This window comes from Streptomyces sp. NPDC001970 (assembly GCF_053594115.1).
This window is the reverse complement of the sequence record NZ_JBSFDW010000002.1, coordinates 1-57,169: the sequence shown is the minus strand read 5'-3', so window position 1 is coordinate 57,169 and position 57,169 is coordinate 1. Positions and strand designations below refer to the sequence as shown.

50 protein-coding genes and 3 pseudogenes (1 of these 53 cut by a window edge) are annotated in these 57,169 nt (G+C 72.7%); 29 read left to right on the top strand and 24 right to left on the bottom strand.

What is annotated here, in order from left to right:
* Positions 1–1,134: the 3' end of a malto-oligosyltrehalose synthase gene (gene treY / locus ACWCP0_RS02805; protein ID WP_451077064.1), read on the top strand. Its footprint begins 1,197 nt before the window's first position; only the last 1,134 of its 2,331 coding nucleotides appear in the window; the start codon falls outside the window, past its left edge; its stop codon occupies positions 1,132–1,134.
* A gap of 3 nt (positions 1,135–1,137) precedes the next feature.
* Here the strand turns inward: treY and ACWCP0_RS02800 are convergent, their stop codons facing one another.
* From ACWCP0_RS02800 to ACWCP0_RS02780, 5 genes are all read right to left on the bottom strand, one after another.
* Positions 1,138–3,534, bottom strand: a complete 2,397-nt coding sequence (locus ACWCP0_RS02800) for a glycoside hydrolase family 65 protein (RefSeq protein WP_451077063.1) — start codon at positions 3,532–3,534, stop codon at positions 1,138–1,140.
* A complete protein-coding gene (locus tag ACWCP0_RS02795; RefSeq protein ID WP_451077062.1) occupies positions 3,531–4,274 on the bottom strand; it encodes an HAD family hydrolase in 744 nt (247 codons plus the stop codon). The genes ACWCP0_RS02800 and ACWCP0_RS02795 overlap by 4 nt, the downstream gene beginning before the upstream one ends.
* Before the next feature lie 173 nt (positions 4,275–4,447).
* A complete protein-coding gene (zwf, locus tag ACWCP0_RS02790) occupies positions 4,448–5,851 on the bottom strand; it encodes a glucose-6-phosphate dehydrogenase (RefSeq protein ID WP_451077368.1) in 1,404 nt (467 codons plus the stop codon).
* Positions 5,852–5,995: 144 nt separating this feature from the next.
* Positions 5,996–7,027, bottom strand: a complete 1,032-nt coding sequence (gnd, locus tag ACWCP0_RS02785; RefSeq protein WP_451077061.1) for a phosphogluconate dehydrogenase (NAD(+)-dependent, decarboxylating) — start codon at positions 7,025–7,027, stop codon at positions 5,996–5,998.
* A 71-nt stretch (positions 7,028–7,098) separates the two neighbouring features.
* Positions 7,099–7,995 carry a LysR family transcriptional regulator gene (locus ACWCP0_RS02780; protein WP_451077367.1) on the bottom strand — a complete coding sequence of 299 codons (897 nt, stop codon included), beginning with the start codon at positions 7,993–7,995 and terminating at the stop codon, positions 7,099–7,101.
* Positions 7,996–8,098: 103 nt separating this feature from the next.
* Here ACWCP0_RS02780 and lpdA point away from each other — a divergent pair, with 103 nt between their 5' ends.
* On the top strand, positions 8,099–9,511 hold the full coding sequence (gene lpdA / locus ACWCP0_RS02775) for a dihydrolipoyl dehydrogenase (RefSeq protein WP_451077060.1): 1,413 nt from the start codon (positions 8,099–8,101) through the stop codon (positions 9,509–9,511).
* A 93-nt stretch (positions 9,512–9,604) separates the two neighbouring features.
* On the opposite strand, the gene ACWCP0_RS02770 is transcribed toward lpdA, so the two are convergent.
* Positions 9,605–10,168 carry a DUF1707 and FHA domain-containing protein gene (locus tag ACWCP0_RS02770; RefSeq protein ID WP_451077059.1) on the bottom strand — a complete coding sequence of 188 codons (564 nt, stop codon included), beginning with the start codon at positions 10,166–10,168 and terminating at the stop codon, positions 9,605–9,607.
* A 150-nt stretch (positions 10,169–10,318) separates the two neighbouring features.
* On the opposite strand from ACWCP0_RS02770, the gene ACWCP0_RS02765 reads away from it, so the two are divergent.
* The 3 genes from ACWCP0_RS02765 to ACWCP0_RS02755 all read left to right on the top strand — a co-directional run bounded on the left by ACWCP0_RS02765 (position 10,319) and on the right by ACWCP0_RS02755 (position 13,716).
* The gene (locus tag ACWCP0_RS02765) at positions 10,319–11,254 is read left to right on the top strand and encodes a GNAT family N-acetyltransferase (protein ID WP_451077366.1); all 936 of its coding nucleotides are present in this window, start codon (positions 10,319–10,321) and stop codon (positions 11,252–11,254) included.
* A 276-nt stretch (positions 11,255–11,530) separates the two neighbouring features.
* Entirely contained in the window at positions 11,531–12,412 is an 882-nt protein-coding gene (locus ACWCP0_RS02760; RefSeq protein WP_451077058.1) for a GNAT family N-acetyltransferase, read from the top strand.
* 71 nt (positions 12,413–12,483) lie between these two features.
* The gene (locus ACWCP0_RS02755) at positions 12,484–13,716 is read left to right on the top strand and encodes an MFS transporter (RefSeq protein ID WP_451077057.1); all 1,233 of its coding nucleotides are present in this window, start codon (positions 12,484–12,486) and stop codon (positions 13,714–13,716) included.
* Here ACWCP0_RS02755 and ACWCP0_RS02750 read toward each other — a convergent pair.
* Positions 13,705–15,084, bottom strand: coding sequence for a GH1 family beta-glucosidase (locus ACWCP0_RS02750; RefSeq protein ID WP_451077056.1), 1,380 nt, complete (start codon positions 15,082–15,084; stop codon positions 13,705–13,707). The genes ACWCP0_RS02755 and ACWCP0_RS02750 overlap by 12 nt on opposite strands.
* A 100-nt stretch (positions 15,085–15,184) precedes the next feature.
* Between ACWCP0_RS02750 and treZ the strand changes: the two genes are divergently transcribed.
* Positions 15,185–16,933: a malto-oligosyltrehalose trehalohydrolase gene (treZ, locus tag ACWCP0_RS02745; RefSeq protein ID WP_451077055.1), complete on the top strand. Its 1,749-nt coding sequence runs from the start codon at positions 15,185–15,187 to the stop codon at positions 16,931–16,933.
* A gap of 554 nt (positions 16,934–17,487) precedes the next feature.
* Here the strand turns inward: treZ and ACWCP0_RS02740 are convergent.
* Together ACWCP0_RS02740 and ACWCP0_RS02735 are read right to left on the bottom strand one after the other, a co-directional pair.
* Positions 17,488–18,561, bottom strand: a complete 1,074-nt coding sequence (locus tag ACWCP0_RS02740; protein ID WP_451077365.1) for an aminopeptidase P family protein — start codon at positions 18,559–18,561, stop codon at positions 17,488–17,490.
* A 109-nt stretch (positions 18,562–18,670) separates the two neighbouring features.
* The gene (locus tag ACWCP0_RS02735) at positions 18,671–19,636 is read right to left on the bottom strand and encodes a hypothetical protein (protein WP_451077054.1); all 966 of its coding nucleotides are present in this window, start codon (positions 19,634–19,636) and stop codon (positions 18,671–18,673) included.
* Between the two features lie 459 nt (positions 19,637–20,095).
* Between ACWCP0_RS02735 and ACWCP0_RS02730 the strand changes: the two genes are divergently transcribed.
* Positions 20,096–20,755: a DUF4232 domain-containing protein gene (locus tag ACWCP0_RS02730; protein ID WP_451077053.1), complete on the top strand. Its 660-nt coding sequence runs from the start codon at positions 20,096–20,098 to the stop codon at positions 20,753–20,755.
* A gap of 91 nt (positions 20,756–20,846) precedes the next feature.
* Here the strand turns inward: ACWCP0_RS02730 and ACWCP0_RS02725 are convergent, their stop codons facing one another.
* The gene (locus ACWCP0_RS02725; protein ID WP_451077052.1) at positions 20,847–21,353 is read right to left on the bottom strand and encodes a GNAT family N-acetyltransferase; all 507 of its coding nucleotides are present in this window, start codon (positions 21,351–21,353) and stop codon (positions 20,847–20,849) included.
* 22 nt (positions 21,354–21,375) lie between these two features.
* The gene (locus ACWCP0_RS02720) at positions 21,376–22,014 is read right to left on the bottom strand and encodes a nucleoside/nucleotide kinase family protein (RefSeq protein WP_451077051.1); all 639 of its coding nucleotides are present in this window, start codon (positions 22,012–22,014) and stop codon (positions 21,376–21,378) included.
* 95 nt (positions 22,015–22,109) lie between these two features.
* On the opposite strand from ACWCP0_RS02720, the gene ACWCP0_RS02715 reads away from it, so the two are divergent.
* The 4 genes from ACWCP0_RS02715 to ACWCP0_RS02700 all read left to right on the top strand — a co-directional run bounded on the left by ACWCP0_RS02715 (position 22,110) and on the right by ACWCP0_RS02700 (position 26,911).
* Entirely contained in the window at positions 22,110–22,520 is a 411-nt protein-coding gene (locus ACWCP0_RS02715) for a VOC family protein (protein ID WP_451077364.1), read from the top strand.
* Between the two features lie 11 nt (positions 22,521–22,531).
* Positions 22,532–24,190, top strand: a complete 1,659-nt coding sequence (locus ACWCP0_RS02710) for a hypothetical protein (RefSeq protein WP_451077050.1) — start codon at positions 22,532–22,534, stop codon at positions 24,188–24,190.
* 265 nt (positions 24,191–24,455) lie between these two features.
* Positions 24,456–25,397, top strand: coding sequence for an intradiol ring-cleavage dioxygenase (locus ACWCP0_RS02705; protein ID WP_451077049.1), 942 nt, complete (start codon positions 24,456–24,458; stop codon positions 25,395–25,397).
* A 242-nt stretch (positions 25,398–25,639) separates the two neighbouring features.
* Positions 25,640–26,911, top strand: a complete 1,272-nt coding sequence (locus tag ACWCP0_RS02700) for a hypothetical protein (protein WP_451077048.1) — start codon at positions 25,640–25,642, stop codon at positions 26,909–26,911.
* A gap of 83 nt (positions 26,912–26,994) precedes the next feature.
* Here the strand turns inward: ACWCP0_RS02700 and msrB are convergent, their stop codons facing one another.
* The 4 genes from msrB to ACWCP0_RS02680 all read right to left on the bottom strand — a co-directional run bounded on the left by msrB (position 26,995) and on the right by ACWCP0_RS02680 (position 30,686).
* Entirely contained in the window at positions 26,995–27,402 is a 408-nt protein-coding gene (gene msrB / locus ACWCP0_RS02695; protein ID WP_451077047.1) for a peptide-methionine (R)-S-oxide reductase MsrB, read from the bottom strand.
* A gap of 33 nt (positions 27,403–27,435) precedes the next feature.
* Complete coding sequence (gene murC, locus ACWCP0_RS02690; RefSeq protein ID WP_451077046.1) at positions 27,436–28,833, bottom strand: UDP-N-acetylmuramate--L-alanine ligase; 1,398 nt, start codon at positions 28,831–28,833, stop codon at positions 27,436–27,438.
* 513 nt (positions 28,834–29,346) lie between these two features.
* Positions 29,347–29,817: an indole-3-glycerol phosphate synthase gene (locus ACWCP0_RS02685; protein WP_451077045.1), complete on the bottom strand. Its 471-nt coding sequence runs from the start codon at positions 29,815–29,817 to the stop codon at positions 29,347–29,349.
* A 104-nt stretch (positions 29,818–29,921) separates the two neighbouring features.
* Positions 29,922–30,686, bottom strand: a complete 765-nt coding sequence (locus ACWCP0_RS02680) for a pyrimidine reductase family protein (RefSeq protein WP_451077044.1) — start codon at positions 30,684–30,686, stop codon at positions 29,922–29,924.
* Between the two features lie 52 nt (positions 30,687–30,738).
* Between ACWCP0_RS02680 and zapE the strand changes: the two genes are divergently transcribed.
* The 3 genes from zapE (at position 30,739) to ACWCP0_RS02665 (ending at position 33,449) form a co-directional block, all read left to right on the top strand.
* Complete coding sequence (gene zapE, locus ACWCP0_RS02675) at positions 30,739–31,794, top strand: cell division protein ZapE (protein ID WP_451077043.1); 1,056 nt, start codon at positions 30,739–30,741, stop codon at positions 31,792–31,794.
* Between the two features lie 51 nt (positions 31,795–31,845).
* Positions 31,846–32,271 (top strand): OsmC family protein, encoded by a 426-nt coding sequence (locus ACWCP0_RS02670; protein WP_351222162.1) that lies wholly within the window; start codon positions 31,846–31,848, stop codon positions 32,269–32,271.
* Positions 32,272–32,543: 272 nt separating this feature from the next.
* A complete protein-coding gene (locus ACWCP0_RS02665; protein ID WP_451077042.1) occupies positions 32,544–33,449 on the top strand; it encodes a PPK2 family polyphosphate kinase in 906 nt (301 codons plus the stop codon).
* Positions 33,450–33,577: 128 nt separating this feature from the next.
* Here ACWCP0_RS02665 and ACWCP0_RS02660 read toward each other — a convergent pair.
* A pseudogene (locus ACWCP0_RS02660) lies at positions 33,578–34,690 on the bottom strand (S1 family peptidase); the annotation flags it as partial.
* A 183-nt stretch (positions 34,691–34,873) separates the two neighbouring features.
* On the opposite strand from ACWCP0_RS02660, the gene ACWCP0_RS02655 reads away from it, so the two are divergent.
* The gene (locus ACWCP0_RS02655; protein ID WP_451077041.1) at positions 34,874–35,860 is read left to right on the top strand and encodes a polysaccharide deacetylase family protein; all 987 of its coding nucleotides are present in this window, start codon (positions 34,874–34,876) and stop codon (positions 35,858–35,860) included.
* 130 nt (positions 35,861–35,990) lie between these two features.
* Here the strand turns inward: ACWCP0_RS02655 and ACWCP0_RS02650 are convergent, their stop codons facing one another.
* The 4 genes and pseudogenes from ACWCP0_RS02650 to ACWCP0_RS02635 form a co-directional block, all read right to left on the bottom strand.
* Complete coding sequence (locus ACWCP0_RS02650; RefSeq protein ID WP_451077040.1) at positions 35,991–36,182, bottom strand: hypothetical protein; 192 nt, start codon at positions 36,180–36,182, stop codon at positions 35,991–35,993.
* Positions 36,183–36,256: 74 nt separating this feature from the next.
* A complete protein-coding gene (locus tag ACWCP0_RS02645) occupies positions 36,257–36,616 on the bottom strand; it encodes a hypothetical protein (RefSeq protein WP_451077039.1) in 360 nt (119 codons plus the stop codon).
* Positions 36,617–36,666: 50 nt separating this feature from the next.
* A pseudogene (locus ACWCP0_RS02640) lies at positions 36,667–36,972 on the bottom strand (ATP-binding cassette domain-containing protein); the annotation flags it as partial.
* A complete protein-coding gene (locus ACWCP0_RS02635; protein ID WP_451077038.1) occupies positions 36,969–37,646 on the bottom strand; it encodes an AIM24 family protein in 678 nt (225 codons plus the stop codon). The gene ACWCP0_RS02635 and the pseudogene ACWCP0_RS02640, both read right to left, overlap by 4 nt.
* Before the next feature lie 71 nt (positions 37,647–37,717).
* On the opposite strand from ACWCP0_RS02635, the gene ACWCP0_RS02630 reads away from it, so the two are divergent.
* The 9 genes and pseudogenes from ACWCP0_RS02630 to ACWCP0_RS02590 all read left to right on the top strand — a co-directional run bounded on the left by ACWCP0_RS02630 (position 37,718) and on the right by ACWCP0_RS02590 (position 46,937).
* On the top strand, positions 37,718–38,434 hold the full coding sequence (locus ACWCP0_RS02630) for a peptidyl-tRNA hydrolase (protein WP_451077037.1): 717 nt from the start codon (positions 37,718–37,720) through the stop codon (positions 38,432–38,434).
* A 200-nt stretch (positions 38,435–38,634) separates the two neighbouring features.
* Entirely contained in the window at positions 38,635–39,417 is a 783-nt protein-coding gene (locus tag ACWCP0_RS02625) for a DUF4142 domain-containing protein (protein ID WP_451077036.1), read from the top strand.
* Between the two features lie 106 nt (positions 39,418–39,523).
* Positions 39,524–41,089, top strand: coding sequence for a DUF692 domain-containing protein (locus ACWCP0_RS02620; RefSeq protein ID WP_451077035.1), 1,566 nt, complete (start codon positions 39,524–39,526; stop codon positions 41,087–41,089).
* Between the two features lie 5 nt (positions 41,090–41,094).
* Complete coding sequence (locus tag ACWCP0_RS02615; RefSeq protein ID WP_451077034.1) at positions 41,095–42,138, top strand: TIGR04222 domain-containing membrane protein; 1,044 nt, start codon at positions 41,095–41,097, stop codon at positions 42,136–42,138.
* A gap of 96 nt (positions 42,139–42,234) precedes the next feature.
* Positions 42,235–42,404 (top strand): annotated as a pseudogene (locus ACWCP0_RS02610) (DUF692 domain-containing protein); the annotation flags it as partial.
* Between the two features lie 5 nt (positions 42,405–42,409).
* A complete protein-coding gene (locus tag ACWCP0_RS02605) occupies positions 42,410–43,369 on the top strand; it encodes a TIGR04222 domain-containing membrane protein (protein ID WP_451077033.1) in 960 nt (319 codons plus the stop codon).
* A gap of 67 nt (positions 43,370–43,436) precedes the next feature.
* A complete protein-coding gene (locus ACWCP0_RS02600) occupies positions 43,437–44,216 on the top strand; it encodes a DUF4142 domain-containing protein (protein WP_451077032.1) in 780 nt (259 codons plus the stop codon).
* Between the two features lie 212 nt (positions 44,217–44,428).
* Positions 44,429–45,241, top strand: a complete 813-nt coding sequence (locus ACWCP0_RS02595) for a TIGR04222 domain-containing membrane protein (protein ID WP_451077031.1) — start codon at positions 44,429–44,431, stop codon at positions 45,239–45,241.
* Positions 45,242–45,326: 85 nt separating this feature from the next.
* Positions 45,327–46,937, top strand: a complete 1,611-nt coding sequence (locus ACWCP0_RS02590; protein WP_451077030.1) for an alpha/beta hydrolase — start codon at positions 45,327–45,329, stop codon at positions 46,935–46,937.
* A 60-nt stretch (positions 46,938–46,997) separates the two neighbouring features.
* Here ACWCP0_RS02590 and hemQ read toward each other — a convergent pair whose 3' ends face one another.
* Both hemQ and hemG read right to left on the bottom strand, forming a co-directional pair.
* Entirely contained in the window at positions 46,998–47,711 is a 714-nt protein-coding gene (gene hemQ, locus ACWCP0_RS02585; RefSeq protein ID WP_451077029.1) for a hydrogen peroxide-dependent heme synthase, read from the bottom strand.
* A 4-nt stretch (positions 47,712–47,715) separates the two neighbouring features.
* Positions 47,716–49,203, bottom strand: coding sequence for a protoporphyrinogen oxidase (gene hemG, locus ACWCP0_RS02580; protein ID WP_451077028.1), 1,488 nt, complete (start codon positions 49,201–49,203; stop codon positions 47,716–47,718).
* Positions 49,204–49,344: 141 nt separating this feature from the next.
* On the opposite strand from hemG, the gene ACWCP0_RS02575 reads away from it, so the two are divergent.
* A complete protein-coding gene (locus ACWCP0_RS02575; RefSeq protein ID WP_451077027.1) occupies positions 49,345–50,385 on the top strand; it encodes a DUF4349 domain-containing protein in 1,041 nt (346 codons plus the stop codon).
* Positions 50,386–50,411: 26 nt separating this feature from the next.
* On the top strand, positions 50,412–51,824 hold the full coding sequence (locus ACWCP0_RS02570; protein ID WP_451077026.1) for an FAD-dependent oxidoreductase: 1,413 nt from the start codon (positions 50,412–50,414) through the stop codon (positions 51,822–51,824).
* 43 nt (positions 51,825–51,867) lie between these two features.
* Here the strand turns inward: ACWCP0_RS02570 and hemE are convergent, their stop codons facing one another.
* Complete coding sequence (gene hemE / locus ACWCP0_RS02565; protein ID WP_451077025.1) at positions 51,868–52,941, bottom strand: uroporphyrinogen decarboxylase; 1,074 nt, start codon at positions 52,939–52,941, stop codon at positions 51,868–51,870.
* 91 nt (positions 52,942–53,032) lie between these two features.
* On the opposite strand from hemE, the gene ACWCP0_RS02560 reads away from it, so the two are divergent.
* The 3 genes from ACWCP0_RS02560 to ACWCP0_RS02550 all read left to right on the top strand — a co-directional run bounded on the left by ACWCP0_RS02560 (position 53,033) and on the right by ACWCP0_RS02550 (position 56,105).
* The gene (locus tag ACWCP0_RS02560; RefSeq protein WP_451077024.1) at positions 53,033–53,704 is read left to right on the top strand and encodes a DUF3000 domain-containing protein; all 672 of its coding nucleotides are present in this window, start codon (positions 53,033–53,035) and stop codon (positions 53,702–53,704) included.
* Between the two features lie 384 nt (positions 53,705–54,088).
* Positions 54,089–54,751, top strand: coding sequence for a response regulator transcription factor (locus ACWCP0_RS02555; RefSeq protein WP_351222120.1), 663 nt, complete (start codon positions 54,089–54,091; stop codon positions 54,749–54,751).
* A 79-nt stretch (positions 54,752–54,830) separates the two neighbouring features.
* Entirely contained in the window at positions 54,831–56,105 is a 1,275-nt protein-coding gene (locus tag ACWCP0_RS02550) for an HRDC domain-containing protein (protein ID WP_451077023.1), read from the top strand.
* A gap of 821 nt (positions 56,106–56,926) precedes the next feature.
* Here the strand turns inward: ACWCP0_RS02550 and ACWCP0_RS02545 are convergent.
* A partial coding sequence (locus ACWCP0_RS02545) for an ABC transporter permease (protein ID WP_451077022.1) occupies positions 56,927–57,169 on the bottom strand: 243 nt, incomplete at its 5' end.

The window sequence follows — 57,169 nt, the reverse complement described above, 5'->3', positions numbered from 1 at the left end:
GCGGCGTTCGCCGTCGCCGACGAGGCCGAGGCGGTCGATGTGATCCGCGACCTCGCGCTCGGGCAGCTCGGCGAGGGCCCGGACCAGGGCGCGTTCCGCGCCCGCTTCGCCCAGACCTCGTCCGCGCTGCACGCCAAGTCCGTCGAGGACACCGCGTTCTACCGCTACACCCCGCTGATCTCCGCCAACGAGGTGGGCGGGGACCCGGGATGCCCGGCGGTGAGCCCGGAGGAGTTCCATGCGTACTGCGGCCGCATCGCCCGGGACTGGCCGACGACGGGCACGGTGCTGTCCACGCACGACACGAAACGGAGTGCGGACGTCCGGGCCAGGATCGCGGTGCTGTCGGAGTGCCCGGAGCGGTGGGAGCGGGTGCTGACCGGGCTGGCCTGGGTGCAGGCGCCCGATCACCATCTGGCGTGGGTGGCGTGGCAGACGGCGTTCGGCTTCGGGATCCCGCGCCCGGACCGGATCGGGCCCGCCCTGCTCAAGTCCGTACGGGAGGCGGGCCTGCACACCGGCTGGACGGAGCCGGACGCATCGTACGAGCAGGCCGTGAGCGACTTCGTGGAGGCGGGGCCCGCCGGGCCGCCGATGTACACGCTCGCGCTGTTCGCCCGCGAACTCGACGAGAACGCGCGGGCCAACGCGCTCGGCGCGGCGCTCGTCCACCTCACGATGCCGGGAGTGCCCGAGCTCTATCAGGGCACCGAGCACACGTATCTGGCGCTGGTCGACCCGGACAACCGGGAGTCGTTCCGGGAGCGGCGGCCGGACGAGAAGACCGAGGTGACACGCGCGGCGCTGCTGCTGCGCAGCCGTCGCCCGGAGCTGTTCGGCGAACTGGGAACGTACGCGCCGGTGGAGGCGGTGGGCCCGGCGGCCCGGCACTGCCTGGCCTTCTGCCGCTCCGGTGAGGCCGTCACGGCGGTGACCCGGCTCTCGCTGCGGCTGGACGAGGCGGGCGGCTGGGGCGAGACGTCGCTCATGCTTCCGGACGGCCGGTGGACGGATCTGCTCACCCCGGGGCGGGAGTTCGCGGGCGGCGGGCCCGTGGCGCTGTCGGAGCTCTTCGCCGACCGCCCGGTGGCGCTGCTGGAGCGGGCGGCCGACGCCGAGGGCAGCGAGGAGTGAGCTTCAGCAGACGGGCTCGTCCTCGGCCGTCCCCCCGCTCACCCGGTCGGCCGGGCGGCGGCCCCTGGGCTGCTGCGGTTCGGGCAGTACGGGCGCGGTCGGCAGGGGACGCTCGACCGGCTCGGACACCGTGACGGTGAGCGGCTCGCCGTGGTGCACGATGCGCAGCGGGTCCCCCTCCACCAGGGTGTACCGGGCTGCCGATCCGCTGACGTCGACCTGCAGCCTGCGTCCGCGCACGAGGACGGTGAACTTCAGCCGGGAGATGACCTCGGGCAGCCTGGGGGCGAAACCCATACCGCCGAGACTGCCGTCCTCCCCGCCGATGTGGCGCATTCCTCCGAGCCCGGCCACCAGGGCGAGCCACGTGCCCGCGAGGGAGGCGATGTGCAGCCCGTCGCGAGTGTTGTGCTCCAGGTTCTCCAGGTCCATCAGGGCCGCCTCGCCCAGATAGGCATAGGCCAGCCGCAGGTGCCCGGTCTCCGCGGCCATGACCGACTGACAGCACGCAGACAGGGAGGAGTCCCGCACGGTCAGCGCTTCGTAGTAGGCGAAGTTGCGGGCCTTCTCCTCGGCCGTGAAGCAGTCGCCGCACGTCATCATCGCGAGGACCAGGTCGGCCTGTTTCACGACCTGCTTGCGGTAGAGATCGAAGTAGGGGAAGTGCAGCAGCAGCGGGTACTGCTCGGGCGAGGTGGCGTCGAAGTCCCAGCGCTGGAAGCGGGTGAATCCGGCCGACTGCTCGTGGACGCCGAGTGCCTCGTTGTACGGGACGGCGATCCGGGCCGCGGCGTCGCGCCACGCTGCGGTCTCCTCGTCGTCGACTCCCAGTTCCTCCGCCCGGTCGGCGTGTCGCGCCGCCGTCGCCGCGGCGGCCATCAGGTTCCGCCGTGCCATCAGGTTGGTGTAGAGGTTGTCGCGGGCGATGGCGCTGTACTCGTCGGGGCCCGTGACGCCGTCGATGTGGAAGACGCCCTCGGCATCGTGGTGGCCGAGCGAGTGCCAGAGCCGCGCGGTATGGACCAGCAGTTCCAGTCCGGGCCCCCGTTCGAACGTCTCGTCCCCGGTGGCGTCCACATAACGTTCCGCGGCCACGGCGATGTCGGCGTTGACGTGGAAGGCGGCGGTGCCTGCCGGCCAGTAGGCCGAGCACTCCGCGCCGGTGATGGTCCGCCAGGGGAACGCCGCTCCGGCCAGCCCGAGCTGATGGGCCCGGTCCCGCGCCGCGGGCAGGGTCGCGTGCCGCCAGCGCAGGGCCGGGGCGACCACGTCGGGCGCCGTGAAGGTGAGCAGGGGAAGGACGAAGGACTCCACGTCCCAGAACGTGTGTCCGTCGTAGCCCGTCCCGGTCAGCCCCTTGGCGGGGATGGCCCGTTCCTCGCCACGGGCCGCCGCCTGGAGCACGTGGAAGAGCCCGAAGCGCACGGCCTGCTGGATCTGCGCGTCACCTTCCACCTCGACGTCCGCGCAGGACCAGAAGTGCTCGAGATAGGCCTCCTGCTCGGCGAGCAGCCCCTCCCAGCCCGTACTCCGGGCGGCGGCGACCGCACCGTCGACCTGGTCGTGGACGGCGGGCAGCGACCTCTGCGCGGACCATCCGTACCCGACGAACTTCACCAGCCGCAGCCGCTCCCCCGGCGCCAGGGCGGCGGTGACCGTGAGCCTGCTGACGTCGGGCTCGCTCTCGGAGGACCAGGCCGTCCCCTCGGGGCCCTCCACGATGTGGTCGGCCGCCGCCCCCACCCGCAGACCGCTGTTGCGGGTGCTGTGCACCAGGCGCAGCCGGGTGTCCTGGGCGAAGTCCTCCTCCGGCGCGAGCGGGCAGTCGACGGCCGCCGCGACCCGCGGGTCGCCGGTGTCGTGCGGCATCTGCTCGTTGGCGACCAGTTCGGACTGCACGGCCACGGTGATCCGGGCGTTCAGCGGCTCGACCTCGTAGGAGATCGCGGCGACGGCCCGCTGGGTGAAGGACACCATCCGGTGCGAGGTGATGCGCACGGCGTGCCCGGCCGGGGAGGTCCACTCCGCGGTGCGGCTCAGGACGCCCGTACGGAAGTCCAGTACGCGCTCGTGTGCCGTCAGTTCGCCGTAGCGCAGGTCGCAGAGATGGTCGTCCACGAGAAGCCGGATGATCTTGCCGTCGGTGACGTTGATCAGTGTCTGACCGGATTCCGGATAGCCGTAGCCTGCCTCGGCGTAGGGCAGCGGATGCAGTTCGTGGACGCCGTTGAGATAGGCGCCCGGCAGTCCGTGCGGCTCGCCCTCGTCGAGATTGCCGCGCCACCCGATGTGGCCGTTGGCCAGGGCGAAGACGGACTCGCTCTGGGCGAGGACATCGAGGCTCAGCTCGGTCTCACGCAGGCACCAGGGCTCGATGGAATAGCTGGGATGGGTGATCACGGTGACTCCAGCAGTTCGGCGAGGTCCTTCACGACGATGTCCGCCCCGTGCCGCCGGAGCTCTGCGGCCTGCCCGGTCCGGTCGATGCCCACGACGAGGCCGAACTGCCCGGCCCGTCCGGCGTCCACACCGGCCAGGGCGTCCTCGAACACCGCCGCCGCACCCGGTTCGGCCCCCAGGGCGCGCGCCGCGGCCAGATAGGTGTCCGGTGCGGGTTTGCCCCGGAGCCGCTGCTCCCGGGCGACGATTCCGTCGATGCGCTCCTCGAAGAGATCCGCGATGCCGGCGGCGACCAGCACGTCATGGCAGTTGGCGCTCGACGAGACGACGGCGCGCCGCAGACCGGCGTCCCTGGCGGCGCGCACGTAGGCGACCGAGCCCTCGTAGGCCTCGACGCCTTCCTCGCGGATCTTGCGGAGTACGAGGTCGTTCTTCCGCGTGCCGAGTCCGTTCACGGTCTCCGCGTCCGGGCCGTCGTCGGGCGTGCCGTCGGGCAGTTCGACACCGCGCGAGGCGAGGAAGGTGCGGACCCCGTCCTCGCGGGGGCGGCCGTCCACGTACTCGTCGTAGTCTCGGACGTCGTCGAACGGCACGAAGGGCACACCCTCGCGTTCGGCGCGCCTGCGCAGGTAGTCGTCGAACATCTCCTTCCAGGCGGCCGCATGCACCTTCGCGGTGCGGGTGAGGACGCCGTCGAGGTCGAAGAGGCAGGTGCGTACATGATCCGGAAGCCCCAGCATGCGGTCGAGGCTAGAAGGATGCGGCCGCCGCCGGGGGCCGGTGACGGCACCCGCCGCGCCACGCGTAGCCCGTGCGGATGATGTGGGGGGTGCCATCCGGAGCAGCCCGTCCGGCAGGGAGCGGCCCTCCCGGGTACCAGCGCCGGCCCCGCAGGGAGCGGCCCTCCCGGGTGTCAGTGCCGGTCCGGCAGGCTCCAGCGGTGCGGCGCGATGAGCCGGCGGATGCTGTCGGGGCCCCAGGAGCCGGGTGCGTAGGGCTCGACGGGCGGCGGTTCCTCCAGCAGCGGGGTGGACGCCTCCCAGAGACGCTCGATGCCGTCGGAGCGGGTGAACAGGGACTGGTCGCCCAGCATCGCGTCCAGGATGAGGCGCTCGTATCCCTCGAGCGCATGCATCGTGTTGAAGGACTCGGCATAGCTGAAGACCATCTCGGCCTCGCGCAGCCGCATGGCGGGGCCCGGATTCTTCACCAGGAAGCGAGCGGCGATCCTGCCGGGGTCGTCGAAGTCGATCACCAGCTCGTTGCTCCGTACCGCGGCGCCGCCCCGCGCGGCCAGCGGGAACATGCGCAGGGCCGGTTCGCGGAAACCGAGCGTCACGACGTGCCGCCCCTGCCCGAGCGACTTCCCCGAGCGCAGGTAGAAGGGCACGCCGGCCCAGCGCCAGTTGTCCAGCTCGACGCGCAGCGCGACGAACGTCTCGGTGTCCGAGCGGGGGTCGACGCCCGGCTCGTCGCGATAGCCCTCGTACTGGCCGCGGACGACGTGTGCCGGATCGAGCGGCCGCATGCTCTGGAAGACCTTCTCCTTCTCGTCCCGGAGTGGCTTGGCCGAGAGGGCGGTCGGAGGCTCCATCGCCACGAAGCCGAGGAGTTGGAAGAGATGAGTGACGATCATGTCCCGGAAGGTTCCGGTCCCTTCGAAGAACTGGGCCCGCCCTTCGATCCCGATCTTCTCCGGCACGTCGATCTGCACATGGCTGATGTGGTCGCGGTTCCAGACGGGCTCCAGGAGACCGTTGGCGAACCGGAGAGCCAGGATGTTGTCGACGGACTCCTTGCCGAGGAAGTGGTCGATGCGGAAGACCCGGGACTCGTCGAAGACGGCGTGGATCGTCGCGTTGAGGGCCCGGGCCGAAGGGAGGTCCGTGCCGAAGGGCTTCTCGACGATCAGCCGGGCGTTGTCGGAGAGGCCGGTCGCGCCGAGCATCTCGACGACGGACGCGAACGCGCTCGGCGGCACCGCGAGGTGGAACAGTCGCCGTGGACTGCCGCCGACGTCCCGCTCGGCCTGCCGTACGGCGGCGAGGAGCGGCCCGGGATCGTCGGGGTCGGCCGCGCCGAAGGACAGCGCGTCCTCGAACTCCTGCCAGGCCTTGCCCCCGGGCTTCGACCGGCCGAACTCGGCGACCGCTTCCCGTGCCCGCTTGCGGAAGTCGTCGTCGCTGAGCGCGGCCTTGGCCGGCGCCGAGCCGACGATGCGGTGGCGGGCGGGCAGCAGTCCCGCCTTGGCGAGGTGGAAGAGTCCTGGCAGGAGCTTGCGCCGGGCGAGGTCGCCGGTCGCGCCGAACAGCACGATGACGTGGTCCTCGGGAAGGAGACCATGGCTGTTCGGCCGCCCCGGGCTCGTGGAGCTTCCCGGGCTCTGCGTGTGCGAACTCTTCGCGCTCATCGGACTCCCCGGGTCGTCCGTGCTTTCCGGCTCGGCAGGGCTGGGCACGGTTCACCCCGCCTTCTCGGCGTGACCGCCGAACTCGCCGCGCATCGCGGACAGGACCTTGTCGGTGAACTCGCCCAGCCCACGCGATTCGTACCGCTGGGTCAGCGCCGCGCTGATGACCGGCGCCGGCACGCTCTCGTCGACGGCGGCCAGGACCGTCCAGCGGCCCTCCCCGGAGTCGGAGACCCGGCCGGTGTACGCGTCGAGCTCGGGCGAGCGGGCCAGCGCGTCGGCGACGAGGTCTACCAGCCAGGAGCCGACGACCGAGCCGCGTCGCCACACCTCGGCGACCTCGGCGACGTCGATCTGGTACTGGTACGCCTCGGGCTCGCGCAGCGGCGCGGTCTCGGCGTCGACGGTGCGCGAGGTCAGGCCCGCGTCGGCGTGCTTGATGATGCTGAGCCCCTCGGCGACGGCGGCCATCATCCCGTACTCGACTCCGTTGTGGACCATCTTCACGAAGTGCCCGGCGCCGCTCGGCCCGCAGTGCAGATAGCCCTCGGGCGCGGTCCCGCCGCTCCGGGTCCTGCCCGGGGTCGGCTCCGCGCTTCCGGTGCTGGGAGCGATGGTGCGGAAGATCGGGTCCAGCCGGGCCACCGGCTCCTTCTCGCCGCCGATCATCAGGCAGTAGCCGCGCTCGAGCCCCCAGACGCCGCCGGAGGTTCCGCAGTCGACGTAGTGGATGCCGCTGGGGGCGAGCTGCTTGGCGCGGGTCATGTCGTCCCGGTAGTACGAGTTGCCGCCGTCGATGACGGTGTCGCCGGTGGCCAGCAGGGCCTCCAGCTGGTCCAGGGTCGGCTGGACCACGCCGGCGGGCAGCATCAGCCAGAGGTTTCTGGGCTGCTCCAGCTTGTCGACGAGGTCGTGGAGCGAGGATGCCGCGGTCGCCCCCTCCTTCTCCATGCCCCGTACGGCTTCGGAGTCCAGGTCGAAGACCACGCAGCGATGGCCGTCGCGCACCAGCCGGCGCACGAGGTTGGCGCCCATCCGGCCGAGCCCGATCATCCCGAGCTGCATCGGTGTGTCAGTGGTCATGGCCGGCCTCTCCGTCGCCTCCTCGGAATCCAGAAATTACCCACTCATCGGAAATGCCGCGATTCATAACATCACGGACAGTGAGTCGTCCCCCCGGGACGGGGCGCCGGCACGGCGGTCCGCAGCAGGTCGGCGAAGCGTTCCGCCGCACCGGTCAGCGGGACCCGCGAGAAGGCCGTGAGGGCCCGGCGCCACGGCGGATCGACGCTCAGGAGCACACAGTCCTCGCCGACCGCGCCCTGTACGACGTGCGCGGGGGCGGTGGCGACTCCGACCCCCGCGGCCGCCATACGAACGGCCGTGGAGGTGTGCTCCGTCCACACCGCCGTACGCGGTTCGAAACCGGCCCTCTCGCAGGCCCCGTCCAGGAACGGCCGGCCGTCGACGACGGGCTCCATCGCACAGCGGATCCAGGTGCGGTCGGACAGCTCCTCCAGACGGACCGACGACCGGCCCGCGAACCGGTCGTCGAAAGGAACCACCAGGACGATCTCCTCCTCGCCGACCGGCACGACCGGCCCCTGCGGCCGCTGTGGCGGCGGCCCGACCGCGAGGTCGGCGGTGCCGCGCTCGAGGGCCTCCTCCAGCGCGTCGGTCGTGGCGTACTCGTGCAGGACGAGCGTGACGCCGGGGTGTGCCCGGCGCCAGCGCGCGAAGACGTCGGGCAGGACGCCCACGGCGATCGCGTGGACGGTGGCGATGTGCAGTTCGCCGCCCTCCGCCCCGGCCGCGGCGCGGGCCGCCCGCCGGGCCTGCGCCGCGCTGCGCACGGCGAGTTCGGCGTGCGGCAGAAAGGCGCGGCCCATCGGGGTGAGCCGCACACCGCGCGGCAGCCGCTCCAGCAGCTCTCCGCCGACGGACTTCTCCAGGGCCCTGACCTGGTGCGAGAGGGCCGGCTGGGTGACGTGCAGCAGCTCCGCGGCACGCGTGAACGACGACTGTTCGACGACGGCGACGAAGTACTCCATCTGCCGCAGGCTGCTCATGACCCCGTCCCCCATAAAGGCTGTGCATCAGGTCCACAAGAACATTGCCTTGGACGCATGACAAGGCCTGTCGGAGGCTGGTCCCATGACCGACACACATGAGACCGATGTCCTCGTCGTCGGCGGCGGCACCGGCGGCTACTCCACCGCCCTGCGGGCCGCCGCGCTCGGCCTGCGGGTCGTGCTCGCCGAGCGCGACAAGATCGGCGGCACCTGCCTGCACCGCGGCTGCATCCCCAGCAAGGCGATGCTGCACGCGGCCGAACTGGTCGACGGCATCGCGGAGGGGCGCGAGCGGTGGGGCGTCAGGGCGACCCTCGAGTCGGTCGACTGGACCGCGCTCGTGGCGACGCGCGACGACATCGTCTCCCGCAACCACAAGGGCGTCGAGGCCCATCTGGCGCACGCGGGCGTCGAGATCGCCCGCGGCAGCGCCCGGCTGACCGGCCCGCGTTCGGCGAAGGTCGAGGGGTACGGGAACGTCACGGCCGGGCGCGGCATCGTGCTGGCGACCGGCTCCCGGCCGCAGATGCTGCCGGGCCTCGTGACGGACGGCCGCCGTGTCGTCAACAGCGACGACGCGCTCTTCGCCCCGGGCCTGCCGGGCTCCGTGGTGGTGGTGGGCGGCGGCGCGATCGGGGTCGAGTACGCGTCGTTCTACCGCTCGATGGGAGCGGAGGTGACGCTGGTCGAGGCTCTGGACAGGATCGTGCCGCTCGAAGACGCCGATGTGTCCCGGCATCTGACGCGCGGTCTGAAGAAGCGGGGCATCGACGTGCAGGCCGGAGCCCTGCTCCAGCAGACGGAGGTGCTGGACGGCGGGATCAGGGCCACCGTCCGCACCGCGCGGGGCGAGACGCGGACCGTGGAGGCGCAGCGGCTGCTGGTCGCGGTGGGCCGCGCACCGGTGACCGACGGGCTCGGGCTGGAGGCGGCCGGGCTGGCGACCGACGACCGCGGCTATGTCGCGCCCGCCGACTGGGCGAGGCTCGAGACCGCGGTGCCCGGCATCCATGTCGTGGGCGATCTGCTGCCGCCGCCCTCGCTCGGGCTGGCCCACGCCTCGTTCGCGGAAGGCCTGCTGGTGGCCGAGACCCTGGCCGGCCTGCCGTCCCCGCCGGTCGACTACGCCACCGTCCCGCGCGTGACGTACTCGTCCCCGCAGACCGCGTCCGTCGGGCTGAGCGAGGCGGAGGCACGCAACCGCGGCCACGAGGTCGCCGTCAACACCATGCCGCTGACCGCCGTGGCCAAGGGCATGGTCCACGGTCAGGGCGGGGTGGTGAAGGTCGTCGCGCGGCAGGGCGGGGGCCAGGTCCTCGGCGTCCATCTCGTCGGCCCCAACGTCTCGGAGATGATCGCCGAGAGCGAGCTGATCGTGGGATGGGACGCGGAACCGTCCGATGTGGCCCGGTACGTCCATCCCCACCCGACACTGTCGGAGGCGGTCGGCGAGACGTTCCTGACGCTGGCGGGCCGCAGCCTGCACCAGCAGTGACGGGCCCCCTCGGCGTACTCGGCAGGCGGCGTGCTCGGCGCTCGGCGCTCGGCGCTCGGCGGGGCAGCGTGACGAGTTCGGCGCGCGGCCTGCTCAGCGCTTGGCGGGCCGGCGTGCGGCGAGGCGGAAGCTCATCCGCCCGAAGCTCACCATGTCCCCGGCCTGGACGACGACCGACCCGGTCACCCGGTGGCCGTTGACCGTGGTGCCGTTGGTCGAGCCGAGGTCGCGCAGCACCCAGAGGCCGTCGCGCAGGACCAGTTCGGCGTGCTGGCGCGAGACCGTCTCATGGCTGAGCCGCAGCCCGTTGGACGGGTCGCGGCCGATGCGCAGGGGGTACGGGCCGGGCTCGGGCAGCAGCAGCGGGGGCAGCTGCTCGGCCTGCCAGGCGCGGCTGAGGCGCACGGAGAACGCGGACATCTTGCCGACCACGCCGAACAGCCTCTTCGACAGCCTGCCTTCGGGCCGCAGATCGGCGGTGAGGGCCCGCAGTTCGTCGGGCCGCCGGGCGGCCAGCGCCAGCTCCATCCGCCGCACGAACGTGTCGTGCGACAGCTTGCCCTGGGCGGCGCCTTCCCTGAGCACCCCGAGGACACGATCCCGCTCGGCGTCCGAGAGCCGCGCGGGATACGTCTGGAACTCGAAGGAGGACGTCACAATCGTGATTGTCGGGCCGAGTGCCCCGAGGTGTCCAGAAGGACCGGTGAAGATCACTGCTACTGTCCGGGCACTTGTCGAGACCACGGGGGACCAGCAGTGGGCACGTCCGAGCACCGCACTTCGCCACAAGAGACCTCGCCGCACGGCATCTCCGTAAGGCCGCTGGCCGGTCCGGACGAACTCGCGCTGTTCTGCCGGCTCTCGTACGTCCTCGACCACGAACTCGCGGACGATCTGGCGACCGGCCGGCGCCGCCCCGACTGGATGTGGGTCGCGCTCCGCGGCGAGCGGGTACTGGCCCGCATCGCCTGGTGGACCACGGCCGGCGGCGGGGCGCCGCTCGCCCTGGACGTCTTCGACGTCGACGACGAACTGCCTCCGGCCGAGCGGGCCGGGGCCGGACTGCGGCTGCTGGAGACGGCGACGGCCGCGGTCGTGCCGGCGGGCGCGCCGCGCCCCGAGTACGGGCGCTTCGTCCCGCCGGACTGGCGCGAGGACCCGGCCGCACGCGCGGTGGTCGAGGCCCGTACGGAGGTGCTGGAGAAGACGGGCGCACGGCTGCTCGTCGAGCGGTTGCGTCTGGAGTGGCGTCCCGGGACCCCGGTGGCCGAACCGAGCGGGACGCTCCGCTTCCGTCCGGTCGTCGACCGCGACGACCTGCTCGCGCTGATGGCGCCGGTGATGGAGGGCACGCTCGATGCCCACAGCCGGGCGGACCTCGCCTCGGGGCTGAATGCCCGCGAGGCCGCGGAGAAGCACTACGACGAGGAACTCGCGGGCTTCGCCTCGCCGCACGCGTGGTGGCGGATCGCCGAACTGCCGGAGACGGGCGAGCCGGTGGGCTTCGTCGTCCCGGCCCGCAACAACTACCACCACATCATCGCCTACCTCGGTGTGCTGCCCGCACACCGGGGGCGCGGCCACATCGACGAGATCCTCGCCGAGGGCACACGCATCCTCGCCGCGCACAAGGTGCCGCGCATCCGGGCGGCGACGGATCTCGCCAACGTGCCGATGGCAAAGGCCTTCGCCCGTGCCGGATACGAGAACTTCGAGCGGGCCCTCGACTTCACCTGGCAGTGACGGCGGGCGGGTTCGGCCCGCCCGCCGCCGCGCCCGCACCTGTGCCCCTGCGCACCCCCGCACCCCTGCCCACCCACCGAGCGGTCGGCGGAAAAACGCTGGACGGCACTCCCGTAGTCGTCTAGCCTCACCGCGACGCCCGTGACCGACGGAAGGAGGCGAGTGCAGTGCAGTCCACACGATTCCCGCGCTCCCGCCCCGTCCGCCCGGCGTTCGACGTCTGACACCGTCCGACCGGGAGCGCATCACGCACGCTTCTTCCCGGAGGACTTCCTCATGACCGACATGGTCATCCGCGCGCTCTCCGCACGCGACGCACATCTCTTCGACACCCTGCCCGATCCGCTCGCTGTGGGCCGCGCGCTGGCCCGTACCACGCACCGCCCGGAGTGGAAGCGGGTCGCCCTGCGCGAGGGCAGGGTCGTCGCACGGGCCGCCTGGTGGGGCGGCCCCGACGACACGACTCCCGTCAATCTCAACTGGTTCGACGTCGCCGAGGGCGAGGAGGAGGCGGGCACCGAGCTGCTGCGCACCTCCCCTTTCCAGGTCGAGTACGAACTGATCCTGCCCCCGGGCTGGCGCGAGGACCCGGCGCACCGGGCCGCCGGTGAGGCGCGGCTGCGGGCCGCGAAGGCAGCCGGGATGGAGGTGCTCGTGGAGCGCTTCCAGTACCGGTGGACGCTGGAGTGCGGGCTGCCGGAGCGGCCCGGGCGGCTGGAGTTCCGGCCCGAACCCGACGACGGCGTCATCCTCGACGTCCTGCGCCGCATCCACACCGTGACGCTCGACGCGCATGCGCTGCGCGCGATCGCCGAGGACGGTCTCGACCGTGCCGCGCAGGAGGAGCTGGACTTCTTCCACTGGTGTCCGTCCCCGCGCGAGTGGTGGCAGCTGGCGTACACGCCCGACGGCGAGCTGGTCGGGCTGCACGTACCCGCGCACAACCCGTCGGGGCCGTGCGTCGGCTTCATCGGGGTCGTGCCGGAGCAGCGCGGCCGCGGCTACGCGTACGACCTGCTCGCCGAGTGCACGCACTTCCTGGCCGAGCAGGGCGCGGAGTTCATCGCGGGCGCGACCGACCAGGGCAACTTCCCGATGGCGGCGCACTTCGCCAAGGCCGGGCATCCGGTGACGCAGGAGCGCATCCACCTCGTGTGAGTCCGACGTCTTGTCCGGCCTCGGGGGTGTCCGTAGGCTCCGGGCACCCCCGAGCTGATGGCGAGCGGCCCATGGTGATGGACGATCCCCGTACGGAGCCGCAGACCCGTGTCGGCGGCGGCTGGATATCGGGGCTCGTGCTGGCCAACCTCGGCCTGTACATGGCCTTCCTGACCCCGATCCAGGTGCTGCTCGCCGAGCAGATCGACGCCATCGACCCCTCGGGCAAGGAGATCGCCCTCGGCTGGGCCACCGGTGTCGGCGCGCTCGTCGCCGTCGTCGCCAACCCACTGGCGGGCGCGCTCTCGGACCGTACGGGCGGCCGCTTCGGCCGCCGCCGTCCGTGGATCCTGGGCGGGGCGGCGGCCGGCGCGGTCGGACTGGCCGTCACATCGGCGCAGACGACGATCGTGGGGGTGACGCTCGGCTGGTGTCTGGCCCAGCTCGGGCTGAACGCGATGCTCGCCGGCTCCAATGCCGTCGTCCCCGACCAGGTGCCGGTGGAACAGCGCGCGGCGGTCTCCGGCTGGATCGGGATCCCGCAGACGCTGGGGCTGGTGGTCGGCGCGCTGCTGGTGACGATGGTCGTGACGGGAACGGCGGCCGGCTATCTGCTGCTGGCGGTCCTCGTGGTGCTGGCCGCCCTGCCGTTCGTGCTCCTCACCCGGGATCCTCCCGTGCCGCGCGAGGCACGGCACACACGGACGGTGCGGCTCGCGGACTTCTGGGTGAGCCCGCGCGCGTATCCGGACTTCGGGTGGGCCTGGCTGACGCGGTTCCTGGTGATGCTCGGCAATGCCATCGGCACGCTGTATCTGCTGTATTTCCTCAAGGACGCGGTGCACCACGCGAATCCGGACGAGGGCGTGCTGATCCTCACCCTGCTGTACACGGCGGGTGTCGTCGTGACGGCGGTCGGCGGCGGGGTGGTCTCGGACCGGTGGGGGCGGCGCAGGGCACTGGTGTCGGTGAGTTCGGTGGTGATGGCCGCGGCCTCGCTGCTGCTGACGTTCTGGCACACCTGGCCGGTGGCGATGGGCGCGGCGCTGCTGCTGGGGCTCGGCTTCGGGGCGTACATCGCGGTGGACCAGGCACTGATCACCCAGGTGCTGCCGAGCGCCGGGGACCGGGCCAAGGACCTGGGGGTCATCAACATCGCCAACTCGGCTCCCCAGGTGCTCGGACCGGCCCTCGCGGCGCCGATCGTGGCGTACGCGGGCGGCTACGCGGGCCTGTATCTCACCTCCACGGTGGTGACGGTCCTCGGCGGGGTCCTGGTGTGGCGGATCCGCTCAGTCCCCTGACCCCGTGGCCCGCTGCGCGCGGATGACGTCCCGGTACCAGGCGTACGACGCCTTCGGGGTGCGCTCCAGCGTCTCGTAGTCGACATGGACGAGGCCGAAGCGCTGCGCGGCCCCCTCGACCCACTCGATGTTGTCGGTCAGCGACCAGACGAAGTAGCCGCGCACGTCGACCCCTTCCTCGACCGCCTGGTGCAGGGCGCGCAGATGACCGTCGAGGAAGGCGATCCGAGAGCGATCGTCCAGGCCGTCGTACGAGCAGCCGTTCTCGGTGATGTGCACGGGCGGGAGGCGGTCGCCGTAGCGCTCCTCGAGGGTGACCAGGAGCTCGCGGAGCCCGTCGGGGACGACGGGCCAGCCGAAGCCGGTCCGTTCGACGCCCTCGATCTCGCGCAGACCGAAGGGCAGTCCCGTGGGCATCCCGAGTCCGGCGTACGAGTCCAGGGCATCCGGCGCCGGCGCGCCGACCAGCATGGGGCTGTAGTAGTTGACGCCGTACCAGTCGAGCGGCTGGGAGATCACCGCGAGGTCTTCGGCGACGGGACCCGGCATGAGCTCGTCGAAGCCCTCGGGGTAGCGGCCGGTGAGGAGTGGGTCGGAGAAGAGCCGGTTGGTGAGGATGTCGTAGATCTCGGCGCCCGCGCGGTCCTCGTCGGTGTCACCGGCGGTCCGTACGGGTGAGTGGGAGACGGCGAGGCCGATGGTGCCGGCACCCGCGGCGCGCAGGGCCTGGACGGCGAGGCCGTGGGCGAGCAACTGGTGATGTGCCGCGGGCAGGGCGTCGAAGAGAAGCTGCTTCCCGGGGGCGTGCTCGCCGAGCGCGTAGCCCAGCAGGGTGACTTCGGCGGGTTCGTTGACGGTGATCCACATGGGTACGCGGTCGGCCAGGCGCTCGGCGACGACGGCGGCGTACTCGGCGAAACGGGCGGCGGTGTCGCGGTTCAGCCAGCCGCCGGCCTCGTCCAGGGGCAGCGGGGTGTCCCAGTGGTAGAGGGTCGGCGCCGGGGTGATGCCGTGGGCGCAGAGTTCGTCGACGAGGCGGTCGTAGAAGCCGAGGCCCGCGGGGTTGACGGGGCCGCTGCCTCCGGGGATCACCCTCGGCCAGCTGACGGAGAAGCGGAAGGCTCCGGCGCCGAGGCCGGCCAGCAGGGCGACGTCCTCGCGGTAGCGCTCGTGGAAGCCGGTGCCGCGCGCGGCGTCGGCACCGTCCTTGATGCGGCCCTGTGCGGCGAAGGCGTCCCAGCCGGAAGGGCCTTTGCCGTCGGCGTCGGCGGCGCCCTCGGTCTGGAAGGCGGATGCGGACGCACCCCACAGGAAGCCGGGCGGGAAAACGGGCAGCGTGCTCGCGGAGGGTACGGGGGGCGGAGTCATGGCCGGACCCTAGTACTGGCGAGTAGGCCGCCTCCAGACCCCGGACTTGCCAGGATGGGTGCGAGTGCCATCGAGTGCTGTCGACACAACAGGGGAAACCGTGCTGTTCGAGGTGTGGGCGCCGTTCGCCCAGGACCGGGTCGTGCTGTGGCTGGAGGGTTCGCGGCTGCCGATGGACCGCCATCCCGTGCTGGAGGATTGGTGGGTGGCCGAGGCGGAGGCGCGGGACGGGACCCGGTACGGCTTCCTGCTGGACGACGGTCCGCTGCTGCCCGATCCGCGCTCGCGTCGCCAGCCGGACGGCCCCGACGGACCGAGCGCCGTCGTCGCCGCGGACACGTACGTCTGGCAGAGCGACGACTGGCGGGGGCGGGGCCTCGCGGGCGCGGTCCTGTACGAGCTGCACGTCGGGACGTTCACGCGCGAGGGCACGTTCGACGCGGCGGCCGGACACCTCGGCGAACTGGCGGACCTCGGCATCAGCCACGTGGAGCTGATGCCCGTGTGCCCGTTTCCGGGGAGCCACGGCTGGGGGTACGAGGGTGTGGCGCCGTGGGCCGTGCACGAGCCGTACGGCGGCCCCGAGGCGCTCAAGCGCTTTGTCGACACGGCGCACGGTCTCGGGCTCGGGGTGGTCCTGGACGTCGTACACAACCATCTGGGCCCCTCGGGCAACCATCTGCCGTCCTTCGGGCCCTACTTCACGGACACCCACCACACCCCGTGGGGCTCCGCGGTCAACCTGGACGCGCCGGGCTCCGACGAGGTGCGGGCGTACCTGCTGGGCAGCGCGCTGGCCTGGCTGCGCGACTACCGCATGGACGGGCTGCGTCTCGACGCGATCCACGCGCTCGCCGACAGCCGTGCGCTGACGTTCCTGGAGGAGCTGTCGGCGACGGTGGACGGCCTCGCCGCCGACGTCCGTCGGCCGCTGTTCCTGATCGCCGAGTCGGACCTGTGCGATCCGCGGACGACGAGGCCGCGCGAGGAGGGCGGGCTCGGGCTCCACGCCCAGTGGAACGACGACTTCCACCACGCCCTGCACACCGCCCTGACCGGCGAATCGCGCGGCTACTACGCGGACTTCGCGCGCGCCCCGCTCGCCGCGCTGGCCAAGACGCTGGGGCATGTCTTCTTCCACGACGGCACGTACTCGACGTTCCGGGACCGCACGCACGGCCGGCCCGTCGACCTCACGCGCACGCCCGCCCACCGGTTCCTGGGCTACGCCCAGACCCACGACCAGATCGGCAACCGGGCCCTCGGCGACCGCCTCTCCTCGCACCTCTCCCCCGGTCTGCTGGCCTGTGCGGCGGCGCTGGTGCTGACCGGGCCCTTCACGCCGATGCTCTTCATGGGCGAGGAGTGGGGTGCCCGGACGCCGTGGCAGTTCTTCACCGACCACACCGACCCGGAGCTCGCGGAGTCCGTACGGGAGGGCAGGCGGCGGGAGTTCGCGGCCTACGGCTGGGCCGCGGACGACGTCCCGGACCCGCAGGACCCGGCCACTCGCGACCGCTCCTGCCTGGACCGCTCGGAGCGCACCCGCGAGCCCCACGCCCGTCTCCTCGCCTGGCACCGCGAACTCATCGCCCTGCGCCGCACCCAGCCCGACCTCTCCGACCCGGACCTCGCGGCGGTGCGCGTCGCCTACGACGAGGACGCCCGCTGGTTCGTCTTCCGCCGCGGCGACCTGCGCGTCGCGGTGAACCTCGGCAAGGACCCGGCCACCATCCCCCTGGGCGGCGGGGCCCGGCTGCTGGCGGTATGGGACGGCGTACGTGCCCCCGTCGCGGACGGGGTCCTGGAACTGCCGGGCGAGTCGTGCGTGGTGCTGGGGGACGCGTGAGCCGGGCGTGCCCGGCACGGGCGGGCGGGGGCGTGACGTGAGGTATGCCCGGCGCCGGCGGCCCGGCGGGGCGTGGGCTGCGGACGGGACGGTGAGGTCCGCCCGGCACCGGCAAGCGCGGGCTGCGACCGGCACCGACGGCGAGGGCATGACGTGCGCCTCGCACCAGCGGGCGGGACGGTGAGGTCCGCCCGGCACCGGCAAGCGCGGGCTGCGACCGGCACCGGCGGCGAGGGCATGACGTGCGCCTCGCACCGGCCGGTGGGACCCGGTGTCGTGAGGTGCGCCCGGCACCGGCGGGGCGGGGCCGGGCGTCCGTAGGCCCAGGTGTCCGTCCTCAAACGCCCGACAGGCTTGAGGTCCGCCCCCGCCCCACACCCGCCAGGGCGTAGGGGGAGGGGGCCCGGGCGGGCCCCGAAAGCCGGCCCCGCCGGCGTTTGAGGCGCGGGCGCCCGGGGGCGGAGACCCCGGAATGGGGGGCTGGGGGCTTGTCCCCAGTTCGGGAAGGGGCGGGGAGGGGCAAAGGCCCCGCGCAGCGGCCCCCACCCCACCCCCTACTCCACGATCGCCAGCTCCCGCGGCGTGTTGTTGAAGCGGCACCCACCCGACTCCGTCACCGTCACGATGTCCTCGATACGGACCCCGAACCGCCCGGGCAGATAGATCCCCGGCTCGACGGAGAAGCACATGCCCGGCACCAGTTCCCGTTCCTCCCCCTCGATCATGTACGGCGGCTCGTGCGTGGTGACACCGATCCCGTGGCCGGTGCGGTGGATGAAGTACTCGCCGTACCCCGCCGCCGCGATGACCTTGCGGGCCGCCCGGTCGACGTCCTGGCAGGATGCGCCCGGCCGGACCGCGTCGAATCCCGCCTGCTGCGCGGCGCGTACCACGTTGTGGACGTGCTGTTCCTCGGTGCTCGGCTCGCCGACGTGCACGGTGCGGGTGGTGTCGGAGCCGTACCCGTGCTTGAGGCCGCCGAAGTCGAGGACGACCATGTCGCCCTCGACGATGGTGCGGTCCCCCGCCTCGTGGTGCGGGTTCGCGCCGTTCGGGCCCGAGCCGACGACCGTGAAATCGACCTGGGAGTGGCCGAAGCGCAGCAGCAGCTCGGCGAGCTCGGCCGCGATCTCGGTCTCCTTGCGGCCGGAGAAGCGGACCTTGAGGATCTCGCCGTACGCCTCGTCGGCGGCCGCGCCCGCTGCTTCGAGACGCGCGAGCTCGGCCGCGTCCTTCACTGCGCGAAGCATCGGGAGCGCCTCGGTGAGGGCCACGTACGAGGTGCCAGGGAGCTGTTTCTGCAGGCCGAGCAGATGCATCGCCCAGGCGTTGTCGCTGACCCCGAAGCGGCCCGCCGCGTCGAGCAGGGGCGCGGTGACGGCGTACGGGTCCTTGCCGTCGGTCCAGTCGCGGAGGGTGAGCGCGGACGCCCCGGCCGCGTGCTCGGCGTCGGGGGCCTCGAGGGTCGGCACGACGAGCACCGGGTCCCGGCCTTCCCCGAGGACGAGGAGGGTGAGCCGCTCGGTGGTCACGGGCTGGTGGCCGGTGAGGTACACCAGGTCGGGGCCGGGGGCCACGAGGAGGCCCGCGAGCCCGGCCTCGGCGGCGGAGCGGGCGGCGCGGGCCATCCGGGCGCGGTAGTCGTCGGCGGTGAAGGACGCGGGCGCGGACAGGGGTGCGGATGCGGATCCGGTTGCGGCTCCGGGTGCGTTCGTGCCGGTCACGGGCTCTCCTCGGTCAGTCCTCGTCGTCGTACGGCTGCTGCGCCACGAGACGCTCCAGAAGGTCCTGGAAGTCCTCGCCGACGACGATGCGGAGCCCCTCGCCGTCCTCGTCGCGGTCGCTGAGCTGGGTGAGCGTGCCGTTGCGCCACCAGTAGACGTACGGGGTGATGGCGCCCGGGGTGTCCTCGTACCCGGTGGCGGCGAACGCGGCCATTCCGTTCAGGGTCGGGATCACGGAGGCGTCGCGGATGACGTGGAACGCGACCTGGTGCCGGAAGGGCAGCGCGACGAGCGCGCCGTCGGCGGTGATGTGCTGCCCGGTGACCTGGCGGACGAGCGCGTCCAGCACCAGGACCCGGCTCGCGGTGTAGAAGGAGTCGCCGACGACCACCTCGAAGCACATGCCCCCGGCGTCCTTGATGGTCTCGTGGCCCTCGATGGGCAGCCCGCGCAGATTGTCCATCGCGCGCTCCCGCAGCCGCGGCACCTCCCCGAGCGGCTCCAGGGCCTCGTCGGTGAGCATCATGACGCTCTCGGGAAGGTCGAGGGCGAGGACTTCGCACAGTCCCGGGGCGAGGGACCGCGCGTACCCGAAGGTCGTCGGGTCGAGCCCTTCCGCGCCGATCACGCGCGGGTAGAGCTGGGAGCGGATCTGGTCGGGCGGAAGGGTGTCCAGCGCGGACGGGGCGTCCATGGTGCGCAGCACCATCGCGACATGCCCGCGGATCACCTCGGGCCATGCACGCGGGCCTCGCTCGTCGTTGTGGCAGACCGCGGCGAGGTTGCCGAGCCCGAACTGCCGCCCGGCGCTGTCGGTGACGACGTCGGCGTACACGGTGACCTCGAGCCCCTGCTCGGCGAAGGCCTCCCGTACCTGGCCACGGAAACGCGCGCCCTCCCCGGCCGAGAAGAAGGAGAACTCCTCGTCCCGGGGCGCGTCGACCCCGTCACGCTTCGGCCCTCGCCGGAACAGCCCCACGTCAGCCCCCGCTCCTCATGTGTGCTCTGGTTTCGAGCCTACCGACCTCCCCTCCGGCCGCGCTCTTCAGGCCCAGGAGGTCCCAGGCGACCCCCAGGAGGTCCCTCGAGCGCATCCCCCGGGGTCGGCGGGCCGGCCGGTGGGTCGACCGGCCGGTTCGGCTGGTCGGCAGACCTCGGTCGAGCCCTGTGACCAGCCCTGCCGCCTCGTCCGCCTCAGCGCACCGTGTCGCAGAGGACGACGAAGGGGCCACGGCTCTGGTCGCCGTCCGGCGAGCTCCAGCCGGCGATGACGTGCCGGCGCACGGGGAGCCTCTCGTGCACGGGCGCGACCCCGGACCCCCGCCCCGCATCGCTCGGGCCGCGGGCCGTGGGGCCGTGGGGCCGTGGGGCCGTGGGGCCGTACATGGTGTCCGGTGAATCACGACCGCGAGGTGTGACGGCGTGTGATGATCGCCGCGTGACCGTCATACCTGTGAGACATGCGCTGATCCTGGCGGCGGTGGCCGCCCTGACCACCGGGTGCGGGCTCTCGGCCGAACTGGACCGTGAGGTCGACCCCGAACGGACCGCAGCGCAGGCGCAGCCCCGGCCGCCGGCCGAGGACCGGTCGGGTACCGGTCCGTCGGCCGGTGCGCAGACGCCCCCGCGAGGTGCCGCCGGCCTGCCCCCGTCCGAGGACGGGCAGGGCTGCCCGGACACGGGTGTGCGGGTGTCGGCCGGCATGGTGACCGCCGCCATGGGGCTGCGTGCCATGACCGTGACCCTCACCAACTGCGGTGAGCGCGACCAGCGGCTGAACGGCTACCCCGATGTACGGGTGCGGGACGTGGACCGCAAGCGCATGAACGTCACTGTGCTCAAGGGGCCGGGACCGATCACCACGCTCGACGACCCGGGGCCGCACCCCGTGACCCTGCGGGCCGGAGAGTCGGCGTACAGCGTGTTCGTCTGGCGCTACTCGGCCGTCGATCCGGCGACACGGCGCGGGAGTGGCGTGTACGTGGAGATCGCGCCGGCCGCCGGGGGCGACCGGCAGACGGTGGAACCGGAGGGCGGACTCGATGTCGGCGACACGGGACTGCTCGGCACGACCGCGTGGCAGAAGGTCGTCGACTAGCGCCGACGGCTGGGCCGGTGAGCAGCGGCCGGTGCTCCCACGGCAGCCGCACACGCCGATCTCCCGCGACAGCTCGGCCCGTTCCCGGCGGTCAGCGGACGGTCCGGTTCCCGGGGCCGACTCCGTCCTGGTCCAACTCCAGCTCACCCACGCGTTGATCCCCGCTCGTCTCACCCGTCGGCCGGAAGCCGAGCCCCAGGTAGAAGCCCTCCGGTCCGCTCTCGCCCGGGTGCCAGGTCGTGGTCAGGCGGTTGCCGCCGCGGCGGCGGATCTCGGCGGCCACTGACTCGACCGCGAAGCGGCCGTATCCCCGGCCCTGCTCTCCGGCGGCGATGTTGAGGCGCCAGAGGCCGGAACGGATGTCCGTGCCCGTGCCGTCGCCGGCGAAGTCGATGCCGAAGAAGGCCATGAGGAAGCCGACGGGCCGGTCGCCGTCGAGGATGAGGCGGGGCCAGGCCACGCCGGGGTGCGCGTACGCCTCGGCGAGGGACTTCACCACCGGCGCGACCAGATGCTCCTGGTCCGGGCGGACCTTCAGGCCGATCGCGGCGTCGAGATTGCCGGGGGTGATCTTCTCCAGGCGGGGCGTTGTCGTCATGCGGGAACCATAGAACGGTGACTCAAGCGATCCACGGCTGGTCCATCCGCACCGTCAGATGGGCACGGTGCCGGCCGTGTGCGACGAGGCGGGCGTTGGCCTCGTCCGAATCCCTGACCCAGCGCTCGGCGTACGGGCGCTCCTTGCCGAAGCGGACGTGCCGGTCGATGAGACGGGACACGCGCCGTGCGTCGTCGAGGTCCAGGTACCACGCCTCGTCGAGGAGGGCGCGGATCCGCGCCCAGGGCCCCTCGTCGTGCAGGAGGTAGTTGCCCTCGGTGACGACCAGCGGGAGGTCCGGCGAGACGGGGATGCTGCCGGCCACGGGCTGCTCCAGGCTGCGGTCGAACGCGGGCGCGTACACGGTCGTGCCCGCCTCGGGGGCGCGCAGCCGGGCGAGCAGTGCGGCGTATCCGGCGGCGTCGAAGGTGTCGGGCGCGCCCTTGCGCCGAGCCCGTCCGAGCCGTTCCAGTTCGGCCTGGGCGAGGTGGAACCCGTCCATGGGTACGAGCACGGCGAGCCCGCCCAGCCGCGCCACGAGCTCCTCGGCGAGCGTCGACTTCCCGGCTCCGGGCGCCCCGGCGATACCGAGGATCCGGCGGGCACCGGGGCGGGCAAGGTGCCGGGCGCGGTCGGTGAGCTGCTCGATCGACGGGTCCATGCCAGGCATTGTGCCCGGAGCCGTGCGCGGCAGCGATCGACGGGACGGTCGGCGATACTGGGCCCCCGCACCGAGGAGAACAGATGTCGGCCCAGCTGCCCCGTATCGCCCTGATCACGCTGGTCGTACGCGACTACGACGAGGCCATCGCCTTCTACCGGGACGCTCTCGGCTTCACGCTGGTCGAGGACACGGACCGCGGTGACGGTTCGCGCTGGGTCGTCGTCCGCCCCGGCGACGGTAGCGGTAGCGGTAGCGGCGGTACGGATCTGCTCCTCGCCCGCGCCAAGGACGACGAGCAGCTGGCGAGTGTCGGCGCACAGACCGGCGGCCGGGTCGGCTTCTTCCTCCACACCGACGACTTCGCCCGCGACCACGCACGGATGACGGCGGCCGGGGTGCGCTTCCTGGAGGCGCCTCGCCACGAGCCGTACGGCACGGTCGTCGTCTTCGAGGACCTGTACGGCAACCGCTGGGACCTGCTGCAGCCGGCGACGCCCGCGTAGCGTACGACCCCATGACCGACCCCGCGCCCGACCCGCTCGACCCGCTCGACCCGCTTCGCCTGCTCCGGGAGCACCCCCGCCTCGCCCAACTCGCCGCGTTCCCCTTCGACTTCGACCTCCAGCGGGCGGAGCACGGGGAAGCCGTGCGGCTCGCCTCGGGGGCATCGCCGGAGCCGATAGCCGGCGACGACTCGGGCGGCACGTACTTCCTGTGCGGCGGCCCCGACGGCCCGGACCGACCGGACGGACAGGACCAACCCGACGGACCGGACGGACCTGTGCTGTACGCCTCGTCCGAAGGGCAGGCCGGGCTGATCGGCGCCACCGTGACCGAGGCGCTGGAGATCCTGATCGGGCTGCCCGGCTGGTACGACTACGTCGCCCTCGCGCCGGAGGCGGGCGAGGAACGCATCCTCGCGGCGGTCGCCGAGCAGGAGAACGGCATCCGGGAGTCGTACGCACCTGATCTGGACGCGCGGCGCATCGAGCTGCGGACCGCCCTCGGCCTCCCGGAGCGCTCCCCCGTCGAGCTGCTCGGCATGCTGCACGCCGCGCTGCTGCGCACCGAGCCGGAGCATGTGCTGCTCAACGCCGACGAAGGGCCGGCATACGCACTGCTCGACCCCCATCCGCGCACCCCGCTCCGGGAGATCGTCCTCGCCCCCGGCCGCGCGGATCTGGCCGCGATGCGGGCGGCGGGCGACCGCGGCACCTGGGGCGAGACGGCCGCGGATGCGGTGCGGCGGGCGACGGTCCTGCGGGCAGCCCAGTTCGACCGCAGGGAGGGCGATCTCCCGCTCCTGCGGTACTTGCTGGAGCGGGAGGCCGCCGACACGGGACACAGCGACGAGCTGCGCCTCGCGGCAGTGCTGGTGGGCCGGCACGGTCTGGCCGAGGACGCCGCGCTGCTGCGCGGGGGACCGCTGTGGCTGCCGGAGGAGCCGGAGGCCCGTGCCGCCCGGGCACGGGAGCTCGACGCGGAGCGATACGGCCAGAACCCCTCCGCCGCACCGGAGTTGACGTGGGTGACGCTGGCCCGCCGCCAGGGCCGTACCGAACTCGCCCGGGTCACCCTCATCCGGATGCTGGACGACACCGGCCCCGACGCGCCGCTCCTGAAGGGGATCGCCCAGGAGCTGGCGCTGCTCGGCGACTTCACTCAGGCCGCGCGTGCGCAGTACAACGTCATGTCACTGCAGGACACTGCATGGCACCGCGCGTCGGCAGGGCTGGTTCTGGCCGCGTACGAGCGCAGCGCGGCCGGCCTTTCCGGGGCCCTGCGTGCGCTGGAGCGTGTCGTCGCCGCCCTGGAGCCCGCCCCGGTGAGCGCCTCCGACCAGAACCCCGACCAGCTCCAGCTGGACCTCGGCCTCGAACCGCCCGCCGCCCAGGAACGGGACGCGGTGCCGGACTGGCGGCGGCGACGCCGGTTCGGCGGACGGGTCACGGAGGAGTACCTCCTCCTCGCCCTCGCCGCCGCCGAAGCAGCTGCCGAGCCAGGCTCGGACGTCGCCTCCGATGACGGCGCCGGCTCCGACGCCGCGAGCGTGGCCCGCAAGGCCATGTCCCACGGCAGGACGCTGCTCAAGGAGATCGCCGAGCCGTCCCGCAAGGCTCTTGGGCCGCTGGCGCAGGAGGCGAAGTGGGCGGTCGCGCGTCTGCCGCGTTAGACGTGGGGCGGCCGGGTCCTGCCATGGCGGCAGGTCCGGTTCCGCGCGAGCGGTCTTCCCTACGGGTACGAGGTCGAGCACCTCCCACCGGTCTGCGAGCGTCGACGGCGACTTCGGGCTCACAGGAACTCACAGCTCACGCCCACGCCCCTCTCAGCTCCGCTGCCTAGCGTCCCTGTGCATGACAGAACAACAGGGACAGGGACAGGGACAGGGACAGGAACCAGGACCGGGACCGGGACCGGGACCGGCCCACAAGCGGAACATGTCGCGGCGCCGGGTCATCCTGGCGGGCGGCGCAGCGGTGGCCGCGGCCGGAATCGGCGCGGTGGCCGTCACGACGGCGTCGGCCGGCCAGGAGAAAGGCCAGGGCGCGGCCAATGGGGTCTCCGGGACCACTGGGGCCACTGGGGAGGAGTGCTACAAGCTCACATCGGAGACGACCGAGGGGCCGTACTACATCGACGCCGACAAGATCCGTAAGAACATCACCGAGGGCAAGGAGGGCATCCCGCTCGTCCTCAGGCTCAAGGTGATCGATGCCGAGACGTGCAAGCCGCTGCGCAATGCGGCCGTTGACATCTGGCATTGCGATGCGCTCGGTATCTACTCCGGTTACGAGAGCCTCAGTTCGGGCGGCGGCGGCACACCCCCCGAGGGCGGGCCGACCGGCGAACCTCCCACCGGTACCCCGACCGGCGCGCCCCCGTCCGGCGGCCCGGGCGGAGGAGGTGGCGGCGTGCACGAGGAGCCCACCGACGACAAGCGTTATCTGCGCGGCACCCAGCTCACCGACCGCAGCGGCCACGTCGAGTTCCGGACGATCTTCCCGGGCTGGTACCGCGGCCGCACCGTCCACGTCCACACCAAGGTGCACGTCGACGGCAAACTCACCGACTCCGGCTACGAGGGCGGGCGCACCTGCCACACCGGCCAGTTCTTCTTCGACGAGGAGTCCGTTCTGGCCTCCGCCGCGGTCGCCCCGTACAGCACCAGCACGACCGAGCGCACAACGCTCCAGGACGACACCATCTACGACCGGAGCGGGGTCACGGGCGGTCTGCTGAAGCTCAAGTACCGCAAGGGGCACATCGACCAGGGTGTCATCGGCACGATCACGATGGGCGTCGCCCCGGAGGCCACCAACGACGGCACAGGCACCGGCGTCCAGCCCGGCGCCTCGGCCACCGCGTCTCCTTCGGCCTGACGTACCTACGGAACGGGCCCGGAAGCGTCACGCTTCCGGGCCCTCGGCCGAAGACCCGTGGAAGACCTGCGGGCGTCACGGCGCAACCGGCCGACGGGCCATCGGCATCCGACTGGTGCCCCGCAGGGTGGAAAGGGGTGGTGACACCACCATCATGACAGGTCAGGGGGCTTTTTCGTAGGACGAGCGGCACAGCTCAGCAGCCTTGTCCGGCCTGTTCGACGACTCCCAGAATCGCCGCCATGAATCACTCCGAGAACGTCGATCAGGACACAGTGCTGCGAGCACGAACGATGCTGCTCGGATCGGGGAGGCTCGGCCTCCACCAGGAAGTAGGGGCGTACCGGGTGCTGGCCGAGGTGAGCCCGCTGGCCTATCTCCCACGGCTCACCCGGGCGCTGCTGACGCTCAGTCACCGGGAATTCCGGGACCGACCGGAGATCCGCCTGTCCGTCATCGAAGAGGCGGTCGCCGCAGCCCGGCGCTTCGACGAGAGGGAGCCGAAGCGAGCCGAACTGCTCATCGACGCGCTGGACGCCTACCAGCACCGGCTCTATGCGCTCGGACGACGAGCGGAGGGCTTCTCGGTGCGCGAGGAGATCGCGGAGATCGGACGGCAGGCGTTCGAGGCCGGCCAGGTGTCCAGCCCGGTGTACGGGCTCGGGCCGCTGGCCACCGCCTTGGCCGAGGAGGGACGCCACCGCGAGGCGGCACAGGCCTACGGCAAGATCGTCGAGGCCGGGCGGTCGCAGGGAAGAACGGCACGTACCCCCGACTGGTCCATGCTCGAGTGGTCCGCCGAGCTGGATGCAGCCGGGGAGCACGCCGCTGCTCTCGACGCCTTCGCGGAACTCGTCGGCAACACCCGCGCAGAGCTCGACGAGGGCGACACCTCGCTCGCCATCCTGGTGTGGGATCTCGTCCGCTTCTCCCAGATGCTGGACGCACACGGCCGGTGCGGCGAGGCGCATGAGGCACGGGGAGAGGCCCTCGGCCTGCTGACCGAGCTGGCCGAGACCGGCGAGCGCAAGGGCTGGAGCTCCATCCTCGCCTGGTGGGCGGTCCTGCTGGGCCTGTCGGGGCGAGCGGACGAGCAGCCTGCATCGCCCGGTGAGCCGGCGCCGCCGTTCGGCTCGGACCTCGGCTGGTCTCCCGACGTCAGGCAGGCGTACTTCGACGGTAGGACCGCGCTCGAGCACGACGCCGCCGCCCTCGCGTCCCTGGCCCGTACCGACCCACGAGGTCATCTCGCAGAACTGGTCGCTGTGCACCGCAGGCTGACGATCCGTTCGGCTATCCACTGGCAGGCACGGACCTACCTGATCATGGAACCGCTGCGTCCGCTGTTCGACCAGGGAGTCACGCTCGCACGCCGACTGGCCGAGCTGGACAAGGGCCATGGCTCCGCCATGCTGGCCAGAGCCCTGACCGACCGGTCGACGCTGCTCATCGCGGTCCGGTGCTACGCCGAGGCACTCGCCGATTTCCAGGAGGCCGCCGGCCTGCTGAGGTGAAGGCCTGCTCAGGCCGGCGACGCACACCGCGTCGCCGGCCTCGGCACGTCACCGGCCGACAGCCGACCGGGCGGGCCTCAGCCTCAGTCCTCGTCCGGCGCAAGCCGCAGCGAGATCGAGTTGATGCAGTACCGCTGGTCCGTCGGCGTCGCGTACCCCTCGCCCTCGAAGACGTGCCCGAGGTGCGAGCCGCACCTCGAGCACCGCACTTCGGTGCGGACCATGCCGTGGGAGCGGTCCTCGATCAGCTCGACCGCGTCCGTGTCCTTCGGGTCGTAGAAGGACGGCCAGCCACAGTGGGAATCGAACTTGGTGCCGGAGGTGAAGAGCTCGGCGCTGCAGGCGCGGCAGGAGTAGACGCCCTTGGTCTTGGTGTCCGTGTACTCACCGCGGAAGGCGGGCTCGGTGCCGGCCTGGCGCAGGACCTGGTACTCCGCGGGTGTCAGCTCCGCGCGCCACTGCTCGTCCGGCTTGTCGACGTCGTACGCCATTGCTCGCTCTCCCTCGCTCCGAGTCACTCTGGGTCACTGCGCCAGGCGGGTCAGGATCTCCGGTCCGAGTTCCGTGACGTCGCCCGCGCCCATGGTGAGAACGAGATCGCCGGGGGCTGCCATTCCCGCGATCACGTCCGGGACGGTCGCCTTGTCGTGGACGGCGGTAACCCGGGCCCCCGCCGCGGTGGCCGCGTCGGTGATGAGGGCGCTGGTGACGCCCGGGATCGGGTCCTCGCGGGCGGGGTAGATGTCGAGGACCACGGAGGCGTCGGCGAGCGCGAGGGCCTGGCCCATCTCGGTGCCGAGCTCCTGGGTGCGGGAGAAGAGGTGGGGCTGGAAGACGACGAGCAGCCGGCGCGAGGATCCGGCGGCCGCGCGCATGGCCTCCAGGTCGGCGGTCATCTCGGTGGGGTGGTGCGCGTACGAGTCGATGACCTGGACGCCCTTCGCCTCGCCCTTGAGCTGGAGGCGACGGCCGACGCCGGTGTACGCGGTGAGGGCGCGGGCCAGGTCGGCGGGGTCGATGCCCGTGCGGACGCCTGCGGCGAGGGCGGCGGCGGCGTTGTGGGCATAGTGGCGGCCGGGGACGGAGACGGTGAAGGTGAGCTCGCCGTGGTCCGGGAGGGTGACGGTGACCTCGCTGGCCATGCCGTTCGGGGTGATCGCGAGGATCCGGACGTCGGAGTCCGCGGACTCGCCGACGCGCACCACGGTCAGGTCCTCGCGGCCTGAGACGCGCGACGCGAGTTCGCGGGCACCCGCGTGCTCGCCGACGACCAGGGTGCCACCCGCCGGGATCTTGGCGACGAAGGCCTCGAACGACTCGTAGATCTCGTCCATCGAGGCGTAGTTGGCGTGGTGGTCGAGCTCGACGTTGAGGACGATCGCGACGTCCGGGTCGTACTTCTGGAAGCTGCGGTCGCTCTCGTCCGCCTCGGCGACGAAGAGCTCGCCCTCGCCGTGGCGGGCGTTCGTCCCCGGTCCCGCGAGGTCGCCGCCGATGGCGTACGACGGGTCGAGGCCCAGTTCGCTCAGGGCGACGGCGAGCATCGACGTCGTCGTGGTCTTGCCGTGGGTGCCGGCGACGGCGATCGTGCGCGCGGTCTGCATCAGTGCCGCGAGCGCGTCGGAGCGGTGCACGACCGGCACGCCCAGCTCGGCGGCCCGGGCCAGCTCGGGGTTGTCGGCGCGGATCGCGCTGGAGACGACGACGCAGGAGGCGTCGTCCGCGAGGTGATCGGCGGAGTGTCCGATGTGAACGGTCACACCGAGCGCCCGCAGCGCCTCCGCGGTGGCGGACTCCTTGGCGTCACTGCCCGCGACCTTGGCGCCCCGCTGGGCGAGGATCTTTGCGATCCCGGACATTCCGGCGCCGCCGATGCCGATGAAGTGCGGCCGTTCCATGGCGTGGGGGATGCCGGATGCCATGCGTGTGTCTCCCAGGGTGCGAGGTGTGCAGTGTGCCGTGTGCGGGTGCACTGCGCGGTGTGGCGTCGTGCGAGGCACCCAGCCTAGTTCCTCGCCCACGGTCCAACGGCCCCAGAGGTGTGCGGAGAGGCAGGCGGCGCTCACGCACTGCGGCCGCGGGCGGCGAGCACAGCGGCCAGGACGGTACGGCAGGTGCGGCAGCCCGAAGACGGCGCCGTAGTCGACCCGGGCCGGGCGGACGGCCGCCGCCCAGGCCCGCGCCGAACAGGGCGGAGGCAACGCCCATGACCATGTTCTGGCCCAGGTTCTGGGCACGGGGCGCGGCGGCACGAAGCCGACCGGGCTCCTGCACCTCGTCGAGACGGCCCCCGGGCCCGAGCCGCCGGTGTCCCGGCCTGCTCCCGACGCCGGCACATGGCAGCACCCCACTGTGTCGGCGGTGGAGGAAACGGAGACGTCGACGACAGCGTGACGCGCCGGCGCCGAGTCGGGGCAGTGAGGCGGGCGCCGCGCCTACTCGCTGTGCGCGAAGAGCTTGAGCACCGGTACGCCGACCTTGTGCCGCGCCCGGGAGGCCCAGTCCCGGTGGAAGAACTCCTCGACATAGTGGGGAGCGGTGAGCACGATCACCTCGTCGGCGCCGGACTCCTCGACGACGGACTTCATCTTGGTGAGCGGATGGTCCTCGACGACCTGGCCCACGGCTTCGCAGCCGGCCGCCCGCAGCGCGGCCAGCGAGTGCTCCAGGGCGAGCTCCGCGGGCTTCCTGGCCTCCTCGCCCTCGGGCACATCGCCCTCGCGGACTGCTTCCTTCAGCTCGCCCATGGCGACGTCGTCGATGGCGCGCAGCAGGAGGTCCGCCTGGTCGCCGCGCGGCTGCATGAGCACGATGAACGAGATGGACTCGTCACCGTGCAGGGTCGTGACGAATTCCACGTCCGTGGACGTGAGGGGCTTCTCGATCATCAGAACGCTTGTGAACACGTCAGGAGCCCTTCTGCGGAAACCATCCTTCCCCGTGCACGCACGGGGCCTGAGAGTAATAGTGCCCGCCCCGAGATAACCGGATCGACAAATTCCGCGGACCCTCAGGTCCGACGGTAGCGGGTGAACAGGAACCCGGCCTCTTCCAGCAGCGATGCCAGCGCGAAGCGCTCAGGGACCTCCCTCGACGGGCCCCCCGCGATCCGCTGCGCGTCCCCCGCGGTCAGGGTCGGCGACACGGTCAGGCACAGCTCGTCCAGCACCCCGGCCGCGATGAACTGGCCGAGCATCCTCGGCCCGCCCTCGGTGAGCAGCCGCCGCAGGCCCCGGTCCGCCAGAGCCTGTACGGCTCGGGCCGGATCGACGCCCGGACCGTCGCCCGCGATCACCACCTCGACGCCCGCCTTCCCGGCCGCGGCCAAGCGGTCCGGGGAGGCCGCGGCGCCGGTCAGGACGAGGGTCGGCACCAGCGGGGAGGTGAAGAGCGGAAGGGTGAAGTCCAGGTCGAGGCTCGCGCTGACCACGGCGATCGCCGGGGCGGGGCCCTGTCCGGCGGCCGCCCGGCGTTCCGCGAAGGCGTCCCGGGCGCGGGCCGGGCGGTAACCCTCCTGGCGCACCGTCTCCGCACCGACGACCACCGCGTCGGCCAGCGCCCGCAGGGTGCCGAAGATCTGCATGTCCATGTCGGAGGAGAGCGGCTGCGAGCGGCCCTCGTGGTGGGCGGCCCCGTCCAGCGAGGAGACCATGTTGGCGCGCAGCCACACCCCGTCCCCCGGGGGATACGCGTAGGCGTCGGCCAGCTCGTCGAGCGCCCACTCCCGGTCACGGGTGTCGGCTGTCGGGTCGGTCACAGGGAACAGGCGTCGCATACCGTGCAGTCTGGCACGGCCCGTAGAGTTGGGGACTGTGTCGACCAGTCCCATGACCGAAGCGGTCCCGCTGTCCCTGTGCGCCCGCGAGCCGCATGTCCCCGCCGACCGTCTGGTCGCCGAGATGGTGCCGCCGCCGCGCTTCGACTCAGTCCGCTTCGACACGTACGCCCCCGACCCGAAGCAGCCCAGCCAGACCGAGGCGGTCACCGTGCTGAGTGCCTTCGCCGCGGGCCTGGGCGGCGCGCACGCGACCGGGAGCGGCAGGCGCCGCTGGTTCGCGAAGAAGCCGGCGGCTCCGGCCGCGCCGCGCGGGGTCTATCTGGACGGCGGCTACGGCGTCGGCAAGACCCATCTGCTGGCCTCGCTCTGGCACGCGACACCCGCCGAGCCGGCGCTCAAGGCGTTCGGCACCTTCGTGGAGCTGACGAATCTGGTCGGCGCGCTCGGCTTCCAGCAGACGGTGAAGACGCTGAGCGGACACCGGCTGCTGTGCATCGACGAGTTCGAGCTGGACGACCCGGGCGACACCGTTCTCGTGTCGACGCTGCTCGGCAAGCTCGTCGACGCGGGCGTGGCGCTGGCGGCCACCTCCAACACGCTGCCCGGGAAGCTCGGCGAGGGCCGGTTCGCGGCCGCCGACTTCCTCCGCGAGATCCAGGGCCTGTCGGCGCACTTCCGGCCCCTGCGCATCGACGGCGAGGACTACCGCCACCGCGGGCTGCCCGAGGCCCCGCCGCCGTACGCGGACGAGCAGGTCACGAAGGCCGCGTACGCCACCGACGGCGCGTCGCTCGACGAGTTCCCCAGGCTCCTGGAGCACCTCGCGCGCGTCCACCCGAGCCGCTACGGGGCGCTCACCGACGGGCTGCGCGCCGTGTGCCTCACCGACGTGCAACCGGTGCCCGACCAGTCGACGGCGCTGCGGCTCGTCGTGCTCGCCGACCGGCTCTACGACCGCGAGATCCCGGTGCTCGCCTCGGGGCTCCCCTTCGATCGGCTGTTCAGTGAAGAGATGTTGAAGGGCGGGTACCGGAAGAAGTACTTCCGCGCCATCTCTCGGCTGACCGCCCTCGCCCGGGACGCGAAGGGCCTCGTGGACCAGTAGGTTGGGGCCGGTTGGAACCGATTCATTGTGTTCGTTGAGAAGGGATCCATCATGGCCACCACGCGTACGGCGCACACCGTCTGGGAAGGCGAGCTGCTCAAGGGCTCGGGCGTCGTCACCTTCGACTCCTCGGGCATCCCGAGCCAGCCCGTCTCCTGGCCGTCGCGCGCCGAGCAGGCGAATGGCAAGACCAGCCCCGAGGAGCTGATCGCGGGCGCCCACTCCAGCTGCTTCTCGATGGCGCTCTCGCACGGCCTCACCGGCGCGGGCACCCCGCCCACCCGGCTGGAGACCAAGGCCGATGTCACCTTCCAGCCCGGCGAGGGCATCACCGGCATCCACCTGACCGTCGAGGGCCAGGTTCCCGGCCTCGACCAGGAGGCCTTCCAGGCTGCCGCCGAGGACGCCAAGAAGAACTGCCCGGTCAGCCAGGCGCTGACGGGTACGACGATCACCCTGACCGCCAAGCTGGCATAACGCAGGGGCCCTGTCGGGCAGAGTGGCCCGCATGCGTGCTGCGGTACGCGTCATGCGTGATGCGATGCACGTCGTGCGTGATGCGTGACGCTGCACCTCATGCGTCATGCGTCATGCGTCAGCAGTAGGCATGGTGCACGCATGTGGGTCACATCCCCTGTTCCCGTTCGGCTGACGGGACGTCAGATCCCGTCCTTCACCGCCCCTCGCTCGCGGGCGTACCCGTTCCGGCGGAGGATCGAGGCATCGGTCCGGTACGGGACGGGCGCGCGGTGACGACAAGCGGGGCGACGAGCAGTTCGACGTCGGAGAACGGCCGGAAGGCGGACGGGAACCCCGGCCCGCTCCGGGGCCTGCTCCGCGTGCCGCCGGGTGAAAGCGTCGACCTGGCGTCGTACGACGCCCGGGCCACACCCGGCGGTCCCGAGGACAAGGCCGCGGGCCTCGCCGCGACGGCCGCCATGGGCCGGCACCTCGCCGGCCTGCAGGAGCGGCCGTACACGGCGAGCGCGGCGAGCGCCCCCCGCCGACTGCTGCTGGTGCTCCAGGGCATGGACACGAGCGGCAAGGGCGGCACGGTCAAGCACGTGATCGGGTTCTTCAACCCGGCCGGCTGCCGGATCAGGGCCTTCAAGGCGCCGACTCCCGAGGAGCAGGACCATCCCTTCCTCTGGCGGATCGTGCGGGAGCTGCCGCGCTCCGGCGAGACCGGCATCTTCGACCGCTCGCACTACGAGGACGTGCTGATCGCCCGGGTGCGCGAGCTGGTGCCGCGCGAGCGGATCCGCCGCCGCTACGGGCAGATCAACCGCTTCGAGCGGACACTCGCCGAGGACGACGTGACGGTGGTCAAGGTCTTCCTGCACATCTCCCACGGGGAGCAGCGCGCGCGACTGCTCGCGCGGCTCGACAACCCGGACAAGCACGGGAAGTTCAACGAGGGCGACGTCGCGGAGCGGGCCCTGTGGCCCGCGTACCGGACGGCGTACCAGCTCGCGCTGCGGCGGTGCTCGACGGCCGGGGCGCCCAGTTACGTCGTACCGGCCGACCGCATGTGGTGCCGGAACTGGGCGGTCAGCAGGCTGCTGCTGGAACATCTGGAGGAGCTGGATCCGCAGTACCCGAAAGAGGACTTCGACGTGGCGGAGTACAGGAAGCGACTCCTGGAAGCGCCCTGAGCCGTGACGGCGGGACGTGGGCGGCGGCCCGGGGCATCCGCCGATGCCCGGGGCCGCCGACTCGCGCTCACTGGCGCCACCTTGCGGTCGCCTCGGTCGCCTCGGTCGCCTCGTGGTGACCGGCGTCAGCCGATCTGCGCGCCGACCGCCTCCAGCGCGGTCGTCACCGGCTGGAAGAAGGTCTCGCCGCCCGATGTGCAGTCGCCGCTGCCGCCCGAGGTGAGACCGACCGCGTCCCCGTCCCGGGTGAACAGGGCGCCGCCGCTGTCGCCGGGCTCCGCGCAGACATTGGTCTGGATGAGGCCCGTGACCGTCCCCTCCGGGTAGTTCACGGTGGCGTTGAGGCCGGTGACCTGGCCGTCCCGCAGACCGGTGGTGCTGCCCATCCGGAAGACCTCCTGGCCGACGGCCGCGTCGGCCGCCTGCTGGATCTCCAGGAGCTGTCCGCCGCCCACGTCGACGGCGCTCGGGGCCTCGGTGCCCGGGTCGTCGTACGTGACGAGCGCGAAGTCGCCCTCCCCGGGGAAGACTGCCTCCTGGACCGTGCCGATGGGCGCGCCGCCGGCGTCCTCCGACCACTGCTCGGCCGCGACGCCGCAGTGTCCCGCGGTGAGGAAGCCGGGCTGTCCGTCCTGCGTCGTGACGTTGAAGCCGAGCGAGCAGCGCGAGCCGCCGCCGAAGATGGCGTCGCCGCCCTCGAGGAACGGCTTGAACTCACCGGCCGACTTCCGGATGCGGGCCACACCGTCGCCGAGCGCCTCGACCGCCGACTCGAGTCTGTCCCACCGCCCACCGGTGACCGTGCGGTCCGCCGTGACCACGACCTGGTTCGTCCGCGGGTCGACGGCCCACGCCGTGCCGGGTACGGCGGCCCGGCGCGACAGCGAGTCGGTGGCGGACTTCAGCGCGGTCGAGCTGTTCTGCACGCTCCTGGCCACCGCGCCGGCCCGGCGGACCTGGGCGTCCACCTCGCTGTCGTCGCCGACGACGTTGACGACGAGCTGCTGCCGGGCGGCGTCGTAGTACGCGCCGCCGTAGGAGTCGCCGAGCTGCTTGCCAAGCCGCTGAAGGAGCTCCGAGGCGGACGCGGCGCTCATCTTTCCGGGAGAGCCCGGCCGGTCGTCCTCCGACCCGGACTGCGAGGCGTTGGCATTCGGCAGCAGTACGGCCGCTGCGGCGATGCCCACCGCCCCGGCTCCCGCGAGTATGGCCTTCCGCTTGGGTATTCGCCTGTGAGTCAACTCTTCGCCTCCTGCGGGGGGTACGGACTCCGGTCGCCGAGGGGGACGACCGGGGGACGCGTCCGGCCCTTCATACGGATGGCGGGAGTCGTTCCGTTCATCGTCGCGGCAGGGAAATCTTCTTGACGGCATGTCAGGGCGAGGCGTTCAGGACATCAGCGGATGATCGTATATTTTCCGTGAGTGACCAATTTTGTACGTCAATGGACGGCGGCTGTGGCGCTCGTTGTCGCGCTCGCCGGTTGCGGAGGAAGAGGCGGGGGCGGGACCGTCGGGGCCGACGGGACCATGGGCGCCACTCCACCGGCCCCCTCCCCCAGTCCCTCCGCCAGACCTTCCGCGTCAGCGACGCAGACCGCCGCCGCGACGCAGCCGCCCACCATGGCGCCCGGAGCCGCGGGCCTGACCCCGGTGTTCATGCGGGCACGGTTGTCCGACGACACCCCTGACGGCACGTCCGACAGGACGTCCGCCGGGACGTCCGCCGGGACGTCCGCCGGGACGTCCGCCGGATCAGCTGCCGGGGAGAAGATCGTCGCGCTCACCTTCGATGCCGTCATGACGGTGGATCAGGGACCGATGGCCGCGCGCGGCGAGCGGTTCGACAACCCGGCGCTCATCGCCACGCTGCGCCGGCTGAAGGTCCCCTCCACCGTCTTCATGACCGGCCGCTGGGCCGAGGAGTACCCCGGCCAGGCGTGGTCGATCGGCAACGACCCGCTCTTCGAGAGCGCCAACCACTCCTACAGCCACCACGCCTTCGCGTCCCCGTGCTACGGCCTGCCGGAGGTCGACCGAAACCAGATGGCCACGGAGGTCGAGCGGGCGTTCGAGGTATTCCGTACGGCCGGGGTGAGCAATGTCGTGCCGTACTTCCGCTTCCCCGGCGGCTGTTACAACGACGACGCCCTCCGGGCCCTCGCGCCCACGAAGGTCACCGCCGTGCAGTGGGACGTCATCAGCGGCGATGCCTTCGCCAACGACCCGGCCGCGGTGGCCGACCAGGTCCTGGCAGGCGTCAGGCCCGGCTCCGTGGTCGTCATGCACTGCACGCGCAGCGCGGCGCCGGTCACCGAGCGGGCGATCGAGCGCATCGTGCCGGCGCTGCGGAAACGCGGCTACCGCTTCGTGAAGGTCTCGGAACTGATGGCGGCGGGGCGCGAACAGTAGGGCAGCGCACGCCCGCTGCCGTCCGGGCGGCCCGTCCTCAATCGCCGGACGGGCCCCAGAGGGGCCGGCCCGTCCGCCGACGCCCCCGGAACAAGGGCTGCGGATGCCGGGGGAAGGCCCGCCGCAGGCGTCAGCCGGAGCAGGCCGTGCGCTCGGCCTCGCGCCATTCGCAGACCGGGCAGAGGGTGACGCCCTTGACCGACTCGGGATACTCGGTCGGGTCTCCGCACAGCACGCAGTCCGCGAAGGGCCCTTCGGCCTGTTCGGGTGTGGCGGACGGCACGCCGACCGAGGGCTCGCAGTACGGAGACAGATCGCTCATATGTACGAGTCTAGTCACCGTCGTCCCGAGTCGCCGTCGCCCAAGGTCACCGTCGCCGCCAGTCGCCGTTGCCCTCAGTCGCCGTCGTCGCGCCGAGGGCTCGGCAGACACACCAGCGCGGCCACCCCGCCCGCGACCACCACCGCCGCCGCCGGCGGCAGCACCGCGTGGTGCACGGTGCCCGTGCGGGAGCCGGTGACGAGGGCGGTCACGGCGGCCTTCGCCGGGGAGCCGGTGGTCACCAGGACCAGCAGCGAGGCCAGGGCGGTCGCGGCGATCGACCAGCCGCGGCCGCGCAGCAGCGGCCGGGTGCACAGGGCGCCCGCCGAGGCGCCCGTCAGGACGCAGACCACCGCGGCCGGCAGCCCCGCGACGGTCGCGGGAAGCAGGACCACTTCGACCTGGTTGTCGCCGCTCATCGGCTTGCTGATCACCACGACGCCGGTACCGACGCCGCCCAGGGCCGAGGCCCAACCGGTGGCCGTGCCCCGCGCTCCGCGGCGGCGCGGCCGAGCCCGTGGATCCGGCCTAGGTGCACGAGATGGCCGGGCGCCGTGAACGGCACGGCCGCCGGGAAGCGTTCGTGTACGTATGCCGTCCGGGGCCGCTCCCTGGCGCGCCCCTCCGTCGGCGCGTCGATCCCCGCGAGCAGCCGCAACAGCGTGGACTTCCCGCTGCCGTTGGCGCCCCGGACACGGACGAGGGTGCGCGCGGGCAGGTCGAGGCCGACCCCGCGCAGCACCCACGGCCCGGCCGATCCGTACCGGCGGCCGACGTCCCGCAGTCTCAACTGGCGGCGGCCTTCTGAGGGGTGGCCTCGCTGGGCCTGACGATGACGAAGCCCTCGCCCTGGAGCATGAGCTGGACCGCCTCGCCCGAGCCGCCGCGGAGCATCGAACCGATGGACTGCGAGCGGTGCAGCGAGGTGTTCAACTGCGCGCTCCAGCCGACGACCGCGTCGGTGTCGACGTACACCGGCTGCTGCGCCGACACGGGTATCACGATGGGGTTGCCCTCGCAGATGACGCCGAGCTTGCCGTATCCGCTGAAGAGGCTGTTGAAGAGGCCGCCCCCGGTCATTCCGGCGCCCTTCACGGTCCTGATCTCGTACGACAGCGTGGAGTCGAAGCACAGCACGTTGCGGCCGTTGATGGTGAGCGCGTCGCCCTGCTCGATGTCGACGATGAAGCAGTTCGCGGCCTCGTGCGCGAACCATGCCTCGCCCTGGCCGCGTACGGCCATCAGCGGCAGGCCCTCGCCCGTGACGGCCCGCTTGAGCATGCCGCCTATGCCCTGGCCCTTGCGTTCGAACTGCAGACTGCCGCGGAAGGCGATCATCGAGCCCTGCCGCGCGAGCATCTCCCCGTTGACCGCGTACTTGATCGATTTGGCGTTCTGCAGGCTCATGCCGGGTACGGAGGCCTGCTGCGCCATGTTCTCGGTGGCAAAAAGATCGCTCTTCATGCGGGGCATCGTCGCCCGGAGGATTTCGTTCCGCCAACATCCTCCAGGATGAGCTTTGGCAGACTGTCCGGGTGAGCAGCCATGACAGCCGTCCCGACAGCCCTTTCCGACAGGAGCGCACCACGCGCGACGAGGCCCCGCAGTTCGTTCTCCCGCTCGTCGTGCGGATCGAGAGGACCGCTCCCCCGTCCCGTACCGACGCGCTGGAGACCGCGGCGCGCGCGGTGCTCGTGATGCTCTCCGACGAGCGCTCGCTCGGGGACGGCCCGTGGGCGCAGGCCGTGCGGGACTGGCAGGACGCCCGGATCCGCAAGGTGGTGCGGCGGGCGCGCGGCGCGGAGTGGCGCAAGGCGTCGGCGCTCGACGGCATCACGGTGACGGGCGGGTTCGCGGAGGTGCGGGTGTTCCCGCCGGTGCCGCTCGACGGCTGGCCCAAGGACCTGGCGAAGCTGCAGGTGTCGGGGACGGAGCTGGAGGACGCCGATGAGCCGGCCGGTGACGTCGGCCCCGGCCGGGCCGTGATCTGGCTCAATCCCGACCTCCGCATGTCGACGGGCAAGGAGATGGCGCAGGTCGGGCACGGCGCGCAGCTGCTGTGGTGGGCCATGGACGACGCCGAGCGCAAGGCGTGGCACGAGGCCGGGTTCCCGCTGGCCGTGCGGACGGCGCGGCCCGGCCGCTGGGCCGAGCTCGTCGGGAGCGGCCTTCCGACGGTCCGCGACGCGGGCTTCACGGAGATCGCGCCGGGCTCGGTCACGGTCGTCGCCGACCACCCCGTACGCGACTGAGCCGCTCGCGGGCCGGTTCGTGGACGGAACGATCGCCCACGAACCCGGACACCGCCGACCGGACCGGGGCCGGGTTCCGTACGCCTCTGAACGGAACCCGGCCCCGTTACGTACCTTCCGGTACTGCCAAGTAGGTTGAACCACCGGTTCGGTTGCCGGTCGATTCTGCGGTACGCACAACGGCTCGGGAGGAACACTTGTTGCGGCGCATCAACGGGACAGCACTCATCATCGCGGCCCTGGTCGTCACAGTGGGCGCGCTGGCGTTCCCCGTCTGGTCGTACGCCGACCGCTCGGGGACCGGGCAGGCCAACCTCAACGCGTCGAGCGTGGCGACGCAGTGGGGCCCGCTGTCGGCGACCGACCGCGACTTCCTGGTCAAGGTGCGGCTGGCCGGACTCTGGGAGCTGCCCGCGGGCCAGCAGGCCATCGAGCGTGCCCCCAGCCAGGCCATCAAGGACACGGGTGACCACCTGGTCGTGGGACACACGGACCTCGACCAGCGGGCCCGCGATGTGGCGGCGAAGCTCGGCGTCGAGCTGCCGAACCAGCCGACCGAGCAGCAGCAGGGCTGGTTGCGCGAGCTGTCCGCGGCCAGCGGACGCGAGTACGAGTACAAGTTCGCGAACCTGCTGCGCATGGCGCACGGCAAGGTCTTCTCGCTGGTCGCCCAGGTCCGGCACACGACGCGGAACACGCTGATACGCCAGCTGGCGAGCGACGCCAACCAGACCGTGCTGGACCACATCACCATGCTGGAGAGCACGGGCATGGTGGACTTCGACGCGATCGCCAACGACGCGGCCGGTCTGGCGACGGCCAGCCCGACGGGCCCGCCGCCCCCGGACGGCAACCTGCCGCCGGCGCCGTCCCCGGCCGGCCCGACCGGCAGCGACCAGTCGTTCACCTCGCGGCCTTCCACACAGCCCGGGCCGCCGACGGCGGTCAACACGAACCGGCCCGCGCCCGGATCGTCCCAGTGACCCGGATTCCGCAGGAACCTCAAATCAACCTCTGAACGTCCCCTCCTCTGGATTCGGCAGGGTCCGGCGGGGCCATGACCCCTGCACATGCAGAGGAGGGGGACCCATGAAGAAGCTCGACAGGCTCGGCACGGGCATCGGCTGGCGCCCGGAGATCGCCGACACCGTGGAACGGCTGCCAGGCCTCGACTGGGTCGAGGTCGTGGCGGAGAACGTGTGCCCCGGGCACCTGCCGGAGTCCCTCGTACGGCTGCGGGAGCGCGGCGTCACGGTCGTCCCGCACGGAGTCTCCCTGGGCCTCGGCGGCGCCGAGCGCCCCGACCCGGCCCGGCTGACGGCCCTCGCCGAGCGGGCGGAGGCGCTCGGCGCCCCGCTGGTCACCGAGCACATCGCCTTCGTCCGCGCGGGCGGCCCGCTCACCGCGTCCCCGCGCCTGGAGGCGGGCCATCTGCTGCCGGTCCCGCGCACCCGGGACGCCCTGGACGTCCTCTGCGAGAACGTCCGCATCGCCCAGGACTCGCTGCCGGTGCCGCTCGCCCTGGAGAACATCGCCGCGCTGATCTCCTGGCCCGGCGAGGAACTGACGGAGGGCCAGTTCCTGGCCGAGCTCGTCGAGCGCACCGGCGTGCGTCTCCTCATCGACGTCGCCAACCTGCACACCAACCACGTCAACCGCGGCGAGGACCCGGTGGCCGCGCTCGACGAGCTGCCGGTCGAGGCCATCGCGTACGTCCACGTCGCGGGCGGTGTCGAGCGCGACGGCGTCTGGCACGACACCCACGCCCACCCGGTGACCCGCCCGGTCCTGGACATCCTGGCGGAGCTGCGCTCCCGCACGGACCCGCCCGGCGTGCTGCTGGAGCGGGACGACGACTTCCCGCCGCCGGGGGAACTCGAGGCGGAGCTGGCGACGATCAGCCGCACCCTGGCGGCGGCGTCCGCGCTCGCGCGGCGGACCACGGCGTCGGTCACCACTCTCCAGCAGGCAGCCCTTGCGACAGGTCGGGTGGCGGGTCGTGCGAGTGGCGACGCCGGCCGTGCCGGCCGGGATGCCCAGGGCGGCGCCCGCCCAGGGCCACGGACAACGCAGGCAGGCGCCGGCGAAGCCGCGCCGCGGAAAGCCGCTGCCCCCGCAGGAACGGGAACCCCCCGGTCGCAGGCCAGGGTGACCGCCTGCCCGCTCACGGACGCGGCAGCGGTACCGGCCGGGGACGGGGAGCCCCCCGGACACCAGGAGCCCGGCGGGTGCCGGGCCACCGGCGACGCCGTGCGCGAGCGCGTCGGGCTCGCGCAGGCCGCGCTGCTGTCCGCGCTCGTCGCCGGCACGCCCGTGCCGGAGGGGTTCGACTCGCGGCGGCTGCGGGTGCAGGGCCGGGCGCTCGCCGCCAAGCGGGCCGACGTCGTCGCGAAGGTGGCCCCCGAGCTGCCGGAGATTCTCGGGGACGGCTACCGGGCCGCGTTCCTGGCGTACGCCAGGACCCGGCCCATGCGTGACGGCTACCGCAGGGACGCCCTGGCCTTCGCCGAGCAGCTGCTGATCGCCGGGCGGCCGGACGACCCGGTCGCGCGACGGCGGCTCACGCACTGGTGGCAGGACCGGGCCGGGGCCCGGCCGCCTCGTCGCGCAACCCGTCTCGTACGGGCGGCCCGCGCCGCCCTCGTCAGGAGGTGACCCCGATGCTGTTCAACGTCCTCGCCGTGCTGGTGACGATCGCCGTGGCCGTCTCCTCGACACTGCTGATCCGGGGGCTGTCCGCCGCGCGCCGCCGAGGCACCGGAGGCCCCGTCCACGACCTCATGGAGGTCGCGTTCCTCAACGGAGGGCCCGCCCGGGTTGTCGACACCGCGCTCGCCACCATGGTTTCGGACGGGCGCCTCGCCGTCGGCGGCCCCGGCATCGTCGCCGTGGTGCGGCCCGCGGCCAACGACCCGGTCGAGCGTGCCGTGCTCCAGGAGGCGGCCGCCGCGCCGCACGGGGCCCTGCACACGATGCGGCTCGCCGTGATGCGCAGCCCCGCCGTGCAGGAGATCGGCGACGCGCTCGCCGCCCGCGGGCTGATGATCGAGCCCCGCGCCCTCGGCACGTGGCGCCGCTGGGCCGTCACGCAGACGGTCTGCCTCTTCCTGATGCTTCCGGTCTCGATCGTGCTGACCGTCGTGCAGTACGTGACGCTCGAGGGGGACGCGGGCATCCCTGTCCCGTTCATCGTGAAGTTCCTGCCGGTCTTCTTCGTGGGCCTGATCATCGGGATCGTCTGTACGACGAAGGCGAGCCGAAAGGTCACCGAGGCAGGCAGGCGCGCCGCCGCCGAGTACCGGGCGGCCCATGTGTACGCCGCCGACGCGGGCAACCGTGTGGCGCTCGGCGGGCTGCGCGCGCTGCCCGACCCGGTGCTCCAGGCGCAGCTGGTGGCGGCCGCCCGGCTGGTACGGACCGGCCGGGCGCGGACTTCCGGAGGCCACGGTTCGGACGACATGTTCGTCCCGGCCGTCGTGTGGTGCGCATCGTCGGACGCCGGTTCCGGTGGCTCCGGCGGCGGTGGCTGCGGCGGCGCGGGCGGCAGCACGTGCGGCGGGAGCGGTGGCTGCAGCAGTGGCTGCGGCGGCTCCTCCGGCGGCGGGGGCAGCTCGAGCGGTGGATCCAGTTGTGGCGGAGGAAGCAGTTCCAGCTGCGGCGGAGGAAGCAGTTCCAGCTGTGGCGGAGGGAGCAGTTCCAGCTGACTTTCCGGAACCGCTCACAGGATCAGCACCGGGCCCAGTAGCGTGCGGGCCGCACGCAGGAGGCACGATGCGTTCCCCCACCTTTCCCACCCCGCGCGCAGGGACGCCCTGGACTTCGCCGAGCAGCTGCTGATCGCCGGGCGGCCGGACGACCCGGTCGCCCGCCGGCGGCTCACGCACCGGTGGCAGGACCGGGCCGGGGCCGGCCGCCCCGTCGCGCAACCCGTCTCGTACGGGCGGCCCGCGCCGCCCTCGTCAGGAGGTGACCCCGATGATGTTGAACATCATCGCCGTGCTGGTGACGATCGCCGTGGCCGTCTCCTCGGTGCTGCTGATCCTGGGCCTCGCGGCCACCCGCCGCAGCGGGCCCGGCGGCCCCGTTCGGGACGTCAGGGAAGTGGCGTTCCTCAAAGGGGGGCCCGCCCGTGTCGTCGACTCTGCGGTCGCCGCGATGGCCGTGGACGGGCGGCTCGCGGTCGGCTTCCCCGGCGTCGTCTCCGTCGTGCGGCCGGAGTCGGGCGACCCCGTCGAGCGCGCCGTGATCGAGGCGTCGGCCGCCGCGCCGAACGGGGCGCTGTACACACTGCGGCGGGCCGCGATGCGCGACCCCGCCGTGCAGGAGATCGGCAACCGGCTCGCGGCGCGCGGGCTGATGATCGAGCCCCGGTCCCTGCGTCCCTGGCGCATCTGGGCGTCCACGCAGTGGATCTGCTCGTTTGTGCTGCTCCCGGCCTCGATGGGCCTGACCGCCGTGCAGTACATCGGGCGCGACGGGTACGCCGACCTCCCCCTTCCGTTCGTGGTGAAGGTCCTGCCCGCCTGCCTCGTGGGCCTCGCCGTCGGGGCCGTCTGCCAGCGCAGGGCGAAAGGAAAAGTCACGAAGGCGGGCAGGCGTGCCGCCGCCGAGTACGCCAGGGCCCATGCCCGGTCGAGTGACGCTGGGCAGCTCGTGGCACTGCGCGGCGTGCGCGCGGTGCCCGACCCGATACTCCGGGACCGGTTGGTGGCGGGCGCCGGGATGGTATGGGCCACGCGGCCGGCGCCGGCGGACGGATCGTCCACAGATGTCCTGCCCGTCGTGTGGTGCGCTGCGTCCATCGCCGGCGCCGACGGCTCCGGTGGCGGGGGCTGCGGGGGCGCGGACGGCGGCAGCGGTGGCTCCGGCTGCGGCGGATCGAGCTGCGGCGGAGGCGGAGGATCCAGCTGCGGCGGAGGGAGCAGTTCCAGCTGACTTCCCGGAACCGCTCACGGGATCAGCACCGGGCCCAGTAGCGTGCGGGCCGCACGCAGGAGGCACGATGCGTTCCCACACCTTCCTCACCCCGCGCACCACGAGCGCCGGCCTGGTCGTCGTCGCCCTGACGGCGACCATCGCCGCCCTCGTGTTCCCCCTCTGGTCGTACGCGGACCGCTCGGGCACCGGGACCGCAGACCTCAAGGCCGGTTCCGTACCCACCCGTTGGGGTCCGCTGTCCGCCGCCGACCGGGACTTCATCGTCCGTGTCAGACTCGCCGGCCTGTGGGAGCTCCCGGCCGGCCAGCAGGCCGTCGGCAGGGCGCCGAGCCGCGCGGTCGCCGTGGCCGGTGAGCATCTCGTCTCGGGCCACACCTACCTCGACGCACGGGTGCGCGAGGTCGCGTCCCGGCTGTCCATGGAGCTGCCCAACCAGCCCACGCAGGAGCAGCGCGCGTGGCTGCAGCACCTGACGGAGGCCCGGGGCCGGGAGTACGAGATCGAATTCGCCAACATCCTGCGCCGGGCCCACGGCAAGGTCTTCGAGATCGTCGCCCGGATCCGCCACACCACCCGCAACACCCTCGTCCGTGCCCTGGCCGACGACGCCAACACGACCGTCCTCGACCACATCAAGGTCCTGGAGGCGACGGGGCTCGTCGACTTCGACGCGCTGGCGGAGGAGGCGGCGGAGGCCTCGGAGCCCGCGGGCAGGGGCGCCGCGGGCACCGGCGGTCCCCCGCCGCCAGTGCCGGGCAGCACCCCGAGGCCGGCGGTCACCGTGACCCCGGCCACGACGTACCCGCTGCCGCCCGCGACATCCAGGCCGCCGCCCTCCACATGACGGCTGAGCGCTGACCGCTGACCGCTCGCGGCTGACGGCCGACGGCCCGTCCGTCCCTCCGCCCTTCCGGCCCTTCCGGCCCTTCAGTCCCTCCGGCCCTTCAGTCCCTCCGTCCCTCCGTCCCTCCGTCCCTCCGTCCCTCCGTCCCTCCGTCCCTCCGGATCCTGACATTCCGATGGCGCCCGGACGGTGATCTCGCGTAGAACTCGGCCATGTTCTGGGTTCCTCTCCTGCTCACGGCCTGGGCCGCCGCCGGCATCAGCTGCGTCCGGCTCTGTCTCGCGGCCACCGGCGCGGCCCGCGAAGAAGCCGCCGGCGACGCCCTTCACCAGCAGCGCCACGACCATGACCGCGACCGCGGCCACGAGCTGAGCCTCTACGAGGCCGCGTTCCTGGCCGGCGGCCCGCATCGCGTGGCCGAACTGACGCTGGTGTCCATGCACCGCGCACGGCGGCTGCTGCTCGCGCACACCGGGTGGGCCACCGTCGTCGACCCGGAGGGCACGGACGACCTGGAGCGATCGGTGATCCGTGCGATCGGCCCGGACGGCCGGTCCCGTACCGCCGCGATACGGCACGCCACGGCCGCCGCCGGCGCCGTACACGCCCTGGCCGACCGGCTCGTGACCGCCGGCCTCGCCGTACCCGACGCGGCAAGGGCGGTCATGGCGAGTGCCGTACGGGCCGTGTGGGCCGCGACCGCGCTCACCCTCGCGCTCGCGGCCGCCGCACTGCTGATGCTTCCTCAGGAACAGAGCCCGCCCGGGCATGTCGCCGCCTGGTTCGCGCTCCCCCTGGTGCTGACCCTGGGCTGCCTCGGCATCGCCCGCGTCGAGATCCACCCGTACACCCGCTGGGCCTCCCCGGCCGGGCAGCGGCTGCTGCGCGCGCTCCCGACCCGGCCCGCCGGCGGCGGGGAGCGCGCCGTGCTGACCGCCGTGGCCGTCCGCGGGATCCGGGCACTCGACGATCCGGCGCTGCGTGCGGCTCTCGCCGACCGTCGGTTCACGCATGGGGGTCAATGACGCCGACACCGAACAGCGGTGCTTTACAAGCCGCGGCGCTCTGGTGATCTTCGACCCACGGCCGTGGGTACGAAGGGGAAATGTGATGAGAGCACTGACGCTGTACGGAGCCGTCGGCTCCTTGGTCCTGTCGGCGCTGGCCGCCACACCGGCGGGCGGTGCCGGCGCGCCCCCCGGTGACGACCTTCTCACCCCCGAGGGCCGCGGCACCGTCGTCGCCGCGGCACGCGCGAAGATCGCCGGGATCTCGTTCGGCGTGTGCCCCGAGGTGGAGGACCTCCCGAAGTACGTCGAGTGCGGCACGTTCGCGGTGCCGCTCGACTACGCCGATCCGCTGGGCCGTCAGATCCGGCTCACCGTCAGCCGGGTGAAGGCCAAGGGCACGCCCGCGGAGCGCCAGGGCGCGCTCGTCTACAACCCCGGCGGGCCCGGCGGCTCGGGCATGTACTTCCCGAAGGCGTCCAGGCGTCCCGAGTGGAAGCGGATCGCCGCGGCGTACGACCTGGTCGGCTACGCCCCCCGCGGCGTGGGCCGCTCGGCCCCGCTGTCCTGCCAGATCCCGTCCGACTTCACGAAGGCCCCGACGCAGACACCGGCCGAGCCCTCGGCGGCGTACAAGCTGGAGCGGATCGCCCGGGCGAAGACCTATGCGCAGGGCTGCGCCCGGAACGCGGGCGCGGACCTGCGCCACTTCCACTCGCTCAACAACGCCCGCGACCTGGAGGTGCTACGGGCCGCACTCGGCGAGGAGCGGCTCACCTTCCTCGGCGCCTCGTACGGCACGTACCTGGGCGCCCTGCACGCCACGCTCTTCCCCGGGCATGTGCGGCGCATGGTCCTCGACTCGGCGGTCGACCCGACCCCGTCGAACATCTGGTACCGCAGCAATCTGACGCAGTCGCTCGCCTTCGAACGCCGGTGGGCCGACTTCCGCGCCTGGGTCGCCCGGCATCACAAGACATACGGTCTGGGGTCGACGCCCGAGCAGGTGCTGCTCAGTTACGAGAAGGCCCGTGCCCGGCTGTCGCTCGAGCCGGCGGGCGGCTTGGTGGGGACCGTCCAGTTGCAGCGGGCGTTCCTGCAGGCCGGCTACTACGACGACTACTGGCCGCGGCGGGCGCGTGCGCTCTCGGAGTATCTGAAGGGCAATCACGGGCCGCTGGTCGCACAGGCCGCCCCGGATCCGGACGACGCGGCCGAGACGGAGAACGGCGACGCTGTCTACACGGCCGTCGAGTGCAACGACGCGCCCTGGCCCACGGACTGGAACGTGTGGGACCGCGACAACACGGCGCTGGCGCGCCGGGCGCCGTTCGAGACCTGGGCCAACGTGTGGATGAATCTGCCGTGCGCGTACTGGTCCGGACCCCGGCAGCAGCCGCTCGACGTGCGCACCGGTCCCGGCGAGATCCCGCCCGTGCTGATCCTGGCGGCGGAGCGGGACGGGGCGACGCCGTACGCGGGTGCGCAGGAGCTGCAGCGGCGGCTCGACGGCTCGGTGCTGGTCACCGAGCGGGGTGCCGGTACGCACGGCATCGCGGCCGGTGAGAACGCGTGCATCAACGGGCACATGGAGACGTATCTGCTGACCGGCAGGACGCCGGTGCGGCGCGCCGACTGCGCGCCGCACCCGGAGCCGGACCCGGTGTCGGTGGACCAGCGGGCGGTCGAGCGCACGCTGCCGCCGGCTGTCTGATCTTCCGGGTCGAAAGGGGACGGGCCGCACCCGCGGCCCGCCCCAGGTCCTGCAGAGCCGTCAGGCCAGGCCCGCCACCAGATCCGCGACCGACTTGCGTCGTCCCGTGTAGAACGGGACCTCCTCGCGGACGTGCCTGCGGGCCTCGGAGGCGCGCAGGTGGCGCATGAGGTCGACGATGCGGTAGAGCTCGTCGGCCTCGAAGGCGAGGATCCACTCGTAGTCGCCGAGGGAGAACGAGGCGACCGTGTTCGCGCGCACGTCCGGGAAGCTGCGGGCCATCTTGCCGTGGTCCGCGAGCATGCGGCGGCGGTCCTCGTCGGGCAGCAGGTACCAGTCGTACGAGCGCACGAAGGGGTACACCGAGACGTAGTCGCGGGCCGTCTCGTCGGCGAGGAAGGCCGGGATGTGCGACTTGTTGAACTCGGCGGGGCGGTGCAGCGCCATGTTCGACCACACCGGCTCCAGGGCGCGGCCCAGCTTCGTGCGGCGGAAGAGGTTGTACGCCTCCTGGAGCTGGTCCGCGGTCTCCGCGTGCCACCAGATCATCACGTCGGCGTCGGCACGCAGACCGGACACGTCGTACGTGCCGCGGACGGTGACGTCCTTCGCGGCGAGCTGGTCGAACAGCTCCTGGACCTCGTCGGCGTACCCGGCGCGGTCATCGGGCAGTACGTCGCGCAGCTTGAAGACTGACCACAGGGTGTAGCGGATGACCTCGTTGAGGTCCTTCGCCTTCTTGCCGGCGTTCGGGATCTTTTCGGGCGCACTCATACGGCTATTCTCGCCCGTCACGGACAGTGCCGGGCACCAGGGGGGCCGTGGCGATGATCTCGTCCGCCGCACGCCGGCCGCTGCCGATGCACGCGGGGATGCCCACGCCGTCGTACGCCGCACCGCAGACCCGCAGCCCGGGCAGCTCGGCGACGGCGTCGCGGACGCGGGCGACCCGCGCCAGATGCCCGACGGGGTACTGCGGCAGTCCGCCGACCCAGCGGGTCACCTCGCTCGCCACGGGGCCGACCGTGAGGCCGGTCGCCGCACCGAGGTCGCTCAGCGACACGTCGACGAGCTCGGAGTCCTCGCGCTGGAGGTGATCCTCCTCGCCGTAGCGGCCGACGGAGGTGCGCAGCAGGAACAGATCGGGGGCGGCGTCGGACACCCAGCTCCACTTCTGTCCCGAGAAGGTGGACGCCTTGATGGTGCGGCCGTCGACGGGCGGGACGAGGAAGCCGGAGCCGGCGGGCAGCCGGCCGGCGAGGTCGGAGCGGCGGAAGGCGAGGGTGACAAGGGCCATCGAGGCGTACTCGACGGCGGCGAGCTCGACGGACGCGGCCGGGGACTCGGCGGCGAGCAGCGCGGATGCGGACCAGGCGGGGGCCGCGAGGATCACCCCGTCGGCGAGGAGCGGCCTGCCGTCGGCGACGACCTCCCACACCGGGCTGCCCACGGCGCCGGACTCCCGGTCCTCGCGGGCCACCCGGCGCAGCGAGGTCACCGGGGCCTCGGTGAGGATCTCCCCGCCCCCGGCGCGTACGGCGTCGGCGACAGCGAGCGGCAGCGTGCCGATGCCGCCTTCGATGCCCAGGAAGACGGGGCCCGTCTCCGGCTGCTGCGCGGCGCCGTGCTGGATCTCGCGGACGCCCTCGAGCAGGGAGCCGTGGGTCCTGGCGGCCTCGAAGAGGGCGGGGACGGCGGCCCGCATGGAGATGCGGTACGCGTCGCCCGCGTAGACACCGCCGAGGAGCGGCTCGACCAGCCGGTCGACGACCTCGCGGCCGAGGCGCTCGGCGACGAAGGCGCCGACGGCGACGTCGTCGCCGAGTTCGGCAGGGGGCAGGTCGCGCTCCTGCTCGATCCGGGCGAGGCCCTCCGCGGAGAGCAGCCCGGAGAGCGCGTCGGCACCGCCCGGGACGCCCATGACATGGCCCTTGGGCATCGGGCGCAGTGCGTCGCGGGTCCACACGGACGCGCTGGTCGTCGCCGGGGGCTGCAGCCGGTCCGCGAGTCCGACGGCCCGCGCCAGGTCGACGGCCTCGGGGCGGCGGGCGAGCATCGACTCGGCGCCGAGGTCGACGGGGGCCCCGGCGATCTCGCCTGCCAGGAGCTTGCCGCCGAGCTGCGCGGTCGCCTCCAGCAGGGTCACCCGCACGCCGGAGGAGAGCAGCCGGTGCGCGGCGGAGAGTCCGGCGATACCACCGCCGATGACGACGACATGGGCCGCGCGCGTGCCCGTGTCCGTGTCCGTGCGTGTGTCCGCGTTCATGCGTCCACTCTCTCAAACCGCCAGCCACGGGCCGTAATGAGTCCTGACCGTGACCGCTTCGGAACCGGAAACAGGCAACCCGCTCCCCCACCCCGCACGTCGAACCGTCACCATTCCACCACCATCCCTGGGGGGACCGACATGCGTGCACGGCGTCTCACGTTGGGGGCAGCAGCACTGCTCACCGCCTCACTCGCACTCGCCGGCTGCGGTGCGGCCGACAACATCACCGAGAGCTCCGGCAAGGGGGCGGCGGCGGCTCCGGACAGCAAGGGGGACGCCGGCCAGGGACCTGCGGCCGACTCGGGTCACGCGGCGCAGAAGCCCGCCGACGCCCAGGCGCCCGAGGAGGCACAGGGGCAGGGGCAGGACAAGGGGCAGGCGGCGAGGAAGCCGGCGACGGCCGCGACGCACGTCATCCGCACCGCCGAGCTGTCCGTGGAGGTCAAGGACGCGACCAAGGCGCTCGCCGCCGTGCGTACGACCGTGGAGACCGCGGGCGGACATGTCGCCAACGAGACGACCGAGCGCGTCGACGACACCCATGTGATGTCACGCATCGTGCTGCGCGTCCCACAGGACCGGTACGCCTCGGTCCTCGCCGACCTCGCGGGCGCCGGAAAGCTGCTGACCCGCAAGGCGAACGCGCAGGACGTCACCGACCAGGTGGTCGACGTGGAGAGCCGCATCGCGACCCAGCGGGCGAGTGTCACACGGGTGCGGGAGCTGATGGACAGGGCCACCCGGCTGAGCGATGTGGTCACGCTGGAGGGCGAGCTGAGCAACCGTCAGGCGGAGCTGGAGTCGCTGCTGGCCCAGCAGGCGTCGCTGAAGGACCGTACGTCGCTGGCGACGATCACCCTCGAGCTGTCGGAGAAGGAGCGGGAGGAGCCGCCGGCGGAGGAGGACGACCCCGGTTTCCTGGACGCGCTGAAGGGCGGCTGGGAGGCCCTGGTGGAGACCGTGCGGTGGATCGGTCTGGTGCTGGGTGCGGTGGCGCCGTTCGCCGCGGTGATCGCGGTGCTGTACGCGGTGTGGCGGTGGCTGGTCCGGCCGTGGCGGCAGCGCGGCGGCGCTGCCGCGGCGGCCGCTGCTCCGGTCCCGGCTCCGGCTGCGGACCCCGCTCCGGCTTCGGATCCGGCTCCCGTTCCGGCTCCCGCGGCGGCCCCCGAGCAGGACTGAACGGACGTCCCACTAGCGTGTTCCGCATGGGACACCAACGACTCGTGGTCATCGGCGGCGATGCGGCGGGCATGTCCGCCGCGTCGCAGGCCCGCAGGTTCAAGGGCCCGGAGGAGCTCGAGATCGTCGCGTTCGAGCGCTCCCACTTCGCCTCGTACTCCGCGTGCGGCATTCCGTACTGGGTCGGCGGCGACGTTCCGGAGCGGGACGACCTGGTCGCGCGTACCCCCGAGGAGCACCGGGCGCGCGACATCGATCTGCGGATGCGCACCGAGGTGACGGAGCTGGACATCGCGGGACAGCGGGTCAGGTCCCGGGACCTGGAGTCGGGCGCCGAGTCGTGGACGGGCTTCGACAAGCTCGTCATCGCGACCGGCGCCCGGCCGGTGCGCCCTCGGCTGCCCGGGATCTACGCCCCGGGCGTGCACGGCATCCAGACCCTCGACGACGGCCAGGCGCTGCTGAGCACCCTCGACCGCACCGAGGGGCGGCGGGCGGTCGTCGTCGGCGCGGGCTACATCGGCGTGGAGATGGCCGAGGCGCTGCTGAACCACGGCTTCGACGTGACCGTCGTCAACCGCGGCGCACAGCCGATGGCCACCCTCGACCCGGACATGGGCCGGCTGGTGCACGCCGCGATGGACGGACTGGGCATCACGACGGTCGACGACGCCGAGGTCACCCAGATCCTGACCGGCCCGGACGTGGGGGTACCTCCCGTGCCCGGAGAGCCACGGGGGAAGGTCCGCGCGGTCGCCACGGCGGACGCCGAGTATCCGGCGGACGTCGTCGTGCTCGGCATCGGCGTGGAACCGGAGACGACCCTCGCGGGCGCGGCCGGACTGCCGCTCGGGACGTACGGGGGTCTGCTCACCGATCTCGCGATGCGCGTACGCGGCCACGAGAACATCTGGGCGGGCGGCGACTGCGTGGAGGTCCTGGACCTCGTGTCGGGCCGCGAACGCCACGTCCCCCTCGGCACGCACGCCAACAAGCACGGCCAGGTCATCGGCGCGGGGGTGGGCGGCGGCTACGCGACCTTCCCCGGGGTCGTGGGCACGGCCGTGAGCAAGGTCTGCGACCTGGAGATCGCCCGCACCGGTCTGCGCGAGAAGGACGCCCGCGAGGTGGGGCTCCGGTTCGTGACCGCGACCATCGAGTCGACGAGCCGCGCGGGCTATTTCCCGGGTGCGGCCCCGATGACGGTCAAGATGCTGGCCGAGCGCCGCACGGGCCGGCTGCTCGGGGTCCAGATCGTCGGCCGCGAGGGGGCGGCGAAGCGCGTGGACGTCGCGGCGGTCGCGCTGACGGCCGGGATGACGGTGGAGCAGATGACCGCCCTGGACCTGGGCTACGCGCCGCCGTTCTCACCGGTGTGGGACCCGGTGCTGGTCGCGGCGCGAAAGGCGATGGCGGCCGTGCGGGAGGCGGGGGGCTGAGCCCTCGCCTCCCGCACCGCCGCGCGCGTCGTTCCGCCGGGCCTCAGCGTGCGGTCGCGGTGTGGACGTACTCCACGAGGCGGGTCAGCGCGTCCGGGTCGGTGCTGGGCAGGACGCCGTGGCCCAGGTTGAAGACGTGGCCCTCCAGACCGGCGGCGGCGTCGAGGACCTCGCGGGTCTTGGCCTCGACCGCCTCCCGCGACGAGAAGAGGACCGCCGGGTCCAGGTTGCCCTGCAGCGCTTTGCCGGGGCCGACGCGTCGGGCGGCCTCGTCCAGCGGGACGCGCCAGTCGACGCCGACGACGTCCGCGCCGGCCTCGCCCATCAGGCCGAGGAGCTCGCCCGTGCCGACGCCGAAGTGGATGCGCGGGACGCCGTACGCCTCGACCGCACGGAACACCTTCGCGGATGCGGGCATCACCGAGCGCCGGTAGTCGACGGGGGCGAGCGCGCCGACCCAGGAGTCGAAGAGCTGCACGGCGGACGCGCCGGCCTCGATCTGCACCTTCAGGAAGGCCGAGGTGATGTCCGCGAGCCGGTCCAGCAGGTCGGCCCAGAGCTGCGGGTCGCCGTACATGAGGGCCTTGGTGTGCTCGTGGTTGCGGGACGGCCCGCCCTCGACGAGATAGCTGGCGAGGGTGAAGGGAGCGCCCGCGAAGCCGATCAGCGGGGTCGGGCCCAGCTCGCCGGTGAGCATGCCGATCGCCTCCGTGACGTACGAGACGTCGCCGGGGGTGAGATCGCGCAGTCGCGCGAGGTCCTCGCGGCGGCGGATCGGCTCGGCGACGACCGGGCCCACGCCCGGCTTGATGTCGAGGTCGATGCCGATGGCCTTGAGCGGGACGACGATGTCGCTGAAGTAGATCGCGGCGTCGACCTTGTGGCGGCGCACCGGCTGCAGCGTGATCTCGGTGACCAGCTCCGGCCGCATGCACGACTCCAGCATCGGGATGCCTTCGCGCACCTTCAGGTACTCGGGCAGCGAGCGCCCTGCCTGCCGCATGAACCACACCGGCGTGTGCGGTACGGGCTCACGCCTGCACGCCTTGAGGAAGGCGGAGTCGCGCGTGGCGGGAGTCTTCGTCTGCTGGCCCGAAGGGCTGTCGTTGGCGCTCACGCCCAGAATCTTCGCATGTGCGCGCAAGGAGCTCGGCCGGGCCGGGTGTCCCTCCCTGCACGCGGCGCGCGTTCCGCTTACTCTTCCCCGCATGGCTGCGGCTCAGGGACAGTTTTCCGAACAACCCGACGGCGCTGACGGCACGGACAGCGCGGAGGGGAAACCCGTCCCGCGCGCGTTCCGGCTGGCGGTGGACGCGCTGGGGGCGGCGCGGCTCAGGCCGGAGCTCGAGGTCGATCCGACCCGCCCGCCGCAGCGCCTCGCGCCGCACGCGTACGCCCTGGAGGCGGCGGTCGTCGACGGCGAGGAGGACCTCGCGGACGGCAGGCTCGTGCTGCTGCACGACCCGTCGGGGCACGAGGCCTGGCAGGGCACGTTCCGGCTCGTGACGCTCGTACGGGCGGAGCTGGAGCCGGAGATGGCAGCGGACCCGCTGCTTCCGGAGGTCTGCTGGTCCTGGCTGACCGGGGCCCTGGAGGCGCGAGGGCTCTTCTACGGGGAGGCCGCCGGCACCGTCACCCGGGCGGGGTCTCACTACTTCGGAGGACTCGCGGACCGCCTCCCGGCGACACAGATCGAGATCCGGGCCTCCTGGACCCCGCGGGAAGGCCGGGACGGGGTGCCGGACACGGCCGCGCATCTCGCGGCCTGGTGCGACCTGCTGTGCCAGGTCGCGGGCCTGCCGCCGTCCGGCCCCGGCGACGTGCCGGACACGGGCGGTGTCGTGACACTGCCGCAGCGCCGGGGGCCGCGGACGCCGTAGGCCCGGAAGGCCGGCCCTCTGGTCCCCTGCTCCTGCTCCTCCTCCTGCTCGTGGCCGGTACCGTCGGCCGGACCCGGGTGCCCGCGCGCCGCAGCCTGCGATTCCACGTGGTGGGCGGCCGCGTGCCCACCCTCCGTGTCGATGCCCGGCACCGCCGCGTGGACCCCCCGTGGGCGCCCGCGCCCGCCCACGGGGGCGTGCACCCCACGAACTCATAGGATGATCGATCACGCGTCCGAATTGCCGGAATTGTTACTCACCAAATCGTGATCTTTCTCTAAAGGCGGGCGGGTTTGCTGCCGAAGAGGTGGTGACCCTTCAAGCACGGTTCGCCCCGGCTTCATCCCCGAGCCGGCCCCGTCCCGCACCTTTCCAGGAGGCCTGGTGTCCGTTCTCCTCGAGCAGCCCGCAAGCCTGGTCGCCTACCGCCCGAACAAGCCGACGGCCATGGTCGTCGTGGCCGACCCGCGCGTCCGCTCCACCGTCACCCGCCACCTGTGGGCCCTCGGAGTACGTGACGTCATCGAAGCGTCGTCCATCGCGGAGGCCCGTCCCCGCGTCGGCAACCCGCGCGACATCTGCGTGGCCGACGTCCACCTGCCCGACGGTTCCGGGCTGACCCTGCTGTCCGAGACCCGCGCGGCGGGCTGGCCCAACGGGCTCGCTCTCTCCGCGGCCGACGACATCGGCGCGGTCCGCAACGCGCTGGCGGGCGGGGTCAAGGGCTATGTCGTCACCGGTACGCGCACGAACCTCGGCCACCCGGTCCGCCCCGGCGCCGCCCCCATCGGCTCGGCCGCCGCCCGGATGCACCGCCGTCCCCCGGGGGCCCCGAGCCACCCCGGCGGCTACCGCGAGCTGTCCGGCCGCGAGGTGGAGGTGCTCCGGCTCGTCGCCGAGGGCCAGTCGAACAAGGCGATCGGCGTCTCGATGGGCCTCTCCGCGCTGACGGTGAAGAGCCACCTCGCCCGCATCGCGCGCAAGCTCGGCACCGGCGACCGGGCCGGGATGGTGGCTGTGGCCCTGCGCACCGGCATCATCCACTGATTCCCTTTACAAAGGACCCTCGCCCGTCGACGGAACGTTCCGTCGACGGGCGGCTTCCGTTCACAGATACCCTTGACAGGTGACCGACGCCCAAGAGACCGCAGCAGAGCCAGACCTGCGAACCACCGGGGGCGGCCCCCCGGACGACGTCGAACCGGCGCCGATCCCCCTGCTGGAGCCGCGCGAGGGCATTCCTCCGGTGGTCTCCACGCCCGAGGCCCTCGAGTCCGTCGTCGCCGCGTTCGCCGGCGGCAGCGGGCCCGTCGCCGTGGACGCCGAGCGGGCGTCCGGCTACCGCTACGGCCAGCGGGCGTATCTCGTACAGCTGCGTCGCGAGGGCGCGGGCACCGCACTGATCGACCCCGTCGGCTGCGGCGACCTGTCCGCGCTGGGCGAGGCGCTCGCCGGTACGGAGTGGATCCTGCACGCGGCCACGCAGGATCTGCCCTGCCTGCGCGAAATAGGCATGGTGCCGTCCCGGCTCTTCGACACCGAGCTGGCCGGGCGGCTCGCGGGCTTCCCGCGGGTGGGGCTCGGCGCGATGGTCGAGTCGGTCCTCGGCTACGCACTGGAGAAGGGTCACTCGGCGGTGGACTGGTCGACGCGGCCGCTGCCCGAGCCGTGGCTGCGGTACGCGGCGCTGGACGTGGAACTGCTCGTCGACCTGCGGGACGCGCTGGAGAAGGAGCTGGACCGGCAGGGCAAGCTCGACTGGGCACAGCAGGAGTTCGACGCGATCGCCTCGGCACCCCCGGCACCGCCGCGGAAGGATCCGTGGCGGCGCACGTCGGGGATGCACAAGGTGCGGCGGCGGCGCCAGATGGCGGTCGTACGGGAGCTGTGGAACGCGCGCGACAAGGTGGCGCAGCGGCGTGACGTGTCCCCCGGGAAGGTCCTGAGCGATGCGGCGATCGTGGAGGCGGCGCTGGCGCTTCCGCTGAACATGCACGCGCTGACCGCACTGCCCGGCTTCGGGCACCGGATGGGCCGGCGTCAGCTCGAGCAGTGGCAGGCGGCCGTGGACCGCGCCAGGGCCCTGCCGGACGCGGAGCTGCCGCAGCCCGGACAGCCGGTCGCGGGTCCGCCGCCGCCGCGCTCCTGGGCGGACAAGGACCCGGCCGCGGCGGCGCGGTTGTCGGCGGCGCGGGCTGCGGTGTCCGCGCTGGCGGAGCAGCTGAACCTGCCGCAGGAGAACCTGATCACTCCGGACACGGTGCGGCGTGTGTGCTGGGAGCCGCCGCAGGAGCGGACACCGGAGGCGGTCGGGGCGATGCTGGCGGCGTACGGTGCCCGCCCGTGGCAGATCGAGCAGGTGACCCCCCTGCTGACCCGGGCCCTCTCGGCGACGGCCTGACGCGGCTCCCCCAGGGGGCTGCGGTGTGCGGTGCGGCCCGGTGCGAGCCGGCGCCGCGTGGTGGGCCGGGTACCGACCGGCGGGCCGGTGTGTCCGTCCTCGGACTCCCCACGCCCTGCGGCGTGGGGGGACCCCGGACCGGCTGGGTGCGGCTGCGGTCGGTGGGTGGGGGTCGGGGCCCCTCCGGGCTCGCCTCCTCGGCATCGGTGGGTACGGCGTCACCCGGCACCACCGCCCGATTTCAGCGGGGGCGACCCTGCACGGCCCCGCCCCGGTAGTCCGCCGTCTGCGGCCCGGTGGGTCGTACGAACCCACCGGGGTCACTCAAGCGTGATGCGTGGCGCGTGGCGCGTGGCCCGGGCGATGGCTGGGGAGTGCGGGGTGGTGATGGGGCATTGGTGTGGGGATGGGCTTGGGCGCCGCGCGGGTCACAGCGGCGGCGGTGAAGCCGACGGGCGGAGTCAGTGCCTCGGCGAGTCGGCCGGAGGCCCCTTCCTGGGCTGCCTGCGGGTCGGCCAGGACCGCGTGGAGGGCCGATTCGACCTCGCATTGCACGCTCCTACTGAGGGGACGGCCGGCTTCGGCGGTGGGCTTTCGGGCCTGCCATGCGAGCTCGGCGATCAGCTGGTGCTGTCGAGGCGGAGGGCGAACGGCTTCGGGTGCAGCGCGAGTTCCGGCCGACGATGTCGGCGGCGCGGGCCCGGCAGGCGGCGGAGAACGCCGACGGGCGGCGTACGCCGACGCCGTGCCGGAGTACGCCGCCCTGGGGCGGGACGAGCTGGGGGCCGCGGCCCTCAAGCTGCTGACCGGTCCCTCTCCCGCTACTTCGGGTCGCGGTCGAACAGCGACTTGGACCAGAAGTAGCCGAGCACGGCCAGCCCCACGCACCAGGCGACGGCCAGCCACCCGTTGTGGCCGATCTCGCTGCCGAGCAGCAGCCCGCGCAGCGTCTCGATGGCCGGGGTGAACGGCTGGTACTCGGCGATCGGCTGGAACCAGCCCGGCATCGTCTCGGCCGGGATGAAGGCGCTCGAGATGAGCGGGAGGAGGATCAGCGGCATGGC

Coding starts and splice junctions, on each gene's coding strand:
- ACWCP0_RS02795 (WP_451077062.1), bottom strand. CDS start 4,274: ATGCTGGGGCTTCCGGATCATGTACGCACCTGCCTCTTCGACCTCGAC.
- gnd (WP_451077061.1), bottom strand. CDS start 7,027: ATGACCACTGACACACCGATGCAGCTCGGGATGATCGGGCTCGGCCGG.
- ACWCP0_RS02780 (WP_451077367.1), bottom strand. CDS start 7,995: ATGGAGTACTTCGTCGCCGTCGTCGAACAGTCGTCGTTCACGCGTGCC.
- lpdA (WP_451077060.1), top strand. CDS start 8,099: ATGACCGACACACATGAGACCGATGTCCTCGTCGTCGGCGGCGGCACC.
- ACWCP0_RS02760 (WP_451077058.1), top strand. CDS start 11,531: ATGACCGACATGGTCATCCGCGCGCTCTCCGCACGCGACGCACATCTC.
- ACWCP0_RS02755 (WP_451077057.1), top strand. CDS start 12,484: ATGGTGATGGACGATCCCCGTACGGAGCCGCAGACCCGTGTCGGCGGC.
- ACWCP0_RS02750 (WP_451077056.1), bottom strand. CDS start 15,084: ATGACTCCGCCCCCCGTACCCTCCGCGAGCACGCTGCCCGTTTTCCCG.
- ACWCP0_RS02740 (WP_451077365.1), bottom strand. CDS start 18,561: ATGGCCCGCGCCGCCCGCTCCGCCGCCGAGGCCGGGCTCGCGGGCCTC.
- ACWCP0_RS02725 (WP_451077052.1), bottom strand. CDS start 21,353: ATGACGACAACGCCCCGCCTGGAGAAGATCACCCCCGGCAATCTCGAC.
- ACWCP0_RS02720 (WP_451077051.1), bottom strand. CDS start 22,014: ATGGACCCGTCGATCGAGCAGCTCACCGACCGCGCCCGGCACCTTGCC.
- ACWCP0_RS02710 (WP_451077050.1), top strand. CDS start 22,532: ATGACCGACCCCGCGCCCGACCCGCTCGACCCGCTCGACCCGCTTCGC.
- ACWCP0_RS02705 (WP_451077049.1), top strand. CDS start 24,456: ATGTCGCGGCGCCGGGTCATCCTGGCGGGCGGCGCAGCGGTGGCCGCG.
- ACWCP0_RS02700 (WP_451077048.1), top strand. CDS start 25,640: ATGAATCACTCCGAGAACGTCGATCAGGACACAGTGCTGCGAGCACGA.
- msrB (WP_451077047.1), bottom strand. CDS start 27,402: ATGGCGTACGACGTCGACAAGCCGGACGAGCAGTGGCGCGCGGAGCTG.
- murC (WP_451077046.1), bottom strand. CDS start 28,833: ATGGCATCCGGCATCCCCCACGCCATGGAACGGCCGCACTTCATCGGC.
- ACWCP0_RS02680 (WP_451077044.1), bottom strand. CDS start 30,686: ATGCGACGCCTGTTCCCTGTGACCGACCCGACAGCCGACACCCGTGAC.
- zapE (WP_451077043.1), top strand. CDS start 30,739: ATGACCGAAGCGGTCCCGCTGTCCCTGTGCGCCCGCGAGCCGCATGTC.
- ACWCP0_RS02670 (WP_351222162.1), top strand. CDS start 31,846: ATGGCCACCACGCGTACGGCGCACACCGTCTGGGAAGGCGAGCTGCTC.
- ACWCP0_RS02650 (WP_451077040.1), bottom strand. CDS start 36,182: ATGAGCGATCTGTCTCCGTACTGCGAGCCCTCGGTCGGCGTGCCGTCC.
- ACWCP0_RS02635 (WP_451077038.1), bottom strand. CDS start 37,646: ATGAAGAGCGATCTTTTTGCCACCGAGAACATGGCGCAGCAGGCCTCC.
- ACWCP0_RS02620 (WP_451077035.1), top strand. CDS start 39,524: ATGAAGAAGCTCGACAGGCTCGGCACGGGCATCGGCTGGCGCCCGGAG.
- ACWCP0_RS02615 (WP_451077034.1), top strand. CDS start 41,095: ATGCTGTTCAACGTCCTCGCCGTGCTGGTGACGATCGCCGTGGCCGTC.
- ACWCP0_RS02605 (WP_451077033.1), top strand. CDS start 42,410: ATGATGTTGAACATCATCGCCGTGCTGGTGACGATCGCCGTGGCCGTC.
- ACWCP0_RS02600 (WP_451077032.1), top strand. CDS start 43,437: ATGCGTTCCCACACCTTCCTCACCCCGCGCACCACGAGCGCCGGCCTG.
- ACWCP0_RS02595 (WP_451077031.1), top strand. CDS start 44,429: ATGTTCTGGGTTCCTCTCCTGCTCACGGCCTGGGCCGCCGCCGGCATC.
- ACWCP0_RS02590 (WP_451077030.1), top strand. CDS start 45,327: ATGAGAGCACTGACGCTGTACGGAGCCGTCGGCTCCTTGGTCCTGTCG.
- hemQ (WP_451077029.1), bottom strand. CDS start 47,711: ATGAGTGCGCCCGAAAAGATCCCGAACGCCGGCAAGAAGGCGAAGGAC.
- hemG (WP_451077028.1), bottom strand. CDS start 49,203: ATGAACGCGGACACACGCACGGACACGGACACGGGCACGCGCGCGGCC.
- ACWCP0_RS02575 (WP_451077027.1), top strand. CDS start 49,345: ATGCGTGCACGGCGTCTCACGTTGGGGGCAGCAGCACTGCTCACCGCC.
- ACWCP0_RS02570 (WP_451077026.1), top strand. CDS start 50,412: ATGGGACACCAACGACTCGTGGTCATCGGCGGCGATGCGGCGGGCATG.
- ACWCP0_RS02560 (WP_451077024.1), top strand. CDS start 53,033: ATGGCTGCGGCTCAGGGACAGTTTTCCGAACAACCCGACGGCGCTGAC.